Consider the following 56,313-nt stretch of genomic DNA (forward strand, 5'->3'; position numbering starts at 1 on the left):
AAGCGATGCCGTGACCACTTACCTGACCTACTCGCGCGGTTACAAAGGCCCGGCCTACAACGTGTTTTTCAACATGCAGCCGCGCGACACCGAAGCGCTGAAACCGGAGACCTCCAACACTTGGGAGGCGGGGATCAAAGCCACTTCCTGGAACAATCGCCTGACCACCAATCTCGCGGTGTTCCACAGCGAGTACGACAACTACCAGGCGAATTTTTTCGACACCGTCGCCGGGCAAGTGGTGACGCGGTTGATCAACGCCGGCAGCGTCAGCACCGAAGGCGTCGAACTCGATTACGCCCTGCAAGCGACCCAACAATTGAAGCTGTCCGGTGCACTCGCTTACACCCGCGCGCGCATCGACGAATTCGCCTGCCCGGCCGGTGCGGCGGCGTCGTGCAACGTCAACGGCAAACCGCTGCCGTTCAGCCCGGACTGGAAAAGCTACGTGCGCGCCGACTACACGATCCCGCTGGAGAACGGCCTGGATATCGAACTGGGCACCGACTACAGCTGGCAGAGCGAAGTGCAGTACGACATCAGCCAAAACATCGACACCAAGCAGGGCGCGTACGGCATCTGGAACGCCAGCATTGCCTTGGCCGATTACAGCAATGGCTGGCGCGTTGCCTTGCTGGGCAAGAACCTCACCGACAAGTCTTACTCGCCGGTACTCGCCAGCGGTGGCAACTACATCTACCGCGCGGTGCCACGGGATGACGAGCGCTACTTCGGCGTGCAACTGCGCAAGGATTTCTGAGATGAGCAGACAGTTGAAACTCGGCGCGTTTCTCATGGCCACCGGGCACCACGTCGCGGCGTGGCGCCATCCGGATGTACCGGCTGATGCGGGTCTGGATTTCGCCCATTACAAACAGCTGGCGCAGATTGCCGAGGCGGCGAAATTCGATGCGTTGTTTGTCGCTGACAGCGTCGCCGCGCCGACCCAGAACATCGCCAGCCGCATGGCGCGCTCCGATCACTTTGAACCGCTGACGTTGCTCTCGGCCCTGAGTGCGGTGACCGAGCACATCGGCCTGATAGCCACGGCGACCACCAGTTACAACGAGCCGTATCACGTGGCGCGCAAATTCGCTTCGCTCGATCATTTGTCGGGCGGGCGAGCGGGGTGGAATCTGGTGACCTCGGACAATGCTGCCGAGGCGCTGAATTTCGGCCGCGACGAACATATTGGCCATGCCGAACGCTACAGTCGTGCGCGCGAGTTTCATCAGGTGGTCACCGGGCTCTGGGACAGTTGGGAGGACAATGCGTTTTTGCGCGACAAGGCGAGCGGGGTGTATTACGACCCTGCGAAGTTGCACGTGCTGGATCACGTCGGTGAACACTTCAGGGTCAAAGGTCCGCTGAACGTTGCGCGCTCGCCGCAGGGGCAGCCGGTGATCGTTCAGGCCGGCTCTTCCGAAATCGGCCGCGAGTTGGCGGCGCAAACGGCTGAGGTGGTGTTCACCGCGCAGACTTCGCTGGCCAATGCGAAGGCGTTCTACGCCGACCTCAAAGGGCGCTTGCCGAAATACGGGCGCAGCGCCGAATCGCTGAAAATCATGCCGGGGGTTTTTGTCGTGGTCGGCCGTACCGAAGCCGAAGCGCAGGAAAAATGTGAAACGTTTCAGCAATTAGTCGAACCCGAGGTCGGCGTCGCCTTGCTTGGGCGTATGCTGGGCAACTTCGATTTGTCGAAGTACCCGCTGAACGGGCCGTTGCCGGAGTTGCCGTTGACGGAAAGCGGTCAGCAGAGCCGGCAGAAATTGCTCACTGAGCTGGCGGGGCGGGAGAACCTGAGCCTTGCCGAACTGGGGCGCAAGATAGCTGGCGGGCGCGGGCATTACAGCCTGGTCGGTACGCCGCAGCAGATCGCTGATCGTTTGCAGGAATGGTTCGAGCAGGGTGCGGCGGACGGTTTCAACGTGCTGGTGCCGCATCTGCCAGGCGGCCTCGAAGACTTCGCCAACGGCGTGGTACCGGAACTGCAACGTCGTGGGTTGTTTAGAACAGAGTATGAGGGCCGGACGTTGCGCCAGAATCTTGGCCTCGCCCGACCCCACAACAGATTTGTGTAAAAACCTTCGCGAGCAGGCTCGCTCCCACATTTGGAATGCATTTACCTGTGGGAGCGAGCCTGCTCGCGAAGCAGTCGACACCCATTTCAAGACAGACAAGAGAGGATTCGATGACTTACACCGCTGCCGAAAACCGTTATGACTCCATCCCTTACCGCCGCGTCGGGCGCAGTGGTCTGGTGCTGCCGGCGCTGTCGCTGGGGCTGTGGCACAACTTCGGCGACAGCACGCCGATCGACACCCAGCGCGCGTTGTTGCGTACCGCGTTCGATCTGGGCATCAACCACTTCGACCTGGCCAACAACTACGGCCCGCCGTACGGCAGTGCCGAGATCAATTTCGGCCGTTTGCTGCGTGAAGATTTCAAGCAGTATCGCGACGAGCTGATCATCTCCAGCAAGGCCGGTTGGGACATGTGGCCCGGCCCTTACGGTCAGGGCGGCGGCTCGCGCAAATACGTGCTGGCCAGCCTCGACCAGAGCCTGCAACGCCTCGGTCTCGACTATGTGGATATCTTCTATTCGCACCGCTTCGACCCGGACACCCCGCTGGAAGAAACCGCCAGTGCCCTCGCCACTGCCGTGCAACAGGGCAAGGCGTTGTACATCGGTATCTCGTCGTATTCCGGCGTGAAAACCCGCGAAATGGCCGCGCTGTTGAAAGAGTGGAAAGTGCCGTTACTGATTCACCAACCGGCGTACAACCTGCTCAATCGCTGGGTGGAAAAAGACCTGCTCGATACCACCGAAGAACTCGGCACCGGCGTGATCGCTTTCACGCCGCTGGCGCAAGGTCTGCTCACCGACAAATACCTCAACGGCGTGCCGGCGGATGCGCGGGTCAATCGTCCGGGCGGTGGCTCGCTGCAGGCTTCGCACTTGTCCGACGCCAACATCGCTCACGTGCGCGCACTGAACGAGATCGCCAAGCGTCGTGGTCAGAGCCTGGCGCAACTGGCGCTGGCGTGGACGCTGCGTGATCCCCGGGTGACCTCGGCACTGATCGGTGCGAGCCGGCCGGAGCAGATTATCGAGAACGTCGGCGCGTTGAAGAATTTGAGCTTCAGTGCTGAAGAACTGGCGGAGATTGACCGCTTTGCCCAAGAGGGCGGGATCAACCTGTGGGAGAAGCCTTCGACGGCGGAGTGATGACGATTGGGTTGTATCAGCAAGATCCAACCCCCTCACCCCAGCCCTCTCCCCCAGGGGGGCGAGGGGGAAAGGGAGCCGATCTTCATGCCTTTCAAAGCTTGAGTTCAACCCGATATTTCAGGTCGATGTAGCTTGTACAGACACCTCGGTCAGTCCCCTCTCCCTCCGGGAGAGGGTTAGGGTGAGGGGCTTTTGGCTGTAAAAACGGCTCAGCGAAAAAACGGCACATCCCCCAACACCGTCGCTCGCTGCATCACTCGCCGCGCCGGCCGGTAGTCATCCACTGCGTAATGCTGGGTCACGCGGTTGTCCCAGAACGCAATATCGTCCTGCTGCCAGCGCCAGCGAATGGTGAATTCCGGTCGCGTCGCATGGGCGAACAGAAACTTCAGAATCGCCTCGCTCTCGGTTTCCGACAACTCATTGATTTTCGACGTGAAGCCTTCATTGACGAACAACGAGCGCCGCCCACTGACCGGATGCGTGCGTATTACCGGGTGCGACAACGGTGGGTTCTTGCGCCGCGCTTCTTCCCATTGCGCCAGCGCTTGCGGCGTATTGCCGTAGCGTTCCAGCGGAAACGAGCGAGTGAAATCGTGCGTGGCGGTCAGCCCTTCGAGCAAACCTTTCATCGGCGCCGACAGCGCTTCATACGCGGCAATCCCGCTGGCCCACAGCGTGTCGCCACCAAACTCCGGCAGCAATTTCGCGCTGAGTACCGCGCCCATCGCCGGCGTCGGCAGAAAGGTTACGTCGGTGTGCCAGATCGCATTGTCGCGCACGTCGGTGACGGCGGTATCGAGGATCAGCACTTCCGGCTGTTCCGGCACGTTCGGGTAGATCGGGTGAATGTGCAGGTCGCCGAAGTACGCCGCAAAGCGTGCCTGTTGCGATGGTTCGATCGGCTGGTTGCGGAAGAACAGAACCTGGTATTTGAGCAGTGCCTGCTCAATGGCGTCGCGGTGTTCCAGGGACAGCGGCTGGCTGATGTCGACGCCACTGATTTGCGCGCCGAGGGCTGAGCTTAACGGGGTGATGTTGAGGCTGCTCATGGTCTTTCTCTTCAATTGCGGATAACCACCTCCCTGTAGGAGCTGCCGAAGGCTGCGATCTTTTGATCTTGATCTTTTTAAAAACAAGATCAAAAGATCGCAGCCTTCGGCAGCTCCTACAGGGGGTGATTCAAAAAAGTGTTTTAGTGGGCCTGGCCGTGCCACGGCACCAGTTTGCGTTGCAGGGCACGCAGGCCCATTTCCATGGCAAAGGCGATCAGGGCGATGACCAGAATCCCCAGCACCACCACATCAGTGACCAGGAACTGCGCGGCTGACTGCACCATGAAACCCAAGCCGCTGGTGGCGGCGATCAATTCGGCCGCGACCAGCGTCGACCAACCGACACCCAGACCAATGCGCACGCCAGTGAGAATGTCCGGCAGGGCGCTCGGCAGAATCACATGACGAATCAGCTGCACGCGCGTTGCGCCCAGCGACTGCGCTGCGCGCAATTTCGCCGGATCAACCGTGCGCACACCGGTCGCCGTAGCGATGGCGATCGGCGCGAAAATCGCCAGATAGATCAGCAGCACTTTCGACAACTCGCCGATGCCGCACCAGATCACGATCAGCGGCAGATAAGCCAGCGGAGGAATCGGGCGGTAGAACTCGATCAACGGATCGAGTACACCACGGGCGATGCGGTTGGCACCGATGGCAATGCCCACCGGCACGGCGGTCAGAATCGCAAAACCGAGACCCAGACCGATGCGGCTCAGGCTCGCGCCCAGGTGCTGCCACAACGTCGAATCCATGTAGCCGGTGGTCGCCAGCAACCAGCCCTTTTGCAGCACGGCGGACGGGGGCGGCAGGAACAGCGGCTCAATCAAACCGGTGGCGGTTACCGCCCACCAGATCGCTAACAATGCAAACAAGGTCAGCAGACTGATCCAGCGCGTGCTGAGGCTGCGGCGCACCGGAGTCACCACCGATGCGCTGACCGGTTTTACCGCAGCCGAGGAAACGTCGTAACTGCTCATGCGCGCTCCTGCCGTTGCCCGGCGCTGCGTTGCGAGAACACTTTGCTCAGCACGTGTTCGCGGGTTTCGATAAAACGCGGATCGGATTTGATCGCGCGTGCGGACTCGCCGGCGGCGTAGCGCCGACCGAAATCCAGGTGCAGACGCTCAACGATCTGCCCCGGATTCGGCGCGAGCAGAATCAGGTCAGTGGCGAGGAACACCGCTTCTTCAATGTCGTGGGTAATCAGGAAAACCGGCTTGGCGGTGCGTTGCCAGACTTGCAGCAACAGCTCCTGCATCTGTTCGCGGGTGAACGCGTCGAGGGCACCGAAAGGCTCGTCCATCAGCAACACACGCGGGTCAGCAGCGAGGGCGCGGGCGAGGCCGACGCGTTGTTTCTGGCCACCGGAAAGTTGCCAGATCCGGCGGCTTTCGAAACCGGAAAGATCAACCAGTGCGAGCATTTCGCGGGCAATCTTTTCGCGTTTGTCCTTGGCGACGCCGGCCAGTTCCAGACCGAATGCAACGTTGGCCAGCACGTCCTGCCAAGGCAGCAAGGCGTCGTCCTGGAACACCACGCCACGTTCGGCGCTCGGGCCTTTGACCGGCACGCCGTCGAGGGTGATGCGCCCGGTACTCGGTTCAACGAAACCGGCAATCAGGTTCAACAGCGAAGTCTTGCCACTGCCGGACGGGCCGAGGGCGACCAGCAATTGCTGAGGCCCCAGGGTCAGAGAAATATCCGCCAGCACCGGTGTCGGGCTGCCCGGGTACTGTGCGCTGATGCGCTCCAGCTGTAGCAAGGCCATCGCGGTTAACTCCCGATCAGTTGGTGATGTATTTGGCGCTGACGTACGGCGCGTAGTCCGGCAGAACGGCTTCGACCTTGCCTTGCTCCTTGAGGAACGCGGCGGTGTCGGTGATGGCTTTGGTGGTCGGCGCGCCGAGGGTGACGACCTGGTCAGCCGCCAGCGGGTAGACGTTGCCTTGCAACAGCAGCGGAATGTCGCTGGCCTTGGCGCCGGAGAGTTTCACCAGTTTGTCGACGTTGGACTGATCGGCCAGCCAGGCTTTCGGGTCTTTGCGGTAATCGGCGTAGGCGTCGAGGGTGACCTTGGCGAACGCGGTGACGATTTCCGGGTGCTTCTCGGCGAAGTCTTTGCGCACGATCCACGCATCGAAAGTCGGCGCGCCGAACTTGGCCAGCTCGCCGGAAGTGATCAGTACTTTGCCGTTTTCTTTGGCTACGCCGAGTGCCGGATCCCAAACGTAGGTGGCGTCGATATCACCGCGTTTCCACGCAGCAACGATGGCCGGTGGCGCGAGGTTGAGGATGGTGACTTTCGATGGGTCGATGTTCCAGTGCTTCAGCGCGGCGAGCAGGCTGTAGTGACCGGTAGACACGAACGGCACGGCGATTTTCTTGCCGATCAGATCCTGTGGAGTCTTGATGCCGGAACCGTCGCGAGCGACCAGTGCTTCGGCTGCGCCGATCTGAGTGGCGATGAGGAAGGTTTCGACCGGAACTTTGCGGGTGATCGCGGCGGTCAGCGGGCTCGAACCGAGGTAGCCGATCTGCACGTCACCGGAGGCGATGGCGGCGATGATGTCGGCGCCGTTGTCGAACTTGCGCCAGGCGATATCGGCTTTGGTGGCTTTTTCGTAAGCGCCGTCGGCCTGGGCGACTTTCGCCGGGTCAACGGTGGTTTGGTAGGCGACGGTGAGGTCGGCGGCCTGAGCCAGAAAACTCGCGGCAGCCAGAGAGGCTACGGCGAGCAGGCGAAGCGGGAAATTCAGTTTCATTGAACAGCTCCATATCAGGCGACCGAGCGTCGGCGTGAAAGGAGACTAAATGATCTAAGAATCAGTAAATAAATAACTTTTTCGAATGAGCTTATGAGCGGAAAAATCTAAAACTCCGGTCGATTGGGGGGTATTTGAGTTTTAGTTATGGCTTGAGATTTTTTCCCCCTCACCCCAGCCCTCTCCCCCCCAAGGGGGCGAGGGGGAAAGGGAGCCGATCGCTGTGGATTTCAAGGCCTGAGTTCGGCGCGGTATTGCAGGTCGGTGTACTTCGCATCAACATCGTGGTCAGTCCCCTCTCCCTCCGGGAGAGGGCTAGGGTGAGGGGCTTTTAATTGCTGATCGCCAAAATACTCGCCTGATACGACCCGACAAACACATCAAAATCGCCCACCTCGTTCTGCTCCAGCTCAGCCTGCGCTGCCAGCGACGTACGCGCCAACTCCTCAAACTTCGCCTGTTCATCCGCCGCCAACGGCTCGCTGCGGAAAAACTCGGCATGCGCCTGACTCTGACGCAACGAGAACTGCGCAAAGCTTTCCTTGTGCTCAGCCATCGCCGCCAGCACCTGCGCGGATGGCGTCAGGGACGGATCGCTGACCTTGGCCAGTTGCGTATCCAGCGCCTTGCTGTGCGCATCGCCGCCATGGCTCTGGTCCAGCAACGCCGCCAGTGGCGCGATTTGCTCCAGCAGCTCGGCAGCCCAGGTCTTCATTTCGACCGGTTGACCGTCGCGCTGCAATTGCAGACCCGGACGACGACCTTCCTTGACCACGCTGAGGAAGTTCGACGTCGCGTTGCCGCAGGACGTGTTGGTCAGCAACGGACTGTCGTTGAGCGCGCAGTACAGCAGGAACGCATCGAGGAAGCGCGACTCGGTGAGGTCTATGCCCATCGGCAGGAACGGATTGATGTCCAGGCAACGCACTTCAACGTATTGAATGCCACGGGCCACCAGCGCCTGAATCGGCCGCTCGCCGGTGTAGGTCACGCGTTTCGGGCGGATGTTGGAGTAGTACTCGTTTTCGATCTGCAGGATGTTGGTGTTGAGCTGAACCCACTCACCATCCTTGTGCGTGCCGACTTCAACGTACGGTGCGTACGGCGTGGCCACGGCTTTGCGCAAGCTGTCGGTGTAGCTCGCCAGATCGTTGTAGCACGGCGTCAGACCGGCCTGGGCGTTGCTCTGGTAACCGAGGTCGCTCATGCGCAGGCTGGTCGCGTACGGCAGATACAGGGTGTCCGGATCGAGTTGTTCGAGTTGATGCGAACGCCCCCGCAGGAACCCTGCATCCAGCGCTGGCGACGCACCGAACAGGTACATCAGCAGCCAGCTGTAGCGACGGAAATTACGGATCAGTGCGATGTAGGAAAACGACTGGAAGTCGCGATCCGTGCCGACAAAACCTTCGGTTTCGCGCAGCAACGGCCAGAGCTTTTCCGGCAGCGAGAAGTTGTAGTGAATCCCGGCAATGCATTGCATGGTCTTGCCGTAGCGCAGGGCCAGGCCCTTGCGATAGACGTACTTGAGCTGACCGATGTTGGAGGTGCCGTAATAGGCGATCGGAATGTCTTCCTCGGCCGGCAACGGGCACGGCATCGATGGACTCCACAGGTACTCGTTGCCGAGCTTGCTGTAGGCAAAACGATGAATCTTGTCCAGGCTCGCCAGCGTGTCGGCAGGATCCGGCAGGGCAGGCGTGATGAATTCCAGCAGCGACTCGGAATAGTCGGTGGTGATCTGTTCGTTGGTCAGCGCGGAACCCAAGGCTTCGGGGTGCGGCGTTTGCGCCAGGCGACCTTCGCTGGACACGCGCAGGCATTCACGTTCGATACCGTGCAGGCACTGCTCGAGCAGAGAGAGGTTAGCGCGCTCGCCGAGCAGAGCCAGGCGGCGGTTGAGAAGTTCGCTCAATTTGGATTCCTTCACGCGTCAGTCGCCCCAATATGGGGGTGGGCAGGACGGTCTACAAGGGTGAAGTTGAAACTGGCGTTATCGCCTGGTTTTTCTAGCCGGTCAGCCGCACACATACCTGTAGGAGCTGCCGCAGGCTGCGATCTTTTGATCTTGCTATGCAAAACAAAATCAAAAGATCGCAGCCTGCGGCAGCTCCTACAGGATTCGTTGCGCCGAAATTAACTCAAAATGATGACCGGTAGCTACAGGACAGCGAACGTGCCTTGCGCTTTTGCGACCAGTTTGTCGCCCTGCATCACGTCGGCTTCAACCACCAACGTGCGGCGGCCCGGGTGGATAACCCGTGCCGTGCACATGACCTCACCGTCGGAAACGGCGCGGATATAGTTGATCTTGCACTCGATGGTCGCGCTTTGCTGATCGAAGCCGTGGGTGCTGGAACAGGCCAGCCCCATGGCGCGACCAGACTGAACAGCGCGCCACCGTGCAATTTGCCGCCGCGATTGCGCAGTTCGGGTTCCAGCCCCAGGGCGACTTGCGCCACCCCGGTTTCCAGGCTGTGCAGGCGGCAGCCCAACAGCTTGAAAAACGCGCTCTCGACGAGCCCGGCCGGAATTTCCATCAGCGTTTCTTCAACTGCTTGGCGTTTGCGAACAGCGAGGCCATCGCATTGTTCACTGGCGCTGCGGTTGCGGTTTCCTTGCGTGGCGCGTTGTTTGACGGCTGGCGCTGCGCCGAGCCCGGACGCGAACCACGCGCACCGTCGATTTTCTCGCCTGGGGTGTCGCCCATGCGCATCGACAGGCCAACGCGTTTTCGTGGGATGTCGACTTCCATGACCTTCACTTTCACCACATCACCGGCCTTCACCGCTTCGCGTGGGTCCTTGATGAATTTTTCCGACAGCGCCGAGATGTGCACCAGACCGTCCTGATGCACGCCGATGTCGACGAATGCACCGAACGCGGTCACGTTGGTGACGACGCCTTCGAGGATCATCCCCAGTTGCAGGTCTTTCAGATCTTCAACGCCTTCCTGGAACTCCGCAGTCTTGAACTCCGGACGCGGGTCGCGGCCCGGTTTTTCCAGTTCTTGCAGAATGTCGGTGACGGTGGGCAGACCGAACGTCTCGTCGGTGAACTTCTTCGGATCCAGACGCTTGAGGAAGCTTGCGTCGCCGATCAGCGAGCGGATGTCGCGGTCGGTTTCAGCGGCAATACGCTGCACCAGCGGATAGGCTTCCGGGTGCACTGCCGACGAATCCAGCGGGTTGTCGCCGTTCATCACGCGCAAGAAACCGGCAGCCTGTTCGAAGGTTTTTTCGCCCAGACGGGCGACTTTCTTCAGCGCTGCACGGGTTTTGAACGCGCCGTGCTCGTCGCGGTGAGCAACGATGTTTTGCGCCAGCGTCGAGTTGAGGCCGGAGATACGGGCCAGCAGCGCCACCGAAGCGGTGTTCACGTCAACGCCAACGGCGTTTACGCAGTCCTCGACCACAGCGTCCAGACCGCGCGCCAGTTTCAGCTGCGAAACGTCGTGCTGGTATTGGCCGACACCGATGGATTTCGGATCGATTTTCACCAGTTCAGCCAGTGGATCCTGCAGACGACGGGCGATTGAGACGGCGCCACGGATCGACACGTCCAGATCCGGGAATTCCTTCGCCGCCAGTTCCGACGCCGAGTACACCGATGCACCGGCCTCGGAAACCATGACTTTGGTCATCTTCATGGCTGGGTATTTTTTGATCAGCTCGATCGCCAGTTTGTCGGTCTCGCGGCTGGCGGTACCGTTGCCGATGGCGATTAGATCGACCGAGTGCTTGGCGCACAGGGCAGCCAGAATGGCGATGGTCTGATCCCATTTGTTGTGCGGCACGTGCGGGTAAACCGTGGCGTGATCAAGCATCTTGCCGGTCGAATCGACCACGGCCACCTTGCAACCGGTACGCAGGCCCGGGTCGAGGCCCAGGGTTGCGCGCGGGCCAGCCGGGGCGGCCAACAGCAGGTCGTGCAGGTTGTGCGCAAACACGTTGATCGCTTCGGTTTCGGCGCCGTCACGCAGTTCGCCGAGCAGGTCGGTTTCCAGGTGGGTATAGAGCTTGACCTTCCACGTCCAGCGCACCACTTCACCGAGCCATTTGTCGGCCGGACGGTTCTGGTTCTGGATGTTGAATTGCTGGCCGATCATGCCCTCGCACGGGTGCATGGTGCCCGGCAGCTCGTCGCCGACTTTCAGCGCGGAGCTGAGAATGCCTTCGTTACGGCCACGGAAAATCGCCAGCGCACGGTGCGACGGCATGCTTTTCAGCGGCTCATCGTGTTCGAAATAGTCGCGGAACTTGGCGCCTTCTTCTTCCTTGCCGGCGATGACGCGGGCACTGAGGGTGGCTTCCTGTTTCAAGTAGCTGCGCAGTTTTTCCAGCAGGCTGGCGTCTTCGGCGAAGCGTTCCATGAGGATGTATTTGGCGCCTTCGAGGGCTGCCTTGACATCGGCCACGCCTTTTTCGGCATCGACAAAGCGTGCGGCTTCGGTTTCCGGGGCCAGGTTCGGGTCGTTGAACAAGCCATCCGCGAGGTCGCCGAGGCCGGCTTCCAGGGCGATCTGGCCCTTGGTGCGGCGCTTCTGCTTGTACGGCAGGTACAAGTCTTCGAGGCGAGTCTTGGTGTCGGCTAGTTTGATATCGCGTTCGAGGGCCGGGGTGAGTTTGCCTTGCTCTTCGATGCTGGCGAGGATGCTGATACGCCGTTCGTCGAGTTCTCGCAGGTAGCGCAGGCGCTCTTCCAGATGGCGCAACTGGGTGTCATCGAGACTGCCGGTGACTTCTTTCCGGTAACGGGCGATGAAGGGAACGGTTGAGCCTTCATCGAGTAGCGCGACGGCCGCTTCGACCTGTTGTGGGCGTACGCCGAGTTCCTCGGCGATGCGGCTGTTGATGCTGTCCATAAAACCACCTGACATATTGTGAAAGCAGGCTCGCAGGCACGGAAATAAAGGCCCGGAGTCTGGTTGAGCGGCTTGAAGATTGCCGCTGCCTGGGTCAAAAGGCAGACCATTGACCCGTGAAATCGAACAATTACTGCACAGTGCCGGAAAAAGTGCCGGCCATTTACGGTAACGATTCAGACGTTGCCTGGCACAAAACGCCGCGCATTATAACCAGCGTTCTGACATTCGGGGGCGTTGCAGTCTGTAGGCATAAACCCCGGTTTTCTGGCAGTGAAGGAAAAATCTGCTAACAATGCACACGGTGCGTATAACGACAGCTACGCCATAATGCGCGCCGAGCTAAAAGGAGCATCCAATGAGCAGCACTGCACAAACTGCTGAAGGCGAAAAAATTCTTATCGTTGATGACGATCCGGGGCTGAGCAGCCTGCTGGAGCGTTTCTTCGTCAGCAAGGGCTACCGTGCCCGCGCCGTACCGAACACCGAGCAGATGGATCGTCTGTTATCGCGTGAAGTATTCAATCTGGTCGTCCTCGACCTGATGCTGCCGGGCGAAGACGGCCTGACGGCTTGCCGCCGCCTGCGTGGCGCGAACAATCAGATTCCGATCATCATGCTTACCGCCAAGGGCGACGAGCTGAGCCGGATCAAGGGCCTGGAACTGGGCGCCGACGATTATCTGGCCAAGCCGTTCAACCCGGATGAGCTGATGGCTCGGGTCAAAGCGGTATTGCGTCGTCAGGCACCGTCGGTTCCTGGTGCCCCGGGCAGCGAAGACGAAAACGTCACCTTCGGCGATTACACGTTGTCCCTGGCCACTCGCGAACTCAAGCGTGGTGACGAGGTGCACATGCTCACCACCGGTGAGTTCGCGGTTCTCAAGGCGTTGGTGATGAACGCGCGTCAGCCGTTGACCCGCGACAAACTGATGAATCTGGCCCGTGGCCGCGAGTGGGATGCCCTCGAGCGTTCCATCGACGTGCAGATCTCCCGTCTGCGCCGGATGATCGAGCCCGATCCGTCGAAACCGCGCTACATCCAGACTGTCTGGGGCGTGGGCTACGTGTTCGTACCGGATGGCGCCGCCACCAAGTGATCGGCGATTTGTAGGAGCGGGTCTGTCAGGCTTGGGTTGAATGACCCGGCCCGCAGACTCGCAATCCGCAATATGCGAGCATTGCTCGCTCCTGCAAGTGTGTAGCGGTTATAGATGAAAACCCCCGTCTGGTTCCCCCAAAGTTTTTTCTCTCGCACCCTCTGGCTGGTGCTCATCGTCGTGCTGTTTTCCAAGGCGCTGACCCTGGTTTATCTGTTGATGAACGAGGACGTGCTGGTGGATCGTCAGTACAGTCACGGCGTCGCCCTGACGTTGCGCGCCTATTGGGCCGCCGATGAAGAAAACCGCGCAAAGATCGCCGATGCCGCGACCCTGATCCGGGTGGTCGGTGCCGGTGTGCCGGAAGGCGAACAGCATTGGCCGTACAGTGAAATCTACCAGCGACAGATGCAGGCCGAACTCGGTGCCGACACCGAAGTGCGTTTGCGTATGCATTCGCCGCCAGCGCTGTGGGTGCGTGCGCCGAGCCTGGGGGATGGCTGGCTGAAAGTGCCGCTGTATCCGCATCCGTTGCGCGGCCAGAAAATCTGGAACGTACTCGGCTGGTTCCTCGCCATCGGTCTGCTCTCGACTGCGTCGGCGTGGATTTTCGTCAGTCAGCTCAATCAGCCGCTGAAACGCCTGGTGTATGCCGCGCGGCAACTCGGTCAGGGCCGCAGTGTGCGTTTGCCGATCAGTGACACGCCGAGCGAGATGGCCGAGGTTTACCGTGCCTTCAACCAGATGGCTGAGGACGTCGAACAGGCCGGGCGTGAGCGAGAGTTGATGCTGGCCGGGGTTTCCCACGATTTGCGCACACCGTTGACGCGGTTGCGCTTGTCGCTGGAGCTGATGGGTGACCACACCGATCTGACTGACGACATGGTGCGAGACATCGAAGACATGGACGCGATTCTCGACCAGTTCCTCGCGTTCATTCGCGATGGTCGCGACGAGTCGGTGGAAGAGGTGGATCTCAGCGATCTGGTGCGTGAGGTGGCAGCGCCGTACAACCAGAACGAAGAGAAAGTGCGCTTGCGCCTGGAGCCGATCCAGCCATTCCCGCTACGCCGAGTGTCGATGAAACGCTTGCTCAACAACCTGATCGGCAATGCTTTGCACCATGCCGGCAGCGGCGTTGAAGTGGCGGCCTATGTGTCAGGCGACACCAGTGCGCCTTATGTGGTGCTGAGTGTGATGGACCGGGGGGCGGGAATTGATCCTTCGGAGCTTGAGGCGATTTTCAACCCGTTTACCCGCGGTGACCGTGCCCGTGGTGGCAAGGGGACCGGGTTGGGTCTGGCGATCGTGAAGCGGATTGCTTCGATGCATGGCGGCAATGTCGAGTTGCGCAATCGCTCCGGCGGCGGGCTGGAGGCGCGGGTAAGGTTGCCGCTTGGGTTGATGCTGCCTCGGGATGCCGTTTAAGGATTGAGAGTTCCGGTGGGGCTGATGGCCCCTTCGCGAGCAAACCCGCTCCCACAGGGGCCGCGATGTTCACATGATTTGTGTACGACACGGACATTGTGGGAGCGGGCTTGCCCGCGAAGGCGGCCTCACAACCGCCACATATTTCCGGGCTTAACCTTTACCCTTGGTGCGCGTCATGTTCGGCCCACCATTCTTTTCCAGATGCTCAATGATGATCCCCGCCACGTTCTTGCCGGTGGTGGTCTCGATCCCTTCCAGGCCCGGCGACGAGTTCACTTCCATCACCAATGGCCCATGATTGGAGCGCAGGATATCCACACCCGCTACCGCCAGCCCCATGACCTTGGCTGCACGCAGCGCGGTCATGCGTTCTTCCGGAGTGATCTTGATCAGGCTCGCGCTGCCGCCGCGATGCAGGTTGGAACGGAACTCACCCGGCTTGGCCTGACGCTTCATCGCCGCGATCACTTTGTCGCCGACTACGAAGCAACGGATATCCGCACCGCCGGCTTCCTTGATGTATTCCTGAACCATGATGTTCTGCTTCAGGCCCATGAACGCCTCGATCACCGATTCCGCCGCCGTTGCGGTTTCACACAGCACCACACCGATGCCCTGAGTGCCTTCCAGCACTTTGATCACCAGCGGGGCGCCGTTGACCATGTCGATCAGGTCGGGAATGTCGTCCGGCGAGTGCGCAAAACCGGTGACCGGTAGACCGATACCGCGACGCGAGAGCAATTGCAGCGAACGCAGTTTGTCCCGTGAGCGGGCAATCGCCACCGACTCGTTGAGCGGGAACACGCCCATCATTTCGAACTGGCGCAACACCGCACAACCGTAAAACGTCACCGACGCGCCAATCCGCGGGATCACCGCGTCGAAGCCTTCCAGCGGTTTGCCGCGATAGTGGATCTGCGGCTTGTGGCTGGCGATGTTCATGTAGGCGCGCAAGGTGTCGATCACTACCATTTCATGCCCGCGCTCGGTCCCGGCTTCAACCAGACGGCGGGTGGAATACAGACGCGGGTTCCGCGACAGCACAGCGATCTTCATGCAACACCTGTGGAGGAGGTAGATACCGGGAACACCGGCTTGTCTTGTACATATTTGATGCCTGGATTGACCACCAACTGGCCATCGATCAGGGCTTTGGAGCCGAGCAACAGGCGATAACGCATGGACTTGCGGCAGGCGAGTGTGAACTCGACCGGCCAGACCCGATCACCCAGGGCCAGAGTAGTGCTGATGACGTAGCGCACCTGCGCATGGCCGTTGGAGCTTTTTATGGTTTTGCGGGTCACCAGCGGTGCTTCGCAACGGCGGTGACGCAACTGCACCACCGTGCCCAGGTGCGCGGTAAAGCGCACCCACTTTTCGCCGTCGCGTTCGAACGGTTCGATGTCGGTGGCATGCAGGCTGGAGGTGCTGGCGCCGGTGTCGATTTTCGCTCGCAGGCCAGCGACTCCCAAATCCGGGAGCGCCACCCACTCGCGCAGACCGACAACAGTCAAATGGTCAAATGTCTTCAAAAAAATGCTCAACCGTGGCAACCGCTCAGCCCACACGGGGCCGGATTCGCGGTATTCACGCAGAATAAGGGTTAAAAGGCGACAGATATCTACAGCCCGGATTTCCGTCCCCTGAAGCAGGCGCCGGAACGCGCGCATTGTAATCCGGGACAGGGTCATTCATGACATGACTGAAACGGTAGTACAGTTCATCAATATTTCAGAATGAGGAAACGCCATGGCACAAAAAAGCGCAGAGGACGACAAGGTCCGTCTCGACAAGTGGCTGTGGGCAGCGCGTTTTTATAAAACCCGCGCCTTGGCCAAAGCAGCGATCGAGAGTGGCAAGGTGCATTGTCGCGGCGAGCGCTGCAAGCCTGGCAAAGAGCCACGCATTGGCGATGAGTTCGAGATCCGCACCGGTTTTGAAGTGCGCACGGTGAAGGTCGAGGCGTTGTCGATCATGCGCCGCGGCGCGCCTGAAGCACAGGCGTTGTATTCGGAAACCGAGGTGAGTATCGCCAAGCGCGAAGCGGCTGCGGCGATGCGCAAAGCGGGTGCTTTGGGTGTGAGCACCGATGGCAAGCCGAGCAAGAAACAGCGGCGGGATTTGTTCAAGTTTCGCGGCAGCAGCAACGACGAGTGAGAGCGAGGTTTTTGCGTTGTTTTTGCTGGCCTCTTCGCGAGCAAGCCCGCTCCCACATCAGACTGCATTTCAACTGAAGAAATGCGGTCTGATGTGGGAGCGGGCTTGCTCGCGAATCGAGGGCGTAGCCCTCGCCGAAGACAGCTCGGGCTCAGGCGCTACGCACCACACTCATCCGCGAAACCACCGGCAACTTGCCCAGCAGCGCGAAAACCGGCGCGGTCATCTTCAGCCAGAAGTTCGATGCGTGATAGGCAAACGGCGTGTAATAACCCCAGCCCAATGCCCACACCGCCAGCAATACGCCACCGATGTAATCGTCCTGCCCCCAATGCGCACCCGCCACCAGGCGCGGCAGCATGAACAGAACAGCCAGGCCCCAGACCGTCAGAAACTGCCCGGCCGTACGGCTGAACACGCCCATGAACAGTGCCCAGATCAGCAGCACCGAAGCATGGTCACCGGGAAAGCTCTGGCTCGAGCGATCTTTCACTTCCCAGGTTTTTTCCAGATCCGGGAAGTAATCGCTGATGTGCACGGCACCTTCAAGCACCATTGACGGACTGCTGTGCTGCCAATCCATATGGTCGGCGAACTTGGAAAACAGTGCGCGAATCACCACCATCAACAGCAGGATCGAAAGAAAACCGAAAAAAGCCCGGCGTACGTCAATCGCCTTGAACACCCAGTCGCCCTTGATCAGCAGGGTCAGCAGGATCAGGCCAACGACGATGTCGAACGGACGCATACTTGCAATTGCCCAGATGTGGAGCCATATCGGGTTGCTGGCCAGTGGTGCATTGAGTGAGCGAAACAGCCACTCGTCGAAAATCACACACAGCGAGTTGCCCGTAGGCCATAACCAGAAAGCCAGTAGCGCTAATGGCACGACGTTGCACAGAACCAGCCGGCCGAGGTTCCACCTTGATTGGAACAAACCCGGATTGTTCATAAAATGCCTCCAATGGCTGAACAGTCAGCACCAAAAATTATGCCGAGAAGCGTAAATTTTCACGTTTTGTAACCATTTTGTCACCACATTCAGATACCCAGACCTATGACCGACCTACCGGATACCGATTTCACCCAACGCTTCATCTTTGATGACAGCGACACCCGTGGCGAACTGGTCGCGCTTGAGCGCAGCTACGCCGAAGTCCTCGCCAAGCACCCGTACCCGGAGCCGGTTGCGCAATTGCTCGGCGAACTGATGGCGGCCGCCTCGTTGCTGGTCGGCACCCTCAAGTTCGATGGACTGCTGATTCTGCAGGCGCGTTCCGAAGGGCCGATCCCGATGCTGATGATCGAGTGCTCCAGCGACCGCGACATCCGTGGTCTGGCGCGTTATCACGCCGATCAGATCGCGGCGGATGCGACCCTCGCCGACCTGATGCCGAACGGCGTTCTGGCCCTGACCGTCGACCCGACAGTTGGCCAGCGCTACCAAGGCATCGTCGATCTCGACGGCGAAACACTGTCCGATTGCTTCACCAACTATTTCGTCATGTCGCAACAGGTTGGCACTCGCTTCAAGCTGTTCGCTGACGGTCGTCGTGCGCGTGGCTTGCTGCTGCAACAATTGCCGGCAGACCGTTTGAAGGACGAAGAAGATCGCGCCGCCAGCTGGCAGCACATCACCGCGCTGGCCACCACCCTGACCGCCGATGAGTTGCTCAGCCTCGACAACGAAACCGTGCTGCATCGCCTCTACCACGAAGAGCAGGTTCGTCTGTTCGATGTGCAGAAACTGCGCTTCCGTTGCAGTTGCTCGCGGGAACGCTCCGGCAACGCGCTGGTCAGTCTCGGTCTGGAAGATGCGCAGCAATTGGTGGTCGAACACGGCGGCAACATCGAGGTCGATTGCCAGTTCTGCAACGAGCGCTACCTGTTCGATGCCACGGATGTTGCTCAATTGTTCGCTGGCGCAGGCGTGGACACGCCGTCAGATACCCGGCACTAAAACGGTTCAGCGCAGGTAAATTCACTGGTCAGCGACGGAATATCGCCGTTACGACGGGAGGACCCTACTCTTTTTGGGCGTTTCTGGCATAATCCGGCCCACTTTTTGTCGCGGTAGTAGTGCACGACTTTCTACTACAAAACGTTTGGAGCACACTCGGCCACTGGCCGACGGGGAATCTCATGACGCAAGCCAATAACGCCGTGTACACCGATCTGAGTGTTGATGATCTGGTAAAAGAAGCCTTGAATCGCGGTGAGGGCGAGCTTGCCGATACCGGCGCCTTGGTTGTTCGCACTGGTCACCGCACCGGTCGTTCGCCAGTTGACCGTTTCATCGTTGAAGAGCCTTCCACCCAGGCCGCTATCGCCTGGGGCCCGATCAACCGCAAGTTCCCGGCCGACAAGTTCGATGCCCTGTGGGACCGCGTTGAAGCGTTCAACAACGCGCAAGAGCACTTCGTTTCCCACGTGCATGTAGGCGCGGCCGAAGATCACTACCTGGCCGTGAAAATGACCACCCAGACTGCCTGGCAGAATCTGTTCGGTCGTTGCCTGTTCATCAACCCGGCCCAGTACAACCCGGCTGGCCGTGAAGAGTGGCAAGTGCTCAACGTCGCCAACTTCGAGTGCGTGCCTGAGCGTGATGGCACCAACTCCGACGGTTGCGTGATCCTCAACTTCGCCCAGAAGAAAGTGCTGATCGCCGGCATGCGTTACGCCGGTGAAATGAAGAAAGCCATGTTCTCCGTGCAGAACTTCCTGCTGCCGGCCGCTGACGTGCTGCCAATGCACTGCGCTGCCAACATCGGTGAAGAAGGCGACGTGACCCTGTTCTTCGGTCTGTCGGGAACCGGTAAAACCACCCTGTCAGCCGACGAAAGCCGTTACCTGATCGGTGACGACGAACACGGCTGGGGCGAAGGCGTAGTGTTCAACATCGAAGGCGGTTGCTATGCCAAGTGCATCGACCTCTCCGAGAAGAACGAGCCGGTTATCTGGAAAGCCATCAAGCACGGCGCTGTACTGGAAAACGTCGTCATCGACGACGCCAAGCACGCCGACTATGCCGATGTCAGCCTGACCCAGAACAGCCGCGCGGCCTACCCGCTGGAGCACGTTGCCAAGCGTTCCGAGCAGAACCTCGGCGGCGAGCCAAACGCCGTTATCTTCCTGACTTGCGACCTGACCGGCGTACTGCCGCCAGTGTCGATCCTCAACGAAGAACAAGCGGCCTACCACTTCCTGTCCGGCTACACCGCTCTGGTGGGCTCGACTGAAATGGGTTCCGGCAGCGGCATCAAGTCGACCTTCTCCACCTGCTTCGGCGCGCCGTTCTTCCCGCGTCCGGCTGGCGAATACGCAGAGTTGCTGATCAAGCGTATCCGCGGTTTCGGCTCGAAGGTTTACCTGGTCAACACCGGCTGGACCGGCGGCGGCTACGGCGTCGGCAAACGCTTCAACATCCCGACCACCCGTGCGGTGATCGCAGCGATCCAGAGCGGCGCGCTGATCGGTGCTGCCACCGAGCACCTCGACACCATCAACCTCGACGTGCCACTGGCCGTACCGGGCGTTGAAACCAACCTGCTCAACCCACGCAACACCTGGGCTGACAAGGCTGCGTACGACGAGGCTGCCAAGGCATTGGCCGGTCTGTTCATCGAGAACTTCAAGAAGTTCGAAGTGAGCGACGCGATCAAGGCTGCAGGGCCTAAGTTGTAAGATTGGTTTGTTGTGAATGAAAAAGCCGCCCTTCGAGGGCGGCTTTTTTGTGGGCGTTTTTCCTGTTATGCGTCTTGTTTTGGCGTTTTCTTCAGTAACGAAGACAGTGAGTGACCTTTCAACGCAAATGCGCATACGCCGAAATATCCAGCACACTGGTCGCCAGACCGGTCGCCGGCGTGTAAATCGCACCTTTCACCGTCGAGAACGGCACGCCTTTGCTGCCCAGCGAAACGTAGCGCTCGCCCTTGTCCAGTTCGGTGAAGTAGGTGTAGGAAAGGTTGTGCATCAGTTTGTATTTCGCTTCGTCGCGAACGACGTTGGCGGTGAGCGTCTTCAGGTCGGCGTCGCTGAGGTTTAGCGTTTTTGTCAGAGACACGCCCCAACGTTTGAGACATGTTTCAGCGAGATGGCGGACGATGCGGCCAGGATCGACAAGCGCCTTCAAGTCGCTGCTGTTGGTCGGTACGCCGCCGCCGGCGGTAGCATTGCCGGCCAGGGTGGCGTGACGGCCGGCCATTGGATAGACAGAGGTTTTGGTGCCCGTGGCGGTTTGCGGGATCACGCAACTGAAGCCTTTGGAGCGCTCGTCGCGGGCGTAGAAGCCGACGTATTCCTTGACGTTGCTGGCCAGCTTGACCCGCTCATCCTGAAAGTTGCCAATTCCCGGTACCGGATCAATGGCAAAAATGTTTACCGGGATGTTTTTCAGTGCGCTGTCCTTGAACATTGCGTTGGCCAACATATGGCAACTAATGCCGCCGCGGCTCCAGCCGACCAGATTAACTTTTGTCGGAATGATGCCGTCTTTACGGAAAGTCTTGATGATTTGTTCCTGTAACTTCTGCTGGGTAACGCTACGGTCGCCGTAGTTATATTTACGCCAGAGCCAGGAGCGTTCGATTTTTACATCTTCAATAGGAATACCGGCAGCCTTCAAGCGGTTGTATTCTGCTTCTGTGAGTTGTTCGCGCTGCCAATCGCACTTGCCTTTGATGATGTTCATGGCGTGCATTACGTTTTCCTCCCAGCCTGTGCCAAACAGGGTGCCGGTCAGGCCGTATTCCTTGGTTTTGGTAAACAGGTCGTCGGCTTGCAAGTTGCCGCTGCCAGGGCCGTCGACCACGATAAACTCGGCGTACTCACGGCCGGCATGATTCAAGGCCAGGGTCGAAACGATTTCACCGTTCCAGAAATTCCCATGGGTAGTGTCAAATTTGTTGGAGCCGGTGCCACAAAAAAATATGGTTAAAACTGTCATGGTGTTGCCCTTGGTTTATATAAGAGCAAACAACTTAGTGTTATTGGGTTGAATAAATAAAGCGATGTGTTGTTTCCGGTTTTGTAGTTGTGCGGATTGTTTTGCTCAAGAAGGCGTTTGCTTGGCAACTTCAAGCAGGTCGCAGCCATCTTTGATCAATAAATAAAGTGCGTTGACGATGTTGGGTATGTCTTTTACGTCAGATTGTTTGAAACACAAACAATAGAGCGTTTCCAGCAAATCACTGGCAGCGCGCAGACGCTGATCTGCAGCATCGAGCAGGTCGCCGTGGCTGGCGTGAGTGTCGATGACCAATACAGGGTTTTCGCTGTAGCAAGTCTTGAGCGGGCGATAGCGGATGATCATGGTGAGGCGGGTCCTTTACAAAGGCGCTCGTTCGCGCCGGTGGGGTATTTCAGCCGCGCCGGCCACTATAGAAGAGCGTTGAGCGGGCGAACAAGACCGCCGAAGTGGACAGAATTCGTAGGGGTTTTTCCGTGGTGCGGGCATTTGCCCTACGCGTATTCATGGGGTTTTTCAGGCAAAACCCCTACGCGTAAAATTTCCTACGGGTTTGTCAGGCGTTTCGCGGTAAACCTCTGTATGGTGCGCGCCAGAATCTGTGGGACGTTTCCAAACGTCCGATACACGCTTAAAGGGAATTAGGTATGCAATGGCTACGAATGGCCTCGATTGTGTTGCTATGGGCCAGTGGTTGCCGCATGACGGTCGCCGCGGAAGCCGGCAATGCGCTGGTACTCAATCATCTCGACCGCACCGGTTGGCCAGAAACACTCGCCAGCCAGACCAATGTCGACACCGCCTCTCGCGCCGAAGTGTTGATGTTCGGCAAAGCCTTGCTGGCCAGCGAAGCGCTGGACGAGTCCGGGCTTGAGCAACGTTTGGGCGTTTCGCACGTACAGCTCAAATCGGTCAGGCATGTGCGTGACAATCTGTGGGATCGCTTGCTCGTCACCTATCGCCACGCCAGTCAGGACTGTGACGGGCAGCCATTTTGTCCGCGGGTGCGCAGTGTTGCCGATCTGCGTCAGTTGTCGGCAGCATTTACCGGCGATATCAGCCCGGAACACGCGTTGTGGGCGAGCAAAAGCCTGGATGTGCATGAGCGCGTGCTCGACGAGCAACTGCGGGTGGCCGTGTTGCAACCGTGAGTCTCGTGTCGGCTCGATCGGCCTCTTGGCGAGCAGGCTCGCGGCCACCAGGGTTGGTGGATCCGCTGTATCATTGCGAATCGATTTGGCCCTGACCTTTTCTCGACTCGCTGCGATCGCCCGCTAGGCTGTTGGCATGACAGCGGTCAACGGAGTGACAGCGAATGCACAACACCCTGGAACAGGTTTTTGGTTTTCCACAGTTTCGACCCGGACAAGAGGCTGCGATCAGCGCAGTGCTGGCCGGGCGTTCGGCAGCGGCGATTTTTCCGACAGGTTCCGGCAAATCGATTTGCTATCAGGTGCCGGCGCTGTTGCTGCCACACCTGACACTGGTGGTCTCGCCATTGTTGGCGTTGATGCAGGATCAACTGGCATTCCTGCAACGCCACGGAATTTCGGCGGGCAGCATCGATTCGGCACAGAGCCGCGAAGACGCCAATGACGTCATGGCGCGTGCCCGTTCGGGTGAGCTGAAGATCCTGATGATCTCCGTCGAGCGTTTGAAGAACGAGCGCTTCCGCAACTTTTTGCAGCAGGTACCGATCTCGTTGCTGGTAGTGGACGAGGCGCACTGTATCTCGGAGTGGGGCCATAACTTCCGCCCCGATTACTTGAAGCTGCCGGACTACCAGCGTCAGTTCAACATCCCGCAAACCTTGTTGCTGACGGCCACGGCGACACCGAAAGTCATCGCCGACATGCAGGCCAAATTCGCCATCGCCGCCGACGATGTGGTGACCACCGGTTTCTACCGGCCCAATCTCAATCTGCTGGTCGAGCCGGTGCGTGGTGCGGACAAGCGTCGGCGCCTGGTGGAGTGGATGGACGAGCGTCCAAACCAGCCAAGCATTGTCTACGTGACCTTGCAGAAGACCGCCGAACATATCGCCGAACACCTCGAGCGCAACGGCATTCAGGCCGAGGCTTATCACGCCGGTTTGCCTCACGAAAAGCGCGAGGGTATCCAGAAGCGCTTTATGGCCGGGCAGTCCAATTGCATCGTCGCCACCATCGCTTTCGGCATGGGCATCGACAAGAGCGACATCCGCAATGTGGTGCATTTCGACCTGCCCAAGTCCATCGAAAACTACAGTCAGGAAATCGGTCGCGCGGGGCGGGACGGGCAGCCATCGGACTGCCTGGTGCTGGCCAACCGTGACAGCCTCAACGTGCTGGAAAACTTCGTCTACGGCGACACACCGGAGCGCGACGGCATTCGCCATGTGCTCGAAGAATTGAAAGCGTCGGTGCCGGAAGGGCAGTGGGAGTTTTTGCTCGGACCGCTGGCGGATCAAAGCAACATTCGCTCGTTGCCGCTGAAGACCTTGCTGGTGCAGTTGGAACTACGTGGCCTGATCGCGCCGCGCTATGCGTATTACGCCGAATACCGCTTCAAATATTTGCTGGAGCCTGACGCCTTGCTTGAGCGCTTCGAAGGCGAGCGCAAGGATTTTGTCGCTGCGATCATTCAGACCTCAAGCCGCGCACGTACGTGGGCCACGGTGAGTTTCGAGGCGATGTACACGCAGTACGCGGCGGAACGCAATCGTGTGGTAAAGGCGCTGGATTACTTCCAGGAGAAGGGCTGGGTCGAGCTTGAAAGCAAGCAGATGACCGAGGTCTACAGCCTGCTGCACAGTGATTTCGACAGCGACGTCCTGAGCGCAGAGTTGCACGGTTATTTCAGCCGGCATGAGCAGGCCGAAGTTGCACGGATTCACGCGATGCTCGAGGTGTTCGCCACCGAACGTTGTCTGGGTTATCGCCTGGCCGAATACTTCGGCGACCACAACGCTCCCGAGCGCTGCGGGCATTGTTCAGTGTGTCATGGGCATATCGCGCGATTACCGGCACCGCCCGAGTTGCCAGCGCTTGTGGGTAACAATTTCGCGGCGCTATGCAGTGATTTTATCCACAGGCATGAACAACACACCGGCAGCGTGCCGACAGCAGAACGGTTGACGCGATTTCTATGCGGGATCAGCGTGCCGTTGTTCACCAAGCTCAAGGCGCGGACAATTTCCGGCTATGCAGTGCTGGAAGAATACCCCTATGCCGAAGTTCGCGAGTGGTCCCGACAACACCTGCAATCCGTGTAGGAGCTGCCGCAGGCTGCGATCTTTTGATCGTTGATTTTTCAATATCAAAAAATCGCAGCATCGCGAGTTGTATCCATCCGCTGAATGTCGATCATCACGGTAATAAACTTCAAAAACCCTGGCCGGCTGACTATGGTTGGTGTCTGTCTTCGGATCGCCAACAAGAGAACAACATGAGCCAGACATTCGATATTCAGCAGGCTGCCGTGATCGGCGCGGGCACCATGGGCCGGGGCATCGTCATGTGCCTGGCCAACGCCGGTGTGAGCGTGCAATGGGTGGATAACAATCCACAGATGCTTGAGCAGGCACTTGTTACGGTTGCCGACACATATGCACACAACGTGCGGCAGGGCCGGATTGATCAGGCCGAGGCCGATGCACGTCTCGCCCGGGTGAGTGCGGCGGCGGATTATGCGGCGATTCGTGATGTCGATCTGGTGATCGAAGCGGTGTACGAAAATCTTGAACTCAAGCAGAAAATCTTCCGCGAGCTGGATGGCTTGCTCAAGCCCGAGGCGCTGTTGGCGAGTAACACGTCAGCGCTGGATATCGATGCGATTGCTGCGGCTACCCGGCGTCCAGCGCAGGTGCTGGGCCTGCATTTCTTCAGCCCGGCGCACATCATGAAGCTGCTGGAAATCGTCCGCGGTGCGCAGACTTCGCCGGCGGCGCTGGAGGCGGCACTGACGCTCGGCCAGCGCATGGGCAAGGTCAGTGTGGTGTCGGGCAACTGTCATGGCTTTATCGGTAATCGCATGTTGCATCCGTACGTGCTGGAGGCGCGCAAGATGCTGCTCGAAGGCGCTTATCCACAGCAGGTCGATGCGGCGTTGCAGGGTTTTGGTTTCGCCATGGGGCCGTTTCGCATGTACGACGTGGTCGGCATCGATCTCGAATGGCGGGCTCGTGAGCTGGCTGGCATCGGGCAGGACGCGCCGGAGGTTCAAGTGGATAACCGATTGTGCGAGCTGGGCCGATTTGGCCAGAAGTCCGGCAACGGTTATTACCATTACGAGCCGGGCAGCCGTCAGGCTGAGCATGACCCTGAGGTCGATGCACTGGTGTTGCGCGTCAGTGAGGAGTTGGGCTTCCAGCGCCGTGAGATCGGCTCGGAGGAAATTCTCGAGCGTTGCCTGCTGGCGTTGGTCAACGAGGGGGCAAAGATTCTCCAGGAAGGCATTGCCGAGTCGGCGCATGACATCGATCTGGTGTATCTGAACGGTTATGGCTTCCCGGCAGACAAAGGCGGGCCGATGGCCTGGGCGGATCAGCAGGGGCTGGCGGATATTCATCAGCGCTTGCTGGCGCTGGAGACGCGGCAGGGTGATCAATGGAAACCAGCGCGGTTGATTGGCGAGCTGGCGGCGCAGGGGAAGGGTTTTGCCGATCACTGAGTGATTTGGTGCCTGCGGTGACGCCATCGCGAGCAAGCCCGCTCCCACACTTGAAATGCGTTCCGAATGTGGGAGCGGGCTTGCTCGCGAAGGTCGCGCCTCGGTTTCAAATTAGACTCGCAAAAAATACCTTCAGGGATTGCTGATCAATGTCCAACCCGATGCCACAACGCACCGACTACCCGCACTTCCAGCCGATCACCACGCGCTGGCACGACAACGACGCTTACGGTCACGTCAACAACGTCACCTATTACAGCTTCTTCGACACGGCGGTGAACACCTACCTGATCCAGGTCGGTGGACTGGATATTCATGACGGTGAGGTGGTGGGTTTTGTGGTCAGTTCGGCGTGCGATTACTTTGCGTCGATCGCCTTCCCGGATCTGATCGAGATCGGCTTGCGGGTCGGCAAGCTGGGCAACAGTTCGGTGCAGTATGAGCTGGCGGTGTTCAAGGTCGGCGAAAGCGAAGCCTGTGCCGCCGGGCGATTCGTGCATGTGTTCGTTGACCGGGCGAGCAATCAGCCGGTGCCGATTCCAGGTCAATTACGGCAGGCTCTGGAGCGTCTGGTGGTGGCTTAAAGCAAAAAAGATCGCAGCCTGCGGCAGCTCCCACATTGATTTGTGTAGGAGCTGCCACAGGCTGCGATCTTTTGATCGACCTGCCGCTAGTCAGCAATCAGCGGTGGCGATAGTAGTTGTGATGCTTGCGATGGCCATAGGCGTGGCCACGACCACGGTGGTCGTCGCGGTAGTAGCGACGGTTATCACGACCGCGATCGTAATGGCGATCATCGTCATTGCTCTTGTTGCCCATGTAGTTGCCCAGCGCACCACCGGCGCCGCCACCTGCTGCGGCGCCGATCAGGCTGCCGGTGGTGCCGCCCATGCTGCGGCCAACCACGTTACCGCCGGCTGCGCCCAATGCACCGCCAATGGCCGCTTCGCCACGGCTGTGTTTGTTGGCGCCGACTGCGCTACCACCCGCGCCGCCCAAGGCTGCGCCAATGGTTGAACCTGTGCTGCCGCCTAAAGACTGACCGACGACCGAGCCAAGAACCCCGCCCAATGCGCCGCCCACACCTGCTTCGGTGGTGCCGCCTGCAGACGCAAAACCACTGACCAGGCCAAGGGACAACAAGAGAATCTGGGAGAACTTCATAGAGGAGCCTCAAAGGGATGACGGCGCCGATCCTGAGGCTGTGTAACAAGTGTGACAATCGAAATCCGACGAATAACACGACTTGTATACAATTTCGCAAGTTGCTGTTTTGTATGCGGAACTTAACCGATTTTCGCCGGTCTTTAGCTACTTCGGACAGGCCGCTTTTGTGAAAAAGCGGCCTTTTTTGTGGGCGTTTGTAAGGCAAAAGCGAAAAGATCGCAGCCTTCGGCAGCTCCTACCGGGATCGGTGCAGGAGCTGCCGAAGGCTGCGATCTTTTGATCTTGTGTTAAGCCGACTTGGCCATGATCAAACCAGTCTCGCTCGCCGCTTCCAACCGAATCGCAATGAACTTCGATGTCGGCGTATGGCTGCCATCCCCGGTGCTTTCCAACGGCACCAGCGGATTCACTTCCGGGTAGTAAGCTGCGGCTTGCCCCGCCGGAATATCAAACGCCAGCAAGGTGAAGCCTTTCACCCGACGCTCACGGCCATCGTCCCACAGCGAGACGATGTCAGCCTTCTGCCCCGGACGGAAACCCAGGCGAATGATGTCAGCCTCGTTGGCGAACAACACATCACGCTGACCTTTGACGCCACGATAGCGATCGTCCAGACCATAAATCGTCGTGTTGTACTGATCGTGGGAGCGCATCGATTGCAGGATCAGGTCCGGCAGTTGTCCGGTGGCGCGGGTGCGTTCGTGTACCAGATCCTTGGGCAGCAGGTTTGCGCGGAAATTGGCGCGGCCCGACGGCGTGTTCCACTTGCGTGCACCGGCGCTGTTACCGAGGTAGAAGCCGCCTGGGTTCTTGACCTTTTCGGCGAAGTCCTTGAAGCCCGGAATGGTATCGGCGATCAGCTCGCGAATGCGTCCGTAATCAGCCACCAGCCAGTTCCAGTCCACCGGTTTGCTGCCCAGTGTCGCGGCCGCGATGCCGGCGATGATCGACGGCTCCGAGCGCATCTGGTTCGACAGCGGCTGCAACTGGCCGTTGGAGGCGTGCACCATGCTGAACGAGTCTTCGACAGTGACGGCTTGCGCGCCTTCAGTCTGGATGTCGATGTCGGTACGACCGAGGCACGGCAGGATCAGCGCGTCTTTACCGTGCGCCAGGTGGCTGCGGTTGAGCTTGGTGCTGATCTGCACGGTCAGGTCGCAATTGCTCAGTGCTTCAAACGTGCGCGGGCTGTCCGGTGTGGCCTGGGCAAAGTTGCCACCCAGACCGATGAAGACCTTGGCGCGACCTTCGGCCATCGCATGGATCGCCTCGACCACGTTGTGGCCATTGTGGCGCGGCACCTTGAACTGGAAACGACGCTCCAGCGAATCGAGGAACGCTACCGGTGGACGCTCGTTGATGCCCATCGTCCGGTCGCCTTGCACGTTACTGTGACCGCGCACCGGGCACAGGCCCGCGCCCGGTCTGCCGATGTTGCCGCGCAGCAACATCAGGTTGGCGATTTCCTGGATGGTCGGCACCGAATGGCGATGCTGGGTAATGCCCATTGCCCAGCACATGATCACGTTCTTGCCTTTGGCGTACATCCGCGCGGCTTGCTCGATCTCGATCAGGGTCAGGCCGGACTGCGCGACAATCTGCTCCCACGGTGTGTCGTCGACGACGCCGAGGTACTCCAGCACATTGGCGCTGTGTTCATTGAGGAAGTCGTGATCGAACACCGCCGGCGCGCCAGCCTTCTGCGCATCGCGTTCCCATTGCAGGAGGAACTTGGCCATGCCGCGCAGCACCGCCATGTCGCCACCGAGTGCCGGGCGGAAATACGCGGTGTTGGTCGGCTTGTCGCCGTTGGTGAGCATTTCGATCGGGTGCTGCGGGTGCTGGAAGCGCTCCAGGCCGCGTTCTTTCAGCGGATTGACGCACACCACTTGGGCGCCGCGCTTTACCGCTTCACGCAGCGGCTCAAGCATCCGCGGGTGGTTGGTGCCGGGGTTCTGGCCCCAGACGAAAATTGCATCGGCGTGTTCGAAGTCGTCGAAGGTCACAGTGCCTTTACCGACACCAACGCTTTGCGCCAGTGCAACACCGCTGGCCTCGTGGCACATGTTCGAGCAGTCAGGGAAGTTGTTGGTACCAAAGGCGCGGACGAACAGTTGATACAGGTACGCCGCTTCGTTGCTGGCGCGACCCGAAGTGTAAAACTCGGCCAGGTCCGGGCTAGGCAGGCTTTGCAGATGCCGGGCGATCAACGCGTAGGCATCCTCCCAACTGATCGGTTTGTAGCGATCGGTTTCGGCGTCGTAGACCATCGGCTCGGTCAGGCGACCCTGATATTCCAGCCAGTAGTCGCTCTGCTCCAGCAGCGAGGTCACGCTGTGCTTGGCAAAGAACTTGGCATCGACGCGGCGCTTGGTCGCTTCCCAGTTCACCGCTTTCGCGCCGTTTTCGCAGAACTTGACCATACCGCTTTCCGGCGAGTCGCCCCACGCGCAACCCGGGCAGTCGAAGCCGCCGTTCTGGTTGGTCTTGAGCATCATGCGCAGGTTTTTCAGGGCGTTGTCGCTGGTCAACCAGGCCTGGGCCACACTGATCAGGGCACCCCAGCCGCCGGCGGCGCCTTTGTAAGGCTTGTAGCGCGGGACAGGTTTCTGGTCGGCTTGATGATGTTGGCTCACGCTTGATTCTCCATCGCGGGGCTATACACCCGCGGCGCACTTTTCTGCGGCAGGTGGATGAGATTGAGGTTGTGTCGCCGGGCCCATTGCACGGCAAGGCCCGTGGGCGCAGACAGGCTGACCAGGGTCTGGATGCCGGCGCGCAGGACTTTCTGGATCAATTCGAGACTGCAACGGCTGGTGACAATCGCCAGTCCGCCTTCTGTGGATATCTTTTGCCGGATCAGCCCGCCGATCAGTTTGTCGAGGGCGTTGTGCCGGCCGATGTCTTCGCGCCCGAGCAGCAACTCGCCGCTGGCATCCATGAACACTGCTGCATGCACCGCGCCGCAATGCTGTCCCAAAGGCTGAAACGCGCCGATGCGCTGGCGCAAACCGTCCAGCCATGCGATCGGTGGCAACGGCGCGCCGGGCAATACCTTGAGGTCGGGCAACGCCTGCTCGACCGCTTCAACACCGCACAGTCCGCAACCGCTGGTGCCCGCCAGTTGCCGGCGCTGCTGCTTGAGGTTCCAGAAGGCGCGATTGGCGATGGTCACTTGTGCGTATTGCGCAGAACCGGCGCCAGTCAATTGCAGGTCATAAATGTCGGTAGCGTCGATGATGATGCCGCTGCCGAGGCTGAAGCCGACGATGAAGTCTTCAAGGTCGGTCGGCGTCACCAGCATCACTGCCTGACTGATGCCGTTGTAGGCAATCGCCAACGCGACTTCCTCGGCCAGCGCGGTGCTGGCCGATTCTTCTCGGGGTAGATCGCTGTAACTGTAAGTCTGGCTGGCGGCTGGCGCGGGCGTTTCGAGTGCAGGCGCCGCGCAGGCTGGGCGCTTGGCGTTCATGGCATCACCGACGGATTGATCAACGTTAAGACTAGGCGCGGCAAGATGTCGCGTCTAATCGCTACTGTCGATCTATCGATAGATGCCGTCGATCAAGAAGCCATTGGCGATTCCCGATACAACGCGAAACAGGCCTCGGCCAACGCTGAACGCGGGGCGCCGCGACGCATGATCAAGCCAAGCGGGGCGAGGGTCCGGGCGTTTTCGAGCGGTTGCAGGCGTAGGTGATCGGTGAGTTTTTCCAGGCCGCCGTCGAGCGGCATGATCGCGCAGCAAAAGCCGCCGTGCACAGCTTGTAACAATTGATGGACGGCATCGGTTTGCAGCAACGGCTGCGGGCTCAGGCCACGGCTGTGGAAGTTATGGTCGATGGACTGCCGAAAATGCATGCCGCTGGTGAGCATGCCCAGCGGCAGTTCAATCAGCGATTCCCAGCTCAATGGCGCCTCGCCGAAGGTAAAGGTGCGCTGGTCGTAGAGCAGGCCCATGCGCGTTTCGCTGAAGGCCAGCGATTCGAAGCGTTCGTTATCCAGGCGATCCAGATAGGACACGCCAAGGTCGATGCGGTTGTTCGCCAGGTGCTCAAGAATTTGCTCGGAGCTTAGTGCCGACATTTCGAAACGCAGGTTCGGGTGCGCGGCATGCAGGCGTTGCATCAGTGGCAGTGGATCGAAGCTCGACAGCGGCACCACGCCCAGCCGCAGCGTGCCGATGAGGTTACCGCGACAGGCCGCGGCTTCCGCGTGCAAGCCGTCATAGGCAGCCATCACCGACCGTGCCCACGCCAGCACGCGTTCGCCCGGCGCGGTAAAACCTTCGAAGCGCTGGCCACGGTTGACCAGTGGCAGGTCGAGCTCTTCTTCGAGATTGCGCAGGCGCATCGACAGGGTTGGCTGAGTGATGTGGCAACGCGCGGCGGCCTGGCCGAAGTGGCGGGTTTCGTCGAGGGCGATGAGGAATTTCAGCTGCTTGATGTCCATCTTCGCTCCGAAGGGTTGTTGGCGGGTGGGCGATTCTACCGCTTGGGCGGGGACAGGGTCATTGGTCGGCTTGGAACCGGGTTTGTCCGCGGTGGTCTAGGCTTGGACGTCTGGAACCCAAATCAAGGAGTGTGCACCATGAGTCTTTTGAGCTTTGTGAAAGAAGCCGGTGAAAAACTGATCGACCTGCTGACCCCGGGCAACGCCAATGCCAGTGAGCAGTTGAAGGATCACATCAGCAAGGTCGGGCTGGGCAATCCGAATGTGCAGGCGACCGTCGACGGTGACAAGGTCACTGTGACCGGTGAAGTGGCGAGTCAGGAAGAGAAAGAGAAGATTCTGCTGGCGGTGGGCAACATTGCCGGTGTTGGCAGTGTGGATGATCAGATCACCGTAAGCGGGCCGGTTGTCACTGCCGCGCAATTTGTCGTGGTCAAGTCGGGCGACACCCTCAGCGCGATTTCTCTGCGCGTGTACGGCGACGCCAACAAGTATCAGAAAATCTTCGAAGCCAACAAACCACTGCTCAAGGATGTGAACAAAATCTATCCAGGCCAGACACTGCGTATCCCTGAATAAACCGCCCTGTAGGAGTTGCCGCAGGCTGCGATCTTTTGATCTCGCGTTTTGAAGATCAAAAGATCGCAGCCTGCGGCAGCTCCTACAGAGGATCAGAGGTTGGCGATCAGGTTCCGGTAATCCTCGACGGCGGCAAACTCGGCGGTGTCCTTCGGTCCCTTGCGACTGTCCGGCTCCTTTACCGCCAATAAGTGCGCTACGCCAAAATCCCGCGCACTGCGCAGAATCGGCAAGGTGTCGTCGATGAACAGGCTACGCGCCGGATCAAAGCCGATGTCCGCCTGCAAGGCATCCCAGAACTGCGGGTTCTCTTTCGGGTAGCCGTAATCGTGGGAGCTGATCAGCCGCTCGAAATACGGCGCCAGTTCAATTCGCTCAAGCTTCAGTGACAGCGAATCGCGATGCGCATTGGTGATCATGATCACCCGCTTGCCAGCGCGCCTGAGCGCTTCCAGAAAAGTATCGGCATCCGGACGCAAGGCAATCAGGTGCGCGGTTTCCTGTTTCAACTCGCGTACCGACAGCTTCAACTCGGCGCTCCAGAAATCCAGGCAGTACCACTGCAACTGGCCGGCATGGCGCTCGAACAGCGGCTGCAATTCCATCTCGGCCATGGCCCGGCTCACCCCGTGCAGCTCGGCGTAGCGCTGGGGCAGGTGTTCCAGCCAGAAATGATTGTCGAAGTGCAGATCCAGCAGCGTGCCGTCCATGTCGAGCAGAACGGTATCGATGTCGGACCACGGTAATGAAGGCATGGCAACGTCTCGAGCGGTAGAAAGATATCCGACGTAAACAATCGGGAAAGCCGCGTTATAGTAGCGCGTTCACGCCAAGGAGCTTTGCATGCGCCAGAAACCCACCGTACTTGCCCGCGAGATCGTCGCCACCAGTCGCCTGTTTTGCGTCGAAGAACTCAAGCTGCGTTTTTCCAATGGCGTGGAGCGCACCTACGAGCGTCTGGTTGGCAAGGGCGCGGGTTATGGCGCGGTGATGATCGTGGCGATGCTCGACGCCGAACACGCGGTGTTGATTGAGGAGTATTGCGGCGGCACCGACGAATACGAATTGTCTCTGCCCAAAGGCTTGATCGAGCCAGGTGAAGACGTGCTGGCGGCAGCCGAGCGTGAACTCAAAGAAGAGGCCGGGTTTGGCGCGCGCCAATTGGAACATCTGACCGAGCTGTCGCTGTCGCCCGGTTACATGAGCCAGAAAATTCAGGTGGTGTTGGCCACGGATTTGTACGAGGAGCGGCTGGAGGGCGACGAGCCTGAGCCGATGCGGGTCGACAAGATCAACCTGCGTGACCTGTCGACGCTGGCGCAGAACCCGCAATTCTCCGAGGGCCGCGCACTGGCGGCACTGTATCTGACCCGTGACCTGCTGAGCCAGCGTGGGTTCTTCCCGTCATGAGTGAGATGCCGATGAGTTTTCCCCATCCGTTGATGACGCCAGTGGTTGAACTGGCATTGCAGGCTGGCGAGGCGATCCTGCCGTTCTGGCGCGCTGGCGTTGAAGTCACGGCCAAGGCCGATGACTCGCCGGTGACCGCAGCGGATCTGGCCGCGCACCACGTTATCGTTGCGGGGCTGACGGCGCTGGACCCGAGCATTCCGGTGTTGTCCGAAGAAGACGCCAACATTGCGCAGAGCGTACGTGCCGGTTGGCAGCGCTGGTGGCTGGTCGATCCGCTGGATGGCACCAAGGAGTTCATCAGCGGCAGTGAAGAATTCACCGTCAACATTGCGTTGATCGAGAATGGACGCGTGGTGTTTGGTGTGGTGTCGATGCCGACCAATGGTCGTTACTACGTCGGCGGGGCCGGACTTGGCGCCTGGCGTTGTGACCAGGGCGGCACGCCGGTTGCGATTCAGGTGCGTGATGTACCGGGGCCGGGTGAGGCGTTCACCGTGGTTGCCAGCCGTCGGCATTCCAGCCCTGAACAAGAGCGCCTGCTGGCCGGGTTGAGTGCCAGCCTGGGCGAATTGCAGTTGGCGAACATTGGCAGCTCGCTGAAGTTTTGCCTGTTGGCGGAAGGCGCGGCGGATTGTTATCCGCGACTGGCGCCGACTTCGCAGTGGGACACGGCGGCGGCGCAAGGCGTGCTGGAAGGGGCGGGCGGTGAGGTGCTGGATTTGCGCGGTGAGGCGTTCTGCTATCCGGCGCGGGAATCGTTGCTGAACGAGTTCTTTTTGGCGCTGCCGGCGAAGGCGGCGTGGCGGGAAAGGTTGTTGGCGTTGGCCCGGGGTTAAGTGGGCTGATCGGCAATCGCCCTCACCCCAGCCCTCTCCCCCAAGAGAGGGAACCGACCGAGGGATATTGGAAAGCAGCGTTGACCTGGTCGAGGTTTGCTGAATCCATAATCGCTGCGACTTTCAGGTCGATGTACAACGCAAGCCACCTCAGTCCCCTGTCCCTCGGGGAGAGGGCTAGGGTGAGGGGGTGTTGATCTTCAGCGGTGCAAAACGTACTGCCCGGTAAATGTCACGGCGTCTTCTTCGCTGCCCTGATTGACGATCCGCGTATCGAGCGTCAACCGCGCCCGCCCATAACGCTGATACATCGCCAGAAACTTCTTCCACGCCTTCGCTTCAGGCGCCGGACAAATCGCCACGGCATCGCCGGTCACCGGCAGTGGATAACTGATCTGCCCTTCCTGAATCACAATGTGCCCGTCGGTGATGCCTTCTTCTTTCAGACGCAAATGCAACCAGCCCCAACCGGCCAGTACCGCGCCGCAGTAAAGGCTGCCGCCGAACATGGTGCTCTTGTGATTGACGTTGCGATCCAGCGGCAAATACAGGCTCAGCTGTTGTTCCCGCCAGTCGAGCACCTTGAGGCCCATGTCCCGGGTCAGGGGGATGTCGTGATGCAGGACCGATTCTAGATAGGCGCTGTTGTTGCTCATTCGTTCTCGTCCCCGTGACTGCTGTCGCCGAAATTCAGGCCGTGCTTGCGCAGTTTGTCGTGCAGGGTCTTGCGCGGTACACCCAAGGCTTCGGCGAGGCTGCGCACCGAGCTGTGTGAGCGCGCCAGTTCGGCGGCGATCAATGACTTCTCGAAGTTTTCCACTTGCTCGCTGAGCCCGCCGTTAATGACTTGGACAGTGGTCACGCCGCTGCCTTCGACGCCATTGTTGTCCAGCGCCAACTCCAGACCGAGAGCGAAACGTTCGGCAGCATTTTGCAATTCGCGTACGTTGCCGGGCCAGGTGTGCCGCAGCAGCAAGGCGCGCTGTGCCGGTTGCAGTTCATGCGGCGGCAAACCGTGGCGGGCACTGGCTTCATCGGCGTAATGCTGGAACAGCAGCAGCGCATCTTCGCCACGTTCACGCAGCGGCGGAATGCGCAGCGGCGCGACATTGAGACGGTAATACAAGTCAGCGCGGAAACGTCCCTGATCGGCGGCTTGGCGCAGGTCTTCCTTGGTCGCGGCGATGACGCGGATGTCCAGCGGGATCAGCTGATTGCCGCCCAAGCGTTCGACCACGCGTTCTTGCAGCATGCGCAGCAATTTCACCTGCACATCCATGCTCATGCTCTCGATTTCATCGAGAAACAATGTGCCGCCGTTGGCGAATTCGAATTTGCCGATCCGGCGTTTCTGCGCGCCGGTGAACGCGCCGGGCTCATGGCCGAACAGTTCGCTTTCCACCACCGACTCGGCCAGTGCGCCGGCGTTGATCGCCACGAACGGGCCGTTACGCCGGCTCGACAGATCATGCAGCGCGCGGGCGACGACCTCTTTGCCGGCCCCGGTTTCGCCGAGGATCAGCACGTCAGCCTTGGTCGCCGCCAGCGCGCCGATCTGCTCGCGCAGGCGCAGCATCGGCGCTGAATGGCCGACCAGTCGCGCGCTCAGTTCGTTGCGATCACTCAAGGCCAGGCGCAGGCTGCGGTTATCCAATACCAATCGGCGCAAGGCCAGCGCGCGGCGCACGCTGTCGAGCAGTGCATCGCTGGCGAACGGTTTTTCGAGAAAGTCATAAGCACCGGCACGCATCGCCTGCACTGCCAGCGGCACGTCGCCATGGCCGGTGATCAGCAGCACCGGCAGCTCGGGATCCTGGGCATGCAATTCACTCAGCAATTCCAGGCCATCCATACCCGGCATGCGGATGTCGCTGACCACCACGCCCGGCCAGTCACGCTCAAGTTGTGCGGCCAGACCCTTGGCTTCGGACAGCGGCAATATTTTCAGGCCGGCCAGATCCAGCGTCTGGCCGAGGGCCTGACGCAGGTGCGGATCGTCGTCGATCAACACCACCTGAATGCGATTGTCGATGGTCATGCACTTCGATCCTCGGACGGTTGCAGGCTGACCCCGGGCGCACCGGCGCGCAGCCGCAGGGTAATCAAGGCGCCGCCTTGCTTGTGGTTGGCGAACGACAGTTCACCGCCGAAGGCGCGCATCAGCGTTTCACAGATCGCCAGCCCCAGACCGAGGCCCTGGGTGCGGGTCTTGGTGGTGTAGAAGGGCTCGCTGGCGCGGCCGAGGGCTTCCATGCAAAACCCCGGGCCGTTATCGCGAATGTACAGATTGACGCCCTCGGTGGTGGATTCGGCACTCAGCCAGAGTTTGCGCGGCGGGCCTTTCTCGGTCAGCGCATCGAGAGCGTTGGCCAGCAGATTGCCGAGCACCTGGCGCAGGCGGGTTTCGCCGGCCTCGACCCATAGAGTGGCGGCCGGCAGGTCGCGAATCAGCTCGACTTCCATGCTGCGCCGACGTTTGGCCAGCAGCGCCAGGGCATCGTCGAGTGCCGGTTGCAGGGCGACGCTTTCCGGGGCATGGCGATCGCGGCGGGCAAAGGCGCGCAGGTGGGCGATGATCGAGGCCATGCGCCCGGTCAGTTCGCTGATCAGCTTGAGATTGCCGCGCGCATCGTCGGTGCGCTGATGATCGAGCAATACTTCGGCGTTCTCGGCGTAACTGCGGATTGCCGCCAGCGGCTGATTGAGTTCGTGGCTGATGCTCGCCGACATCGTCCCCAGTGCCGACAGTTTGCCGGCCTGGACCAGGTCATCCTGAGCGCGGACAAGCTCTTGCTGCGCCTGCTCGCGTTCGAGCACTTCCTGCTTCAAGCGGCGGTTGAGGCCTTCAAGATCGCTGGTGCGTTCGGCGACCCGGCCTTCCAGTTCACGGCGCGCCTTGGCTTCAAACGCGATGCGCTCCAGATAGTGGCGGCGGCGCTGCATCATCAGGCCGAGCAACAGCATTACCACCAGCAACGCCGCGCCGCCGATGGCGACCACCGTGCGCACCGGGCGGTCGATCAGGGTGCGCGGGGCGAGAATGCTGACGCTCCAGCCGGTTTCGGCGATGTCGTGGGTCTGGATCAGCCACGCAGTTGGGCTGAGGTTCAGTGGCCGTGGCTCACGGGTCGGGTAAGGCTGGATCGCGGTGATGGCCGAGCGTTCGCTATCGCTCAACACACGGGTGGAGCGAAAGCGCCATTCCGGGCGCGAGGTGAGAATGACCACGCCGTTGTGGTCGGTCACCAGCAGTTGTTCCGGGGTTTTGCCCCACAGGCTTTCGGTATGGTCGAGGTCGACCTTGATCACCAGCACGCCGATGATCTTTTCGCCATTGCGCACGGCGGCGGCGAAGAAGTAACCGCGTTTGGCCGACGTGGTGCCAAGCCCGAAAAAGCGCCCGAGGCGACCGGCCATGGCTTCGCTGAAATACGGGCGGAAGGAAAAGTTACGGCCGACGAAACTGTCGTGCTTGTCCCAGTTCGACGCGGCCAGCGTTTGCCCGCTGGTGTCCATCAGGTACATGACTTCGGCGCCGGTCTGCGCGGCGATGTTCTTCAGCAGGCGATTGGCGTTGCCTTGGGTCACGCCATCGTCAGGCGCGCCGAGCACCGCACGCAGGGCCGGCAGGTCGCCAAGAATTTGCGGCAGCACTTCGTAGCGGTGCAGGGTGCCCAGCAGGTTGGCGACATAGAGGTCGAGGGTCTGGCGATTCTGCCCGGCCAGTTCGCTGCGGTAATAGCGCTCGGCCAGATGCTCCAGCGGCCATAGCAGCGGCGCCAGACACAGGGCCAGCAGGGCGAGACTGCGCCAGCGGGGCCTGCGGGGAAGGGTTGGTTTCATAAGCCGGATGCGCCTGTAGGGACAGGCGCATTATGCCTAGGCTCAGGCGAAGACGTCAGCGTCCTTGAACAGCGCTGCAGCCTGATCCTTGGCGGATAGCTTTGGCGCCTCGTCCAGCTGCCAGTCGATGCCCAGATCCGGATCGTCCCAGCGAATGCTGCGCTCCGCCGACGGCGTGTAGTAATCAGTGGTTTTGTAGAGGAATTCGGCGAATTCGCTCAGCACCACGAAACCGTGGGCGAAGCCTTCCGGTACCCACAATTGACGGTGGTTTTCCGCCGACAGGCGCACCGCCACCCATTTGCCGAAATGCGGCGAGCTACGACGAATGTCCACGGCAACATCAAGCACTTCGCCTACAGTCACGCGGACCAGTTTGCCCTGAGTGTTTTCCAGTTGGTAATGCAGGCCACGCAGCACGCCTTTTTGCGAGCGCGAATGGTTGTCTTGCACGAATTGCGTATCCAGGCCGGTCGCGTCCTGAAATGCCTTGGCATTGAAACTCTCGTAGAAGAAACCGCGCTCGTCACCGAAAACCTTGGGCTCGATAATCAGAACGCCGGGCAGATCGGTGGTGATTACATTCATGAGGATTTCCAAAGATAAGTGTGAATAGCCGACATTCTTGCGCAAAGTGCCGGAGGGCGCGAGTGTTCGAATGTAAATAGCGGCTACCCGTGTCACGACGGTTAGGGGTTGCGCATCCTTGGAAGCAATGGCGATATAGGCGCCTAATAAAATTTCAGGGGTCGTTTCATGCCGCTCGCCACGTTGATTCATCGCGCCAGTTTGCCCAGCCCGCAGGTCTCCCAGGAGCAGGCGCTGCAATGGCTGGCAGAACATTACGGGCTCAGCGGCACCCTGCAAGCGCTTGGCAGCCAGCAGGACCTCAATTACCGCGTCGACAGTGCCCGCGGACGTTTTGTGCTGAAAATCTGCCGCGGCGATTACGCCCTGGTTGAGTTGCAAGCCCAACACGCCGGGCTCAAATATCTGGCTGAGCATGCCCATGTGCCCGTGCCTCGGGTGATTGCGGCCAACAATGGTCAGGACCTGTTGTCGCTGCAAGCGGGCGGCGAAGCGGTGCATGTGCGCCTGCTCGATTACATCGAAGGCCAGCCGCTGACCGATCTCGATCATCTGGGCGAGGAAGTGGTGGCCGGGTTTGGCCGGCTCTGCGGCGAAATGGATCTGGCACTGGCGGGTTTCGACCACCCGGGCCTTGAGCGCACGTTGCAGTGGGATGCTCGGCATGCCAGCGCGTTGATCCGCCATTTATTGCCGGTGATCAAGGACGAACGGCAGCGCTTGTTGATCGCTGATGTCGCCGAACAGGCCGAGCGTCGTTTGCAGCCATTGCTGGACAGACTGCCGGTACAGGCGATCCACATGGACGTTACCGATGACAACGCCGTTTGGGCGCGTGACGCCCAGCGCCACTGGCAACTGCAAGGCGTGATCGATTTCGGCGATCTGGTGCGCACATGGCGCATCACCGATCTGTCGGTCACCTGCGCGGCGTTGCTGCATCACGCCGCTGGCGATCCCTTTGTCATCCTGCCGGCAGTGCGGGCTTATCACGCGGTCAATCCGTTGCAGCACGAAGAGTTGCAGGCATTGTGGCCATTGATCGTGGCGCGTGCGGCGGTGTTGGTGCTCAGTGGCGAGCAGCAGGTCAGCATCGACCCGAACAATACGTACAGCCGCGACAACCTCAGCCACGAGTGGGAAATATTCCGCGTCGCTGCGTCGGTGCCTTTGGCGCTGATGGAGGCAGCGATTCTTACCGCTGTCGGTCAGACCTTGCCGGCGATCAATGGCGCAGGTTTTGCGCCGTTGTTACCGAGTCTGGTCGGACGTGAGTTTGCGCTGATCGACCTCGGCGTATTGAGTCCACATTTCGAGGCGGGCAACTGGGAGCAGGAGGGCATTGATCAGCGTCTGCTGACGGAAGCCGCAGCGGCGCATGGTTTGGCGGCGAGTCGCTATGGTCAGTATCGTTTGTCGCGTACCCGGCCCGATTGCGCCGATGAGCCGGACACCTTTCCACTGCACGTTGAAATGCGCGTGCCCAACGGCACTGCCGTGGAAGCGCCGTTTGCCGGTGTGCTGCATCTGGCGGCGGACGGCGCGGTGCAACTGGATGGGCCGCAGCTGAGCGTTTGTCTGCGCGGCGTGACACCTTCGCTGCACGCTGGCGCAGCGCTGGTCAAAGGTCAGGTGCTGGGCGCGGTCAGCGGACCGCTGATCGTGCAATTGAGCCGAGGCGCGCAACTGCATGCGCCGCTGTTTTGCACACCAACCCAGGCGCCGGCGTGGCAGGCTTTGTGTCCTTCGCCGGCAGTGTTACTGGGGCTGGCCTGTGATGCCGAACCGGAGCTGGATGCACAGACCCTGCTGGAACGTCGCGACGCCAGTTTCGCCCGCACGCAAAAACACTATTACGTCGATCCGCCGCGCATCGAACGGGGCTGGCGCAATCATCTGATCGACATGCAGGGGCGTTCGTACCTCGACATGCTCAACAACGTCGCGGTGCTCGGTCACGGTCATCCGCGCATGGCCGCGGTTGCCGCACGTCAGTGGTCGCTGCTCAACACCAACTCGCGGTTCAACTATGCGGCAGTCGCCGAGTTCTCCGAGCGCTTGCTGAAACTGGCGCCGAAGGGCATGGATCGGGTGTTCCTGGTCAACAGTGGCAGCGAGGCCAATGATCTGGCGATCCGCTTGGCCTGGGCCTACAGCGGCGGCCGCGACATGCTCAGCGTGCTTGAGGCCTATCACGGCTGGACCGTCGGCGCTGACGCGGTCTCGACCTCGATTGCCGATAACCCGAAAGCCCTGGAAAGCCGCCCGGACTGGGTGCATCCGGTGACCGCGCCGAATATTTATCGCGGTCAATTCCGTGGCCAGGATTCAGCACCGGACTACGTGCGCAGTGTTGAACATCAACTGCAGAAAATCGCTGAGCAGAAACGCCAACTGGCGGGTTTCATCTGTGAACCGGTGTACGGCAATGCCGGTGGCATTTCCCTGCCGCCGAATTATCTGAAGCAGGTCTACGCGCTGGTGCGTGCACAGGGCGGCGTGTGCATCGCCGATGAAGTGCAGGTGGGCTACGGGCGCATGGGCAAGTTCTTTTGGGGTTTTGAGGATCAAGGCGTGGTGCCGGACATCATCACCATGGCCAAAGGCATGGGCAACGGCCAGCCGCTCGGCGCGGTGATCACGCGTCGGGAAATCGCCGAAGCGTTGGAGGCCGAGGGTTATTTCTTCTCCTCGGCGGGCGGTAGTCCGGTGAGCTGCCAGATCGGCATGGCGGTGCTCGACGTCATGGCGGAAGAAAAGCTCTGGGAGAACGCGCAAGTGATCGGTGGCCACTTCAAGGCGCGGCTCGAAGCGTTGATCGATAAACATCCGCTGGTGGGCGCGGTGCATGGGTCCGGCTTCTATCTGGGGCTGGAATTGATCCGCGACCGCGAAACACTCGAACCGGCGACCGAGGAAACCGCGCTGCTGTGTGATCGCCTGCGTGAACTGGGAATCTTCATGCAGCCGACCGGCGATGACCTGAACATTCTGAAGATTAAGCCACCGATGGTGACGTCGCGGCGCAGTGTCGATTTCTTTGTCGATATGCTTGATCGGGTGCTTGAAGAGGGTCTCTAGTCATCCGCAAATCCCCTGTAGGAGCGAGCCTGCTCGCGAAAGCGTCGGTTCAGTCAGCACTGCTTTTGAATGAGAAACCGCTTCGCGAGCAGGCTCGCTCCCACATTTGAATTCGTGCGAGTAGTTCGATTTGTATCGGGTTTAATTAAGAATTTTTAGACGGAATACATTTTTTGCGATTCTAAATACGATATTTATCGGTTATAAAGTCGCCATCGCTTTTAAAAGCCTTCGACAGTTCCCAGGAGTCCTGATCCCCATGACCACTTTGAAAAGTACCCCGCGCGCCGATGGCTTCCACATGCCGGCGGAGTGGGCGCCGCAGACTCAGACCTGGATGATCTGGCCCGAGCGCCCGGACAACTGGCGTCTGGGTGGCAAACCGGCACAAGCCGCCCACGCCGCAGTGGCGAAGGCCATCGCCCGTTTCGAACCGGTCACCGTGGCAGTGTCCGCCGGCCAGTACGAAAACGCCCGCGCGCGTCTCGACGTGCCAAATATCCGCGTGGTCGAGATGTCCAGCGATGACGCCTGGGTGCGCGACAGCGGCCCGACGTTCGTCATCAACAACAGTGGCGAAGTGCGCGGTGTGAACTGGGACTTCAACGCCTGGGGCGGTTTTGACGGCGGCCTGTATTCGCCGTGGAACCGGGATTCGCAGGTCGGCGGCAAGATCCTCGAGATCGAGCGCAACTCGCGTTACCGCACTGAAGGTTTTGTGCTGGAGGGCGGTTCGATTCACGTCGATGGCGAAGGCACGCTGATCACCACCGAAGAGTGCCTGCTCAACCGCAATCGCAACCCGCATCTGGGCCGCGAAGAAATCGAAGCGGTGCTCAGCGCCAATCTCGCTGTGGATAAAATCATCTGGCTGCCCGATGGTCTGTTCAACGACGAAACCGATGGCCATGTGGATAACTTCTGCTGCTACGTGCGCCCGGGCGAAGTGCTGCTGGCGTGGACCGACGATCCGCAGGATCCGAACTACCCGCGCTGCCAGGCGGCAATGCACGTGCTGCAAAGCAGCACCGACGCCAAGGGGCGCCCGTTCACGGTGCACAAGATGCCGATTCCAGGGCCGCTGTACGCGACCGAAGAAGAGTGCGCCGGTGTCGATCCGGTCGACGGTACGCAAGAGCGCAATCCGTCTGTGCGCCTGGCCGGTTCCTACGTGAACTTCCTGATCGTCAACGGCGGCATCATCGCGCCAAGTTTCGATGATCCAATGGACGCGCCGGCAAAAGAGATTCTGCAGAACCTGTTCCCGCAGCACGAAGTGGTGATGGTGCCGGGCCGCGAACTGTTACTCGGTGGCGGCAATATCCACTGCCTTACCCAGCAGCAACCCGCGCCGCACAAAGAGTGAGGCGAGACGTAACAGCTTGAGTTGATTCATAAATCGGTCAGGCAATGTTTAGCTCGCTAAGCATCAACACAGGCCCGCAGCCCGTCAGGACTGCGGGCTTCTTTGTATCCACTTGTCGACAACTGAGAAACATTGGCATAGCTCTTGTATCCATCACCCGTGCACTAGGGAGGGAGGAGAACTTCAACAGTTCTGTCATAAACCTTGGATAACTTAGCCGCTCACGTACGGGGAGAGAGCGCTGAAATGAACGCCGAAGTGAACGTAGTCAGCGAGCGGACGTTGCACCCCATGGCCGTAAACGGCGAATCGCTGCAGATTGTCGCGCACTGGTTGAAGTCCAATGGAACGCGTCAGATCAGGGAACCTGATCCGCGCCGGATGATGATCGAGCGATACCCCGCTGACCTGTTCAGCGAGGCCGAACTGGAAGCGTTGTGGGCTGTGATGGAAGGATAAGAACAACAACAGGGATTGGTAAAAGCGCTGCCGGGATGGCGGCGCTTTTTTATGCACGAAAGAAAAGATCGCAGCCTGCGGCAGCTCCTACGGGGAATCACACATTCCAATGTAGGAGCTGCCGCAGGCTGCGATCTTTTGATCTTGTTTCTTAGAAGCTATAAGTTCCGGTCATCACAACGCTGCGCGGTGCCCCCGGCTGAATCTGATACTGGCTGGTCGCCGATGCGTAATAGTCACGATCGGTGATGTTGTTCAGCGCCGCACGCAAATCCCAATCCTTCATGCGGTAACCCACCAGCGCATCCCAACGGCCATAACCCGGCAATACGGTGGTGTTGGCATTGTCGGCGTAACGCTGGCCGACCAGGGTCAGACCGGTTTCGCCATACCAGCCCATCTCCGGTTTCCAGGTCAGGAACAGGCTGGCGTTGTGCTTGGCGACGTTGTTGATGCGTTTGCCTTCGAGGCCGTTGTTGTCCTTCTCGATGGTGGCGTCCTGCACGCCGACGCCACCGCGGACGTACCAGTTACCGACGATGTTGCCGGTGGCCGTCAACTCGATCCCGCGTGAGCGTTGCAGACCGGACATTACCGTCAGGGTCGGGTCGTTAGGATCGCTGGTGCGGCGGTTGTACAGTTCCAGGTCGTAGATCGCCAGCGTGGTACTCAGGCGATCGTCGAGCCAATCGCTCTTCACGCCGATTTCTTTCTGCTTGGTCAGCTCGGGGCTGAGGTCGTTGCTGTTGCCGGCCGCTCCCGGCGTGATGCCGATCAGACCGCCGCCCACTGGCGAAAAGGTCTTCGACCACGAGGCGTAGAACGAGTGATTCTGCAGCGGCGTCCAGACCAGACCGACGCGCGGGCTGGTGCTGTGGCTGTCGCGATCTTCGGAAATGTTGCGCAGCTTGTTGGTCGACTCGATATCGAAGGTGTCGTAGCGCAGACCGCCGAGCAGTTGCCATTGATCGTTCAGGCGCAGTTGATCCTGCACGTACACCGCGCGGCTTTCGACTTCCGTGTGGCTGTTGCTGGAGACTTGCATGCTGCCGGTATGGCGCAGGTCGCGGTTGGGGCTGTAGAGGTCGAGCGACGGTACGGGACGTGCGCCAGGCGTTCTGCCGGTGGCGGCGTTGTACAGCGTTGGATCGCGGCGCTGGCTGCCGGTTTCGACGCCGGTAAGCAGGCGATGCTCAAGACCGAACGTATCGAAACTGCCTTCCAGTTCGAGGTTGTTGTAGATATTGCGGGTGGTCAGATCCTGCTGCCAGTGCTGACGCGTGACCTTGTTGGTTTTACTGTCGAAACCGGTCAGGTAAGTGTTATCGAAATCACTGTCGAGCTTGAACACCCCGAGGGTCTGGCGCAGTTGCCAGCTGTCATTGATTTCGTAGGTGAGTCTGGAGCGCAGCGATTGCGTCTTGTCATCGATGAAGTCGTGATCGTTGCCGTAGGTGGTGTCGCGACCGACATCGGCGGGACGCCCGTTGACCCCGGGAATCCCGCGATCCGGCGTGCGGTTGTAGCGGCTGTATTCGTACTGCACCAACCAGTTCAGGTCGGGTGTCAGTTGCCAGCTCATCGACGGCGCGAACAGTTGGCGATTGCCGCTGACGCCGTCGCGGAAACTGTTTTCATCCATGTTGCCCATGTTCAGGCGCAGGCTGAGGTTGTCGCTCGGGTCGGTGCTGAGGTCAGCGTAAAGGCTGCGCAAATCTTCGCTGCCACCCTGCGCTTCGATGGTCGAGCGGCGGCCGAATTCCGGCATCTTACTGACGCGGTTGACGATCCCGCCCTGACTGCCACGGCCGTACAACACGGCGGCGGGGCCTTTGAGGACTTCGACGCGTTCGATGTTGTGCAGGTCGCGCTTGTATTGGCTGTCGTCGCGAATGCCGTCCAGATAGAAGTCGTTGCTGGCATCGAAGCCGCGAATGCGCAGGCTGTCGAAACGGGTGTCGGCGCTGCTGCTGACGTTGGGCATACCACTCAAGGCATCGCCGATATCGTTGGTGCCATAGCTGGCGACGTTTGCGGTCTTGATCGAATCGATCGCCTGCGGCACATAGCGCACCGGCGTGGAGGTGCGGGTTGCGGTGGTGCTGGCCTTGACGCGCGGATCATCGGCTTGCGCTTCGGCGTTGATCGCGGTGGCAGGTAATTCAGTTGCCGAATAGGCAAAACCGCTGGACAGAAAGGCAGACAGCCCAAGGGTGACGGGCGTAAGACGGAACGGGGCAGGCATTGAAAAGCGCATCCGAAAGGGTAGGGGAATTCGAGCGCGCGAATGGTAATGCTTTGCATTTGCTTCCGTAATTTATTCTTGAGAAGTTCCCCGGGTTCATTGTTTCAATTTATGTCGAGATCGATACAAATGGCGTTGTCGGCCATTCGACCGGTTCAAGCAACAGACTGAAAGTCATTCTGGCGTTTTTCCGCAACGCCTCGGGGTTTAGTCTGCTGGCATCGAGTTTTTCTACTTTCTTGCCGGTATTTCTGATGATCCTTCACTACATTTACGACCCATTGTGCGGCTGGTGCTACGGCGCCAAACCGCTGGTTCAAGCGGCGCAGCAAGTGATGCAGGTCATCGCGCATGCGGGGGGCATGATGAGCGGTGCCAATCGCCAGAACGTTTCGGCGCAGCTGCGCAGTTATGTAATCCCGCATGATCGGCGCATCGCTGAATACACCGGGCAGCCTTTCGGCGAGGCCTACTTTGAAGGCTTGCTGCGCGATCACTCGGCGGTATTTGATTCGACGCCGCCGATTGCCGCCGTCATGGCGGCGGATCACATCGATGGGCGTGGTCTTGAATTGCTTGGGCATGTGCAGACGGCGCACTACCTGGAAGGGCGACGGATTGCTGATGAATCGGTACTGCTGGATCTCGCCGTGCGGATGGGTTACGCCGTCGAAAGCTTTCAGGCTGCGCTCAGTTCCGTGGATACCGAGCAGCATGTAAAAGCCAGTCGTGCGCTGTTGGCTCAACTGGGCGGACAAGGTTTTCCAACATTTGCGCTGGAAGACAACGGTCAGTTCACGCTGGTGGATATCAGTCCATGGCTGGGCAAACCGCAGGCGTTTGCCGACTGGTTGAACCAGGCGCTCACAGCCGAAGAAACCGGGGAAGGGGCTGTATTTTGTGGCACCGACGGCTGCGCCGATGTTCGCTGAAATCACTGGCTGACGGCATTTCCGGGCAAGCCGATATCGCAAAAATTACATTTCTTAGACGATTTTTACCTATTTAAAGACGATTCTTGAAATTGACACATTATTGAGGGCGCGGCTACGATTCGGCCCAACGCCTGTGGCCAACCGCCATGACTCAAAAAAATGAAAGGGCTCGCCAAAGTCTGGCTTTGGCGAGCCGTTTTATTTCGGGGTGAAAAGAAGAGTGCAAAAGCGCCGTTTCAGCCGTTCGACACAGCGCGTTTCAACCCGTAATAAGGAAAACAAAATGTTGAACAAGCGGATCAGTCTGATCGCATTGGGGATGTTGAGCGCTACTCAGGCCATGGCTAACGACCAGGCCGAGTCCAAGGGTTTTGTCGAAGACAGCAGCCTCAAAGTGCTGCTGCGCAATGCCTACATCAATCGTGACTACAAAGACGGCAACGCCGACAAGTCGGAATGGGGCCAAGCGGCCATCGGTACGTTCTCGTCCGGTTTCACTCAAGGCACCATCGGTGTCGGTGTTGACGCATTCGGTCTGTATGCATTGAACCTGGAGCGTAGCGAAGATCGCAGCGGTGCCGGTGGTATCGACTTCTTCAAGCGTGGCGACAGCGGCAAGCCGGCCAATGACCTGTCCAAGGGCGGCGCGGCGGTCAAGTTCCGTCTGTCCAGCACCACCCTGACTTACGGTGACCAGATGCCGGCCCTGCCGGTGCTGAACTACGACAACTCGCGTCTGCTGCCGGAAAGCTACACCGGTACCTTGATCACTTCCAAAGAGATCAAAGACCTCGTATTGAACGCCGGTCGTTTCACTGCCGAATCGCGCAAGAGCGCTGAAGGCCGTGACAGCGGTGGTCTGAAGTCGATCAACGTGTTGGGCGGTAGCTACCAGTTCACCGAACACTTCAAGGGCGCGCTGTACGCTTCCGACGTTGAAGACGTGCTGAAGAAGCAATACGTAAACGCCAACTACGTGTACCCGATCGACAAGGATCAGTCGCTGACTCTGGACTTCAACGGCTACCGCACCAAGCTGGACAATTCCTATGTCCGCGAAAGCGGTGCGACCGGTGATGACAACAAGATCTGGAGCCTGGCAGCCACTTTCGCCACTGGCCCGCACTCGTTCACCGTGGCGCATCAGCGCTCCACCGGCGACAGCAACCTGGGTTACGCCTACGGCGGCTACCAGAAAGAACAAGGTCGTGTCGGCGACGGTGGCAACACCATCTACCTGGCCAACTCCTACTGGTCCGACTTCAACGCTGAAGACGAACGCAGCTGGCAGCTGGGCTACGGCCTCGACTTCGGCGCCTTCGGCGTACCGGGTCTGAGCTACAACTTCGCTTACGTGCGTGGCGACAACATCACCACCTCTACCAGCGAAGGTGGCACCGAGCGCGAGATCTTCAACCAGTTCAAATACGTCGTGCAGTCTGGCCCGGCCAAAGACCTCAGCGTGAAACTGCGCAGCTCGATCCTGCGCGTGTCGCAGAAGTCCAGCGAGTACAACGTCAGCGGCAACGAGCTGCGTGTATTCGTCGATTACCCGATCAACATTTTCTGATGATCGATCGAGTGTAAGAAACATGAGAAAAACCCCGACAGGTTCGGGGTTTTTTTTTGACGGTTTTTTTGATGAAAACCCCAAAAAACCCGTGTTTTTGTCATGTAAAAGTTGTTTTTGAGCTGCTGTAAACGCCGTTTCAAACAATGCTTCAAATGCCTGAAATTCTTTCTCATGGACGCAAATTCTCCACCTAATAGATTAGGCCGCTCAACGCAGCGGAGAATTTGGTAATGATCGTTTTGAACAGAGAAGTGGGCGAATCGCTACGGCGCGACAAATATGTCAACGTCCAGGGTGGTGACTTCAATCTCTACGGTCATTTTGCCGACTTCGTCAGACTGACCAAAAGTTGGGAAAACATGGAGCCTGACAGCTACTACGGTCAGGCCGAAGCCGGCATGCGTTACCGTCGTTACAGCGACTTCGAGTACAACCCGAAAACCCGCGAGCTGACGCAACTCGAGCATCGCGCGTACGTGCAATCGAAAGAGAACAACGCCTACGTTGGTGGCCTGGTACGACACTTCCAGGACTTCTCCGATGAAGTGATCACGTCGCCGGTGATGCGCAGCCTGATCGACACCGATTTCGAAGTGTACAAAAGCGTGCTGCCGGAAGAGCTGCACGATGAAATCTGGCAGTGCCAGATCCATCAGATCCGCATCGAGATCAAACCGGGCAAGCAACTGGAAATCACCCCTGAAGGCATTCATTGCGACGGTTACCCGTTCAGCGGTGTGCACTTCTGGGGCCGTAACAATGTCGACGGTGCGGAGAGTCGTCTGTACGACATCCACGAGCATCAACTGGCGTCGACCACTTACCAGGAAATTCTCGACACCACCTACTTTCTCGATCGCGACATGCGCCACTACGTGACGCCAGCGCGCAACACCCACACCCATGCCATGGCGTATCGGCAGATTCTGGCGATTTCCTTCTCGCGGCCCGGGACCGCTTTCGACATTGTTCGCTAATCAGATCACCCCAATCGATGGCGTCGAATGCTCGACGCCAGTGGTGCTGCGACGCGCCACGGCCAAGGATGCGCAGCGCATGGAGCGCTTCTTCCGCCAGTTCGACGAAGTGTCCTTCTGCGAATGGCAGGATGCCAAATGCCTGCGCGGCGTGTTGATCCAGAAAACCACCACGTCGTATCTCGCCTTCGACGTCGCTGGCGAAATCGTCGGTGCGGTACTCGGCGGCATGCTCGGCAGCCGGGGCACGATCAATCATCTGGCGGTCAGCCCGCGCTATCGCAGTCAGGGCGTCGGCCAGCGTCTGGTGGAAGCAGCTTCGTCCGACATGAAGCGTGTCGGCGTGTTGCGGATGTTTCTGTTCGTCGACGATGCTAACCTCGCGGGCAAGCGTTTTTGGACTGCCCAGGGTTTTTGCGAGCCCCATGGCGAACGGACATTTGAGAGGGATCTATGAATGAAACGTCCGGCAGTGCGCCGTTGATGGTCAACCATCAGCCGTCGCGCACGTTTGCCGAAGCCAGCCCGGTGGTCGCCGGGTACTTCACGGTGTCATTCGTGTTCGGGCTGATGGCCGTCAACGCCGGGTTGCCGATGTGGCTGCCGGTGGCGATGTGCTTGTTCGTCTATGCCGGCGCTTCGCAATTCGCTGCGCTGGCGCTGATCTCCAGCGGTGCCTCGCTGACCACCATTGTGCTGACCACGTTCCTGATCAACGCGCGACACATGTTGATGTCGGTTTACATGGCCAAGGCCCTGCGCGCACTCGGTTTGAGCCGCATGGAGCGCTGGTGCTACGCCGGTGGCCTGACTGACGAATCCTTCGCTTTTCACAGTGTGAAACTCGGTACTGGCGCGCCGGTCAATGTGCGTTATCTGATCGGCTTCAACCTGTTCTGCCACACCTCGTGGGTGCTCGGTGGTTTGCTCGGCGCGGTCTGCGCGCAATATGCCGCGCACCTGATCAAATATCAGCTCGACTATGCACTGACGGCAATGATGCTCTACGTGCTGGTGTCGCTGTGCAACACCCGCAACAAACTCATCGCCGCTGCGGCAGCGGTGCTGTGCATGGGCGCGCTGAGCCTGGTTGGCAGCTCGCCGTTCAATGTGTTTATCGCCACGTTTGTGGGCTGCGGAGTGGGTGTATGCCTGACCAAACGTTCCTGATTCTGGTAGTTGCGCTGATGATGGCCGTGACCTTCCTGCCACGCGCCTTGCCCCTGCAAGTGAATACCGAGCACTGGCCGCCGTTTATCGCGCGGGCGCTGGAATACTTGCCGGTGGCGATCGTCGCTGCGATCAGCCTGACTCCCTTGTTGATCAAGGATCAGCACATACAGCTCGACCGCCCGGAATTCTATGCAGCCATTCCGACGTTGTTATGTGCGTATTTCAGCAAAAACCTCTTTCTCAGTGTGGCGGTTGGGACGGCTGCGTACATTGCGCTCGGCTCGTTCATGTAACGGCAAATCGACGACATCACTGAGTGCCTGCCGCGACAAATCCGAGTTGTTCACCGCCAGGCGCACTTCGAGAAAATCCTCGAAACCGGGAAAAATCGTCAGGCCGTTTTTCTGCGCAGCCTCACGCGAGACCATGCCGACCGCGTCCATCTGCGTGATCAACGACAACGTCAATGTTTCACTGCACGAATAGACCATGCGCTGACCGTTCTCGTGATTGCCAAGCCCTGCGTCGAGAAAACGCAAAAAGCTGTGGGAATACGGACAATCTTCCGCAGGACGTACCTGAAACTTGTTGCCCAGCAACGTCAGTGGATCGTTCACTTGGCCGCAATGCGCACCGACCACCTGCACCTGCACGTCCGGCAAAACGATGCTCGGCAAACCCGGCCGTTGCGGCCCGATCAGCACCGCTAGGTCAAAGTCTTCGTTCTTCAGCTTGCTGAGGTTTTCCATCGACTCGGCGTAGCTGAATTCCATCTGATAATCGGGAAACACCTCGATCAGGCGCCCGATCATTCGCCGGTTGAAGTCAGGCGACAACGTGTTGTTCAGCGCAACCTTCAACGTCCGCTGGCCCGGCACCTTCAGCGCCTCGACCTTTTCTTCCATCTGTCGCGTGGCAATCAGCACTTTGTCCATATAAGGCGTGAGCTCGGTGCCTTGCGGCGTCAGCGTCAGCCCTTTGTTGGAACGTCGAAACAAGCGGAAACCGAACTGCTCTTCGACCTTGTTCAACTGCGCGGCCAGCGCCTGCACAGTCAGGCACGAATGCTCGGCTGCGGCCGACAAAGAGCCGGTCTGCACGATGCGCATGAGGTTGCGTAAGGTTCTGCTATCCATGGGTAATGCCCTCTAAAGTGGGCTGGGTATTGTTGTTTACGAGACCGCCGGTCCGGCGGCCATATGCTGGGTATATTCCTGCACCTGAGCATAGTTGTCGCGGGTTTAGTAGCGAATTGATGTCCCTGCCGATGGCTGGAAGCTGACACAGGATCGGGGTTTTTGGGGGGATGGGGGTGATGGGGGTCAAAAAAAGTGCGTGGTTTTGGTGCGTGGGGCGATTTTTTTCGAAGAGAAACAGCTTACATCTTCCGAGGTTATTGCCTGCGTCATGCGCAGATACGTCTCAGGCAAAGTAACGATTTAGCTGATAGCGCCTACCTGTCAAAGGAGTTGAAATGGATGTCTGGCATGCAAGCCATGGCGGTGGATAACCACCTATCAACTTCGCGTTGACCGACGAAGATCCCTCCGACCACAATGTAGAGGTAGCGCTGATGTAGCTACAAAATCACGATGAGGTAATTGAGATGGCTGCACTACTGAAAACTACCGATGTGCGCTGCCGCATTGATGAGGATTTGAAAGCGCGTGCCACTGAAGTCTTAAACGCTTGCGGGCTGAGCATTAGCGACGCCATGCGACTTTTTCTGCGGCAGGTTGTTGCCACTCAGGGGCTTCCCTTCGAGGTGCGAGTTCCATCAGAGAAAACGGCCCGCGCAATGATGGAAGCACGAGAAATCCGTCAGCGTTTCGACTCGATAGACGACATGCTGAGGACTGCTGATGGCGAAACCGGAGAAAACGCAAAAACGCGCTGATCGGCCTAAACAGTGTGCACAGACTTCTGAATTCAAGAAGTCTTGGAATCGTTATAACCGTGCCGGAAGGCGAGACATGAACGACGTCCGGAATGTGATGGCGATGTTGTTCTTGGGGCAGCAACTACCGGCAGAATATCTGGATCATGCGCTGACTGGAGATTGGTCTGGATTCCGCGAGTGTCATATCGGTGGCGATTTTCTGATGATTTACGAGAACACACGCCCAGACCTGATCACGTTTGTGGATTTAGGGAGCCATTCAGAATTGTTTAAATAACGCAGAAATACATAAGCCGGCTCAACTCCGGCTTCTGTGCGTTTGATCATTACGATCGTTCGTTTGTGTATCAAAACTCTAAAAAATTACAGTTATGTACTAGTCTTCAGCTAAGACAAAAAATCAGGAGGCGTCTATGCCTACCTCATCTCCAGCCCTCACCCCACGCGAACAACTCGACGCCCCCGAAGCCGGTCGCGTCGCGCTGAAGTTCTTCTTTAACCTCATGGAGCGCTGGGGCTGCAGCGCCGAGCAGCAACGCACATTGCTCGGTGGCGTCGGCAACACCACCTTCTACAAATACAAACACCTGCCGAACATACGTCTGCCTAACGATACCCTTGAGCGCATCTCTTATCTGATGGGTATTCACAAGGCGTTGAGCATCATCTTCAGCAACAGCCGTGAGCGCGCGTACACATGGGTCAGTAGTCCGAACACCGCGGCGCCGTTCAATGGGCAAACGGCGCTCGATTACATGCTCGCCGGACGCGTGGTCGATATCGCCGATGTGCGTCGCTACCTCGATGGGGTGCGCGGTTGAAGGTGCCAGAGATGGTTGATGTGACGTGGCCGAGAGCCTATCGGATCGTCAACAGCAGTTTCCCGCCGATTGCGTTATTCGAAGACGTGCTCGATCCCGAAGACCTGGAAGTTGCCTACGCGATTGAAGCGCTGACCAATGATCGCCTGATCGAACAGGCTGGCGTTCTCGCCCGAGTGCGACCTGAAGATCGACTCTCCGGCCCCGGCTCGACTCCGGTGATGGCTGCGTTTACCCACATCGGCAAACGCAGTCGTTTCTGCGATGGTACCTTCGGCGTTTACTACGCTGCGAGCAGTCAGGCTGCTGCCATCGCCGAGACCTGTTATCACCAGGAACGATTTCTTGCGGCGACCCAAGAAGCGGATCTTGAATTGACCATGCGGACTTACGTTAATCGGGTGGTTAAACCGCTGCACGATATCCGCCACGATCACCCCGAGCTGCACAATCCGGATCCTGAGGCTTATGGGCCGTCTCAGCTATTCGCCCGGCAACTGCGCGAAACCGAGTCGTGGGGACTGCTCTATAACAGTGTTCGTTTGCCGGGGCATGAATGCGTCGCCGCGTTTCGACCGCCAACCGTTTCGATTCCGAAGCAGGGTAAGCATTTGCGCTATGTGTGGAGCGCGAGTCAGCAGAAGATTTCGTTTGTGCTTGAGATCAGTCAGGTCTGAAACGCAAAAAGCCCTCGCATCAGCGAGGGCCTTACAACGGTGGTTACATCAACGGCTTGTCCGGCGGCGCATCCATCACTTTCACCACATCATCGATCAGCGCCTTGCTCAATTCCTGCAGATACTGCGAGGCATAAGCATGAAGATCAGGATCGCGCCCGACTGAAGAGTCCGCAGTGAGCAATCGTGAGATGTGAAGCAAGTGGGATGCGTGGGAAAGGGCGGCTTGCACCGGCACACCACGGTTGGTGCGGAACATCGCTTGATTGGATTGAAATGAAAAGTGGGTGAGGCCGAGTGTTTTCAGATCTTGAGAATGGGTCATTTTGCTTCACCTGCAGTTCCAGTAGGGCGGCGTGAAGTGACCGGGGTTGCTGACGGATCAATGGCTTTCATTTGTGAACTCCCTGTATCAAATGAGAGCTGCCAATTCGTTATCAGACGAATGGGTGGCAGCTATGCGCGGGCTGATAAACCGGAGATACAGGAACCCGGCAGACCCGAAGGTCTCCCACGCACAGCCGCCATTGCACGGTAATGCAGACACAAAAAATGCGCCGGCAAACGTGAGTTGGGGCGCTGGTGCGCCTGTATCTTACGCGGGTTATCAGGCCCGGTCGCTGAATTGGCAGCGACGGGTTTGACGGTAGCTTGGGGATTAGCAGGCGCGCAATCGTGGCCAGTAATGGCTTTGCCTGGCTTCTCGTTACAGCAGATTTCTCAGGATTTCCCGCTACATATTTCGTCGCATTTTCCTGGAAAACGTTTATCGTTTGTTTATACGGCATGGCCGTACAGTGCGATCCATGTATACAATTATCGAAACGGACATTTTCAAGCGTTATGCCGAAGCCATATGGGATGAGGGTGAGCGCGATGAATTCATAAATTGGCTTGCTGCAAATCCGTTGAATGGTGATGTCGTGCCTGGCAGTGGTGGTATGCGCAAGGTGCGCTGGACTCGTAGCTGCATGGGTAAACGAGGCGGCGCACGTGTCATTTATTACAATGCGCTTTCTGAAGGCTCGATCTGGTTACTCATTGCCTATACCAAGGCAAAGTTTGACGATTTGCCCTTAGCCTTCCTTAAGCAACTGAAGGAGGAAATCAGCGATGGTCGATGAACTGGAGCAATTCCAGCAGGACTTGCTGGAATCTGTACGTCAGATGAAGGCTGGAAAGGCTGCGCGCGTGACTCAAGTGCCGCTATCTGCGGCAGCAGAAGCGCGTGCCAAAGTGGGCGTTTCTCAAAGTGCGTTTGCCAAACTAATCGGTGTGAGTCTGCGGACTTTGCAGGATTGGGAGCAGGGGCGTAGGCAGCCGACGGGTGCAGCGCAGACTCTCTTGCGTGTTGCAAGTCAGCATCCTGAGGCATTGCGGGATTTGTATCCTGCCTGATCCTCGTTTGGGGCTCTTCTTGGCTGACTCAGAAACAACAAAGCCCCTGCATTTCTGCAGGGGCTTCGTTTTGTATGGTGCCGGCACCAGGAGTCGAACCCGGGACCTACTGATTACAAGTCAGTTGCTCTACCAACTGAGCTATACCGGCGTGTGGGCGACGATTATAGCGACTGGATAATTTCTGTAAACCCCTGAATTCAGACTATTTTTGCATCTCTGCAAATCAGGCCCTGCGCAGTACATTCCGCAGCGTTTGCACTGCCCGCACGGTGCGGCTGTTTTGCAAGGCAAACAGTTGCGCTTCGGCCTGTTCGGCGCGGTGCAGAGCGTCGGCGAGTTGTTGTGCGGTGTCGAGTTCGTTGGGGCTTAGTGGATGGGCGAGGGCGTGGCCCTGGCACAGTTGGAAGTTGTCGAGGTTGCACGGTGGGATGTCGAATGCGGGTTTGAGGCTCAGGTGTTCGTCGGCGAGGAACCAGGTGTTGAGGCCGTCGAACAGGATCGACTGATAGCCGGCATCGGTGACCAGGTGTTCCCACGTGTGGTCGCGTTGCCATGGGGTTTCGATGACGATGATCCATGGGCGGAAGCGGCTGAAGTCCATGCCGCGC

The 56,313-nt window shown here is 59.2% G+C and carries 54 protein-coding genes, 1 tRNA gene and 1 pseudogene (2 of these 56 cut by a window edge); 30 read left to right on the forward strand and 26 right to left on the reverse strand.

The features are described from left to right. The 3 genes from C2E19_RS02350 to mgrA form a co-directional block, all read left to right on the forward strand. On the forward strand, positions 1-760 hold the 3' end of the coding sequence (locus tag C2E19_RS02350) for a TonB-dependent receptor (RefSeq protein ID WP_129387572.1). 1,466 nt of this gene lie to the left of the window's left edge; 760 of the gene's 2,226 nt are visible here — the last part of the coding sequence; the start codon falls outside the window, past its left edge; its stop codon occupies positions 758-760. 1 nt (position 761) lies between these two features. After that, the gene (locus C2E19_RS02355; RefSeq protein WP_129387575.1) at positions 762-2,081 is read left to right on the forward strand and encodes an LLM class flavin-dependent oxidoreductase; all 1,320 of its coding nucleotides are present in this window, start codon (positions 762-764) and stop codon (positions 2,079-2,081) included. A gap of 110 nt (positions 2,082-2,191) precedes the next feature. Continuing rightward, positions 2,192-3,229: an L-glyceraldehyde 3-phosphate reductase gene (mgrA, locus tag C2E19_RS02360; RefSeq protein ID WP_129387578.1), complete on the forward strand. Its 1,038-nt coding sequence runs from the start codon at positions 2,192-2,194 to the stop codon at positions 3,227-3,229. Positions 3,230-3,441: 212 nt separating this feature from the next. Here the strand turns inward: mgrA and tauD are convergent, their stop codons facing one another. The 7 genes and pseudogenes from tauD to C2E19_RS02395 all read right to left on the reverse strand — a co-directional run bounded on the left by tauD (position 3,442) and on the right by C2E19_RS02395 (position 11,916). Continuing rightward, positions 3,442-4,284 carry a taurine dioxygenase gene (gene tauD / locus C2E19_RS02365; RefSeq protein WP_129387581.1) on the reverse strand — a complete coding sequence of 281 codons (843 nt, stop codon included), beginning with the start codon at positions 4,282-4,284 and terminating at the stop codon, positions 3,442-3,444. Positions 4,285-4,427: 143 nt separating this feature from the next. After that, positions 4,428-5,267, reverse strand: a complete 840-nt coding sequence (gene tauC, locus C2E19_RS02370; RefSeq protein WP_129387584.1) for a taurine ABC transporter permease TauC — start codon at positions 5,265-5,267, stop codon at positions 4,428-4,430. Further along, positions 5,264-6,058 carry a taurine ABC transporter ATP-binding subunit gene (gene tauB, locus C2E19_RS02375; RefSeq protein WP_129387587.1) on the reverse strand — a complete coding sequence of 265 codons (795 nt, stop codon included), beginning with the start codon at positions 6,056-6,058 and terminating at the stop codon, positions 5,264-5,266. The genes tauC and tauB overlap by 4 nt, the downstream gene beginning before the upstream one ends. 16 nt (positions 6,059-6,074) lie before the next feature. Continuing rightward, the gene (gene tauA / locus C2E19_RS02380; RefSeq protein ID WP_129387590.1) at positions 6,075-7,052 is read right to left on the reverse strand and encodes a taurine ABC transporter substrate-binding protein; all 978 of its coding nucleotides are present in this window, start codon (positions 7,050-7,052) and stop codon (positions 6,075-6,077) included. A gap of 331 nt (positions 7,053-7,383) precedes the next feature. Then, positions 7,384-8,967: a glutamate--cysteine ligase gene (gshA, locus tag C2E19_RS02385; protein ID WP_129387593.1), complete on the reverse strand. Its 1,584-nt coding sequence runs from the start codon at positions 8,965-8,967 to the stop codon at positions 7,384-7,386. Positions 8,968-9,212: 245 nt separating this feature from the next. Beyond that, positions 9,213-9,592: pseudogene (locus tag C2E19_RS02390) on the reverse strand (PaaI family thioesterase). Beyond that, positions 9,592-11,916, reverse strand: coding sequence for a Tex family protein (locus C2E19_RS02395; RefSeq protein WP_129387596.1), 2,325 nt, complete (start codon positions 11,914-11,916; stop codon positions 9,592-9,594). Before C2E19_RS02395 ends, C2E19_RS02390 begins: the two are co-directional and overlap by 1 nt. Before the next feature lie 358 nt (positions 11,917-12,274). On the opposite strand from C2E19_RS02395, the gene ompR reads away from it, so the two are divergent. Together ompR and C2E19_RS02405 are read left to right on the forward strand one after the other, a co-directional pair. Beyond that, on the forward strand, positions 12,275-13,015 hold the full coding sequence (gene ompR / locus C2E19_RS02400) for a two-component system response regulator OmpR (RefSeq protein ID WP_129387599.1): 741 nt from the start codon (positions 12,275-12,277) through the stop codon (positions 13,013-13,015). A 114-nt stretch (positions 13,016-13,129) separates the two neighbouring features. Next, positions 13,130-14,443 (forward strand): ATP-binding protein, encoded by a 1,314-nt coding sequence (locus C2E19_RS02405; protein ID WP_129387603.1) that lies wholly within the window; start codon positions 13,130-13,132, stop codon positions 14,441-14,443. Between the two features lie 153 nt (positions 14,444-14,596). Here C2E19_RS02405 and rimK read toward each other — a convergent pair whose 3' ends face one another. Together rimK and C2E19_RS02415 are read right to left on the reverse strand one after the other, a co-directional pair. After that, on the reverse strand, positions 14,597-15,502 hold the full coding sequence (rimK, locus tag C2E19_RS02410) for a 30S ribosomal protein S6--L-glutamate ligase (RefSeq protein WP_007949201.1): 906 nt from the start codon (positions 15,500-15,502) through the stop codon (positions 14,597-14,599). Beyond that, positions 15,499-15,960: an ATP-dependent zinc protease gene (locus tag C2E19_RS02415; protein WP_171057267.1), complete on the reverse strand. Its 462-nt coding sequence runs from the start codon at positions 15,958-15,960 to the stop codon at positions 15,499-15,501. Before C2E19_RS02415 ends, rimK begins: the two co-directional genes overlap by 4 nt. A 235-nt stretch (positions 15,961-16,195) precedes the next feature. On the opposite strand from C2E19_RS02415, the gene C2E19_RS02420 reads away from it, so the two are divergent. After that, on the forward strand, positions 16,196-16,603 hold the full coding sequence (locus C2E19_RS02420) for an RNA-binding S4 domain-containing protein (RefSeq protein ID WP_129387606.1): 408 nt from the start codon (positions 16,196-16,198) through the stop codon (positions 16,601-16,603). 151 nt (positions 16,604-16,754) lie between these two features. On the opposite strand, the gene C2E19_RS02425 is transcribed toward C2E19_RS02420, so the two are convergent. Then, positions 16,755-17,555, reverse strand: a complete 801-nt coding sequence (locus tag C2E19_RS02425; protein ID WP_129387609.1) for a phosphatase PAP2 family protein — start codon at positions 17,553-17,555, stop codon at positions 16,755-16,757. A 105-nt stretch (positions 17,556-17,660) separates the two neighbouring features. Between C2E19_RS02425 and hslO the strand changes: the two genes are divergently transcribed. Then, positions 17,661-18,563: an Hsp33 family molecular chaperone HslO gene (gene hslO / locus C2E19_RS02430; protein ID WP_129387612.1), complete on the forward strand. Its 903-nt coding sequence runs from the start codon at positions 17,661-17,663 to the stop codon at positions 18,561-18,563. 182 nt (positions 18,564-18,745) lie between these two features. Then, complete coding sequence (locus C2E19_RS02435) at positions 18,746-20,287, forward strand: phosphoenolpyruvate carboxykinase (protein WP_129387615.1); 1,542 nt, start codon at positions 18,746-18,748, stop codon at positions 20,285-20,287. 118 nt (positions 20,288-20,405) lie between these two features. Here C2E19_RS02435 and C2E19_RS02440 read toward each other — a convergent pair whose 3' ends face one another. Beyond that, positions 20,406-21,548, reverse strand: a complete 1,143-nt coding sequence (locus C2E19_RS02440; protein ID WP_129387618.1) for a hypothetical protein — start codon at positions 21,546-21,548, stop codon at positions 20,406-20,408. A 105-nt stretch (positions 21,549-21,653) separates the two neighbouring features. Further along, positions 21,654-21,914, reverse strand: coding sequence for a hypothetical protein (locus C2E19_RS02445; protein ID WP_129387621.1), 261 nt, complete (start codon positions 21,912-21,914; stop codon positions 21,654-21,656). A 302-nt stretch (positions 21,915-22,216) separates the two neighbouring features. Between C2E19_RS02445 and C2E19_RS02450 the strand changes: the two genes are divergently transcribed. The 4 genes from C2E19_RS02450 (at position 22,217) to C2E19_RS02465 (ending at position 26,803) form a co-directional block, all read left to right on the forward strand. Further along, positions 22,217-22,720, forward strand: coding sequence for a polysaccharide deacetylase (locus tag C2E19_RS02450; protein ID WP_129387624.1), 504 nt, complete (start codon positions 22,217-22,219; stop codon positions 22,718-22,720). Positions 22,721-22,884: 164 nt separating this feature from the next. Continuing rightward, on the forward strand, positions 22,885-24,822 hold the full coding sequence (locus C2E19_RS02455) for an ATP-dependent DNA helicase RecQ (RefSeq protein ID WP_129387627.1): 1,938 nt from the start codon (positions 22,885-22,887) through the stop codon (positions 24,820-24,822). Between the two features lie 173 nt (positions 24,823-24,995). Next, entirely contained in the window at positions 24,996-26,219 is a 1,224-nt protein-coding gene (locus C2E19_RS02460) for a 3-hydroxyacyl-CoA dehydrogenase (protein WP_129387630.1), read from the forward strand. A gap of 149 nt (positions 26,220-26,368) precedes the next feature. Continuing rightward, positions 26,369-26,803 (forward strand): thioesterase family protein, encoded by a 435-nt coding sequence (locus C2E19_RS02465; protein ID WP_129387633.1) that lies wholly within the window; start codon positions 26,369-26,371, stop codon positions 26,801-26,803. Between the two features lie 97 nt (positions 26,804-26,900). Here the strand turns inward: C2E19_RS02465 and C2E19_RS02470 are convergent, their stop codons facing one another. From C2E19_RS02470 to C2E19_RS02485, 4 genes are all read right to left on the reverse strand, one after another. Next, a complete protein-coding gene (locus C2E19_RS02470) occupies positions 26,901-27,383 on the reverse strand; it encodes a glycine zipper domain-containing protein (RefSeq protein ID WP_129387636.1) in 483 nt (160 codons plus the stop codon). 290 nt (positions 27,384-27,673) lie between these two features. Next, positions 27,674-30,022, reverse strand: coding sequence for an FdhF/YdeP family oxidoreductase (locus C2E19_RS02475; RefSeq protein ID WP_129387639.1), 2,349 nt, complete (start codon positions 30,020-30,022; stop codon positions 27,674-27,676). Continuing rightward, on the reverse strand, positions 30,019-30,858 hold the full coding sequence (gene fdhD, locus C2E19_RS02480) for a formate dehydrogenase accessory sulfurtransferase FdhD (protein WP_129387642.1): 840 nt from the start codon (positions 30,856-30,858) through the stop codon (positions 30,019-30,021). Before fdhD ends, C2E19_RS02475 begins: the two co-directional genes overlap by 4 nt. Positions 30,859-30,950: 92 nt before the next feature. Further along, positions 30,951-31,838, reverse strand: a complete 888-nt coding sequence (locus C2E19_RS02485) for a LysR family transcriptional regulator (protein WP_129387644.1) — start codon at positions 31,836-31,838, stop codon at positions 30,951-30,953. Positions 31,839-31,976: 138 nt separating this feature from the next. On the opposite strand from C2E19_RS02485, the gene lysM reads away from it, so the two are divergent. Next, positions 31,977-32,417, forward strand: coding sequence for a peptidoglycan-binding protein LysM (lysM, locus tag C2E19_RS02490; RefSeq protein ID WP_129387647.1), 441 nt, complete (start codon positions 31,977-31,979; stop codon positions 32,415-32,417). A 92-nt stretch (positions 32,418-32,509) separates the two neighbouring features. Here the strand turns inward: lysM and yrfG are convergent, their stop codons facing one another. Next, positions 32,510-33,172 carry a GMP/IMP nucleotidase gene (gene yrfG / locus C2E19_RS02495; protein WP_129387651.1) on the reverse strand — a complete coding sequence of 221 codons (663 nt, stop codon included), beginning with the start codon at positions 33,170-33,172 and terminating at the stop codon, positions 32,510-32,512. An 88-nt stretch (positions 33,173-33,260) separates the two neighbouring features. Here yrfG and nudE point away from each other — a divergent pair, with 88 nt between their 5' ends. Continuing rightward, positions 33,261-33,827: an ADP compounds hydrolase NudE gene (gene nudE / locus C2E19_RS02500; RefSeq protein ID WP_129387654.1), complete on the forward strand. Its 567-nt coding sequence runs from the start codon at positions 33,261-33,263 to the stop codon at positions 33,825-33,827. A gap of 5 nt (positions 33,828-33,832) precedes the next feature. Further along, positions 33,833-34,666, forward strand: coding sequence for a 3'(2'),5'-bisphosphate nucleotidase CysQ (cysQ, locus tag C2E19_RS02505; RefSeq protein ID WP_129396080.1), 834 nt, complete (start codon positions 33,833-33,835; stop codon positions 34,664-34,666). A gap of 200 nt (positions 34,667-34,866) precedes the next feature. Here cysQ and C2E19_RS02510 read toward each other — a convergent pair whose 3' ends face one another. Genes C2E19_RS02510 through rfbC form a run of 4 tightly spaced genes read right to left on the reverse strand, consistent with a single transcriptional unit; the run spans position 34,867 to position 39,097 of the window. Continuing rightward, on the reverse strand, positions 34,867-35,322 hold the full coding sequence (locus tag C2E19_RS02510) for a YiiD C-terminal domain-containing protein (RefSeq protein ID WP_129387657.1): 456 nt from the start codon (positions 35,320-35,322) through the stop codon (positions 34,867-34,869). Next, a complete protein-coding gene (locus tag C2E19_RS02515; RefSeq protein ID WP_129387660.1) occupies positions 35,319-36,704 on the reverse strand; it encodes a sigma-54 dependent transcriptional regulator in 1,386 nt (461 codons plus the stop codon). Before C2E19_RS02515 ends, C2E19_RS02510 begins: the two co-directional genes overlap by 4 nt. Next, positions 36,701-38,509 carry an ATP-binding protein gene (locus C2E19_RS02520; RefSeq protein ID WP_129387663.1) on the reverse strand — a complete coding sequence of 603 codons (1,809 nt, stop codon included), beginning with the start codon at positions 38,507-38,509 and terminating at the stop codon, positions 36,701-36,703. Before C2E19_RS02520 ends, C2E19_RS02515 begins: the two co-directional genes overlap by 4 nt. Positions 38,510-38,551: 42 nt before the next feature. Next, a complete protein-coding gene (rfbC, locus tag C2E19_RS02525) occupies positions 38,552-39,097 on the reverse strand; it encodes a dTDP-4-dehydrorhamnose 3,5-epimerase (RefSeq protein WP_129387666.1) in 546 nt (181 codons plus the stop codon). 168 nt (positions 39,098-39,265) lie between these two features. Here rfbC and C2E19_RS02530 point away from each other — a divergent pair, with 168 nt between their 5' ends. The 3 genes from C2E19_RS02530 (at position 39,266) to C2E19_RS02540 (ending at position 44,003) form a co-directional block, all read left to right on the forward strand. Beyond that, positions 39,266-42,178: an aminotransferase gene (locus C2E19_RS02530; protein WP_129387669.1), complete on the forward strand. Its 2,913-nt coding sequence runs from the start codon at positions 39,266-39,268 to the stop codon at positions 42,176-42,178. Positions 42,179-42,437: 259 nt separating this feature from the next. Further along, complete coding sequence (gene aguA / locus C2E19_RS02535) at positions 42,438-43,544, forward strand: agmatine deiminase (RefSeq protein WP_129387672.1); 1,107 nt, start codon at positions 42,438-42,440, stop codon at positions 43,542-43,544. A gap of 246 nt (positions 43,545-43,790) precedes the next feature. Further along, the gene (locus C2E19_RS02540) at positions 43,791-44,003 is read left to right on the forward strand and encodes a hypothetical protein (protein ID WP_064388957.1); all 213 of its coding nucleotides are present in this window, start codon (positions 43,791-43,793) and stop codon (positions 44,001-44,003) included. 151 nt (positions 44,004-44,154) lie between these two features. Here the strand turns inward: C2E19_RS02540 and C2E19_RS02545 are convergent, their stop codons facing one another. Further along, a complete protein-coding gene (locus C2E19_RS02545; protein WP_129387675.1) occupies positions 44,155-46,248 on the reverse strand; it encodes a TonB-dependent siderophore receptor in 2,094 nt (697 codons plus the stop codon). A 254-nt stretch (positions 46,249-46,502) separates the two neighbouring features. Between C2E19_RS02545 and C2E19_RS02550 the strand changes: the two genes are divergently transcribed. From C2E19_RS02550 to C2E19_RS02575, 6 genes are all read left to right on the forward strand, one after another. Continuing rightward, positions 46,503-47,180 (forward strand): DsbA family protein, encoded by a 678-nt coding sequence (locus tag C2E19_RS02550; RefSeq protein ID WP_129387678.1) that lies wholly within the window; start codon positions 46,503-46,505, stop codon positions 47,178-47,180. A 286-nt stretch (positions 47,181-47,466) separates the two neighbouring features. Continuing rightward, on the forward strand, positions 47,467-48,753 hold the full coding sequence (locus C2E19_RS02555) for an OprD family porin (RefSeq protein ID WP_129387681.1): 1,287 nt from the start codon (positions 47,467-47,469) through the stop codon (positions 48,751-48,753). 233 nt (positions 48,754-48,986) lie between these two features. Then, positions 48,987-49,733, forward strand: coding sequence for a 2OG-Fe dioxygenase family protein (locus C2E19_RS02560; protein ID WP_129387684.1), 747 nt, complete (start codon positions 48,987-48,989; stop codon positions 49,731-49,733). A 79-nt stretch (positions 49,734-49,812) separates the two neighbouring features. Next, entirely contained in the window at positions 49,813-50,190 is a 378-nt protein-coding gene (locus tag C2E19_RS02565) for a GNAT family N-acetyltransferase (protein ID WP_053116558.1), read from the forward strand. Further along, entirely contained in the window at positions 50,187-50,903 is a 717-nt protein-coding gene (locus C2E19_RS02570) for an AzlC family ABC transporter permease (protein ID WP_129387687.1), read from the forward strand. Before C2E19_RS02565 ends, C2E19_RS02570 begins: the two co-directional genes overlap by 4 nt. After that, positions 50,882-51,199, forward strand: a complete 318-nt coding sequence (locus C2E19_RS02575) for an AzlD domain-containing protein (protein WP_007909127.1) — start codon at positions 50,882-50,884, stop codon at positions 51,197-51,199. The genes C2E19_RS02570 and C2E19_RS02575 overlap by 22 nt, the downstream gene beginning before the upstream one ends. Here C2E19_RS02575 and C2E19_RS02580 read toward each other — a convergent pair. After that, entirely contained in the window at positions 51,116-52,042 is a 927-nt protein-coding gene (locus tag C2E19_RS02580) for a LysR family transcriptional regulator (protein ID WP_129387690.1), read from the reverse strand. The genes C2E19_RS02575 and C2E19_RS02580 overlap by 84 nt on opposite strands. 470 nt (positions 52,043-52,512) lie before the next feature. On the opposite strand from C2E19_RS02580, the gene C2E19_RS02585 reads away from it, so the two are divergent. From C2E19_RS02585 to C2E19_RS02600, 4 genes are all read left to right on the forward strand, one after another. Continuing rightward, positions 52,513-52,803 carry a type II toxin-antitoxin system RelB/DinJ family antitoxin gene (locus C2E19_RS02585; RefSeq protein ID WP_034151912.1) on the forward strand — a complete coding sequence of 97 codons (291 nt, stop codon included), beginning with the start codon at positions 52,513-52,515 and terminating at the stop codon, positions 52,801-52,803. Beyond that, the gene (locus C2E19_RS02590; RefSeq protein ID WP_129387693.1) at positions 52,769-53,083 is read left to right on the forward strand and encodes a type II toxin-antitoxin system YafQ family toxin; all 315 of its coding nucleotides are present in this window, start codon (positions 52,769-52,771) and stop codon (positions 53,081-53,083) included. Before C2E19_RS02585 ends, C2E19_RS02590 begins: the two co-directional genes overlap by 35 nt. 136 nt (positions 53,084-53,219) lie before the next feature. Then, complete coding sequence (locus C2E19_RS02595; protein WP_008080521.1) at positions 53,220-53,627, forward strand: MbcA/ParS/Xre antitoxin family protein; 408 nt, start codon at positions 53,220-53,222, stop codon at positions 53,625-53,627. An 11-nt stretch (positions 53,628-53,638) separates the two neighbouring features. Next, complete coding sequence (locus tag C2E19_RS02600; RefSeq protein ID WP_129387696.1) at positions 53,639-54,304, forward strand: RES family NAD+ phosphorylase; 666 nt, start codon at positions 53,639-53,641, stop codon at positions 54,302-54,304. A gap of 43 nt (positions 54,305-54,347) precedes the next feature. On the opposite strand, the gene C2E19_RS02605 is transcribed toward C2E19_RS02600, so the two are convergent. Next, positions 54,348-54,629 carry a DUF3077 domain-containing protein gene (locus C2E19_RS02605; RefSeq protein WP_129387699.1) on the reverse strand — a complete coding sequence of 94 codons (282 nt, stop codon included), beginning with the start codon at positions 54,627-54,629 and terminating at the stop codon, positions 54,348-54,350. A gap of 481 nt (positions 54,630-55,110) precedes the next feature. Here C2E19_RS02605 and C2E19_RS02610 point away from each other — a divergent pair, with 481 nt between their 5' ends. Both C2E19_RS02610 and C2E19_RS02615 read left to right on the forward strand, forming a co-directional pair. Further along, the gene (locus tag C2E19_RS02610) at positions 55,111-55,428 is read left to right on the forward strand and encodes a transcriptional regulator (protein WP_129387701.1); all 318 of its coding nucleotides are present in this window, start codon (positions 55,111-55,113) and stop codon (positions 55,426-55,428) included. Further along, complete coding sequence (locus C2E19_RS02615; RefSeq protein ID WP_164979401.1) at positions 55,418-55,702, forward strand: DNA-binding transcriptional regulator; 285 nt, start codon at positions 55,418-55,420, stop codon at positions 55,700-55,702. The genes C2E19_RS02610 and C2E19_RS02615 overlap by 11 nt, the downstream gene beginning before the upstream one ends. 75 nt (positions 55,703-55,777) lie before the next feature. Here the strand turns inward: C2E19_RS02615 and C2E19_RS02620 are convergent. Next, a tRNA-Thr gene (locus tag C2E19_RS02620) sits at positions 55,778-55,853 on the reverse strand. 75 nt (positions 55,854-55,928) lie between these two features. Further along, positions 55,929-56,313: the final stretch of an FkbM family methyltransferase gene (locus C2E19_RS02625; protein WP_129387704.1), read on the reverse strand. 452 nt of this gene lie beyond the right edge of the window; the window shows 385 of its 837 coding nt (coding positions 453-837); the start codon falls outside the window, past its right edge; it ends in the stop codon at positions 55,929-55,931.

Source organism: Pseudomonas sp. DTU12.3, assembly GCF_004124275.1.
GTDB classification, from domain to species: domain Bacteria; phylum Pseudomonadota; class Gammaproteobacteria; order Pseudomonadales; family Pseudomonadaceae; genus Aquipseudomonas; species Aquipseudomonas helmanticensis.

Bases quoted from the DNA above. Each gene is read 5' to 3' on its own strand.
- aguA (WP_129387672.1), top strand. From the start codon at position 42,438: ATGACCACTTTGAAAAGTACCCCGCGCGCCGATGGCTTCCACATGCCG.
- C2E19_RS02550 (WP_129387678.1), top strand. From the start codon at position 46,503: ATGATCCTTCACTACATTTACGACCCATTGTGCGGCTGGTGCTACGGC.
- C2E19_RS02465 (WP_129387633.1), top strand. From the start codon at position 26,369: ATGTCCAACCCGATGCCACAACGCACCGACTACCCGCACTTCCAGCCG.
- C2E19_RS02565 (WP_053116558.1), top strand. From the start codon at position 49,813: ATGGAGCGCTTCTTCCGCCAGTTCGACGAAGTGTCCTTCTGCGAATGG.
- C2E19_RS02515 (WP_129387660.1), bottom strand. From the start codon at position 36,704: ATGACCATCGACAATCGCATTCAGGTGGTGTTGATCGACGACGATCCG.
- C2E19_RS02455 (WP_129387627.1), top strand. From the start codon at position 22,885: ATGCACAACACCCTGGAACAGGTTTTTGGTTTTCCACAGTTTCGACCC.
- C2E19_RS02435 (WP_129387615.1), top strand. From the start codon at position 18,746: ATGACGCAAGCCAATAACGCCGTGTACACCGATCTGAGTGTTGATGAT.
- C2E19_RS02355 (WP_129387575.1), top strand. From the start codon at position 762: ATGAGCAGACAGTTGAAACTCGGCGCGTTTCTCATGGCCACCGGGCAC.
- C2E19_RS02485 (WP_129387644.1), bottom strand. From the start codon at position 31,838: ATGGACATCAAGCAGCTGAAATTCCTCATCGCCCTCGACGAAACCCGC.
- cysQ (WP_129396080.1), top strand. From the start codon at position 33,833: ATGCCGATGAGTTTTCCCCATCCGTTGATGACGCCAGTGGTTGAACTG.
- C2E19_RS02470 (WP_129387636.1), bottom strand. From the start codon at position 27,383: ATGAAGTTCTCCCAGATTCTCTTGTTGTCCCTTGGCCTGGTCAGTGGT.
- C2E19_RS02560 (WP_129387684.1), top strand. From the start codon at position 48,987: ATGATCGTTTTGAACAGAGAAGTGGGCGAATCGCTACGGCGCGACAAA.
- C2E19_RS02595 (WP_008080521.1), top strand. From the start codon at position 53,220: ATGCCTACCTCATCTCCAGCCCTCACCCCACGCGAACAACTCGACGCC.
- C2E19_RS02395 (WP_129387596.1), bottom strand. From the start codon at position 11,916: ATGGACAGCATCAACAGCCGCATCGCCGAGGAACTCGGCGTACGCCCA.
- C2E19_RS02540 (WP_064388957.1), top strand. From the start codon at position 43,791: ATGAACGCCGAAGTGAACGTAGTCAGCGAGCGGACGTTGCACCCCATG.
- C2E19_RS02445 (WP_129387621.1), bottom strand. From the start codon at position 21,914: ATGATCATCCGCTATCGCCCGCTCAAGACTTGCTACAGCGAAAACCCT.
- C2E19_RS02615 (WP_164979401.1), top strand. From the start codon at position 55,418: ATGGTCGATGAACTGGAGCAATTCCAGCAGGACTTGCTGGAATCTGTA.
- hslO (WP_129387612.1), top strand. From the start codon at position 17,661: ATGACCGACCTACCGGATACCGATTTCACCCAACGCTTCATCTTTGAT.
- C2E19_RS02605 (WP_129387699.1), bottom strand. From the start codon at position 54,629: ATGACCCATTCTCAAGATCTGAAAACACTCGGCCTCACCCACTTTTCA.
- fdhD (WP_129387642.1), bottom strand. From the start codon at position 30,858: ATGAACGCCAAGCGCCCAGCCTGCGCGGCGCCTGCACTCGAAACGCCC.
- C2E19_RS02510 (WP_129387657.1), bottom strand. From the start codon at position 35,322: ATGAGCAACAACAGCGCCTATCTAGAATCGGTCCTGCATCACGACATC.
- tauA (WP_129387590.1), bottom strand. From the start codon at position 7,052: ATGAAACTGAATTTCCCGCTTCGCCTGCTCGCCGTAGCCTCTCTGGCT.
- C2E19_RS02520 (WP_129387663.1), bottom strand. From the start codon at position 38,509: ATGAAACCAACCCTTCCCCGCAGGCCCCGCTGGCGCAGTCTCGCCCTG.
- tauC (WP_129387584.1), bottom strand. From the start codon at position 5,267: ATGAGCAGTTACGACGTTTCCTCGGCTGCGGTAAAACCGGTCAGCGCA.
- tauD (WP_129387581.1), bottom strand. From the start codon at position 4,284: ATGAGCAGCCTCAACATCACCCCGTTAAGCTCAGCCCTCGGCGCGCAA.
- C2E19_RS02425 (WP_129387609.1), bottom strand. From the start codon at position 17,555: ATGAACAATCCGGGTTTGTTCCAATCAAGGTGGAACCTCGGCCGGCTG.
- C2E19_RS02580 (WP_129387690.1), bottom strand. From the start codon at position 52,042: ATGGATAGCAGAACCTTACGCAACCTCATGCGCATCGTGCAGACCGGC.
- ompR (WP_129387599.1), top strand. From the start codon at position 12,275: ATGAGCAGCACTGCACAAACTGCTGAAGGCGAAAAAATTCTTATCGTT.
- C2E19_RS02555 (WP_129387681.1), top strand. From the start codon at position 47,467: ATGTTGAACAAGCGGATCAGTCTGATCGCATTGGGGATGTTGAGCGCT.
- C2E19_RS02575 (WP_007909127.1), top strand. From the start codon at position 50,882: ATGCCTGACCAAACGTTCCTGATTCTGGTAGTTGCGCTGATGATGGCC.
- C2E19_RS02590 (WP_129387693.1), top strand. From the start codon at position 52,769: ATGGCGAAACCGGAGAAAACGCAAAAACGCGCTGATCGGCCTAAACAG.
- C2E19_RS02585 (WP_034151912.1), top strand. From the start codon at position 52,513: ATGGCTGCACTACTGAAAACTACCGATGTGCGCTGCCGCATTGATGAG.
- mgrA (WP_129387578.1), top strand. From the start codon at position 2,192: ATGACTTACACCGCTGCCGAAAACCGTTATGACTCCATCCCTTACCGC.
- C2E19_RS02420 (WP_129387606.1), top strand. From the start codon at position 16,196: ATGGCACAAAAAAGCGCAGAGGACGACAAGGTCCGTCTCGACAAGTGG.
- C2E19_RS02600 (WP_129387696.1), top strand. From the start codon at position 53,639: ATGGTTGATGTGACGTGGCCGAGAGCCTATCGGATCGTCAACAGCAGT.
- rfbC (WP_129387666.1), bottom strand. From the start codon at position 39,097: ATGAATGTAATCACCACCGATCTGCCCGGCGTTCTGATTATCGAGCCC.
- nudE (WP_129387654.1), top strand. From the start codon at position 33,261: ATGCGCCAGAAACCCACCGTACTTGCCCGCGAGATCGTCGCCACCAGT.
- C2E19_RS02570 (WP_129387687.1), top strand. From the start codon at position 50,187: ATGAATGAAACGTCCGGCAGTGCGCCGTTGATGGTCAACCATCAGCCG.
- C2E19_RS02450 (WP_129387624.1), top strand. From the start codon at position 22,217: ATGCAATGGCTACGAATGGCCTCGATTGTGTTGCTATGGGCCAGTGGT.
- C2E19_RS02405 (WP_129387603.1), top strand. From the start codon at position 13,130: ATGAAAACCCCCGTCTGGTTCCCCCAAAGTTTTTTCTCTCGCACCCTC.
- C2E19_RS02440 (WP_129387618.1), bottom strand. From the start codon at position 21,548: ATGACAGTTTTAACCATATTTTTTTGTGGCACCGGCTCCAACAAATTT.
- rimK (WP_007949201.1), bottom strand. From the start codon at position 15,502: ATGAAGATCGCTGTGCTGTCGCGGAACCCGCGTCTGTATTCCACCCGC.
- C2E19_RS02460 (WP_129387630.1), top strand. From the start codon at position 24,996: ATGAGCCAGACATTCGATATTCAGCAGGCTGCCGTGATCGGCGCGGGC.
- C2E19_RS02530 (WP_129387669.1), top strand. From the start codon at position 39,266: ATGCCGCTCGCCACGTTGATTCATCGCGCCAGTTTGCCCAGCCCGCAG.
- yrfG (WP_129387651.1), bottom strand. From the start codon at position 33,172: ATGCCTTCATTACCGTGGTCCGACATCGATACCGTTCTGCTCGACATG.
- C2E19_RS02610 (WP_129387701.1), top strand. From the start codon at position 55,111: ATGTATACAATTATCGAAACGGACATTTTCAAGCGTTATGCCGAAGCC.
- tauB (WP_129387587.1), bottom strand. From the start codon at position 6,058: ATGGCCTTGCTACAGCTGGAGCGCATCAGCGCACAGTACCCGGGCAGC.
- lysM (WP_129387647.1), top strand. From the start codon at position 31,977: ATGAGTCTTTTGAGCTTTGTGAAAGAAGCCGGTGAAAAACTGATCGAC.
- C2E19_RS02545 (WP_129387675.1), bottom strand. From the start codon at position 46,248: ATGCCTGCCCCGTTCCGTCTTACGCCCGTCACCCTTGGGCTGTCTGCC.